Origin of the sequence: Eggerthella sinensis (genome assembly GCF_003339815.1) — a bacterium.
In the GTDB taxonomy this organism is placed as follows: domain Bacteria; phylum Actinomycetota; class Coriobacteriia; order Coriobacteriales; family Eggerthellaceae; genus Eggerthella; species Eggerthella sinensis.
Genome location: NZ_PPTT01000026.1, coordinates 1 through 56,850 on the forward strand (window position 1 = coordinate 1; position 56,850 = coordinate 56,850).

Annotated in this window: 51 protein-coding genes (1 of these 51 only partly in view); 40 read left to right on the forward strand and 11 right to left on the reverse strand. The window is 66.7% G+C overall.

Going from position 1 to position 56,850, the window contains the following annotated elements:
• The 3 genes from C1876_RS13225 to C1876_RS13235 all read right to left on the reverse strand — a co-directional run.
• Positions 1-976, reverse strand: a 976-nt coding sequence (locus C1876_RS13225) for a DUF4097 family beta strand repeat-containing protein (RefSeq protein ID WP_148707950.1), incomplete at its 3' end; no start/stop codon positions are given.
• Positions 969-1,601, reverse strand: coding sequence for a DUF1700 domain-containing protein (locus C1876_RS13230; protein ID WP_114547198.1), 633 nt, complete (start codon positions 1,599-1,601; stop codon positions 969-971). The genes C1876_RS13230 and C1876_RS13225, both read right to left, overlap by 8 nt.
• Complete coding sequence (locus tag C1876_RS13235; RefSeq protein WP_114547199.1) at positions 1,598-1,912, reverse strand: PadR family transcriptional regulator; 315 nt, start codon at positions 1,910-1,912, stop codon at positions 1,598-1,600. The genes C1876_RS13230 and C1876_RS13235 overlap by 4 nt, the downstream gene beginning before the upstream one ends.
• Before the next feature lie 230 nt (positions 1,913-2,142).
• Between C1876_RS13235 and gatC the strand changes: the two genes are divergently transcribed.
• The 5 genes from gatC (at position 2,143) to C1876_RS13260 (ending at position 7,558) form a co-directional block, all read left to right on the forward strand.
• Positions 2,143-2,454 (forward strand): Asp-tRNA(Asn)/Glu-tRNA(Gln) amidotransferase subunit GatC, encoded by a 312-nt coding sequence (gene gatC, locus C1876_RS13240; protein ID WP_114547200.1) that lies wholly within the window; start codon positions 2,143-2,145, stop codon positions 2,452-2,454.
• Entirely contained in the window at positions 2,454-4,049 is a 1,596-nt protein-coding gene (gatA, locus tag C1876_RS13245; RefSeq protein ID WP_114547201.1) for an Asp-tRNA(Asn)/Glu-tRNA(Gln) amidotransferase subunit GatA, read from the forward strand. Before gatC ends, gatA begins: the two co-directional genes overlap by 1 nt.
• A gap of 3 nt (positions 4,050-4,052) precedes the next feature.
• On the forward strand, positions 4,053-5,627 hold the full coding sequence (gatB, locus tag C1876_RS13250; protein ID WP_114547202.1) for an Asp-tRNA(Asn)/Glu-tRNA(Gln) amidotransferase subunit GatB: 1,575 nt from the start codon (positions 4,053-4,055) through the stop codon (positions 5,625-5,627).
• A 60-nt stretch (positions 5,628-5,687) separates the two neighbouring features.
• Positions 5,688-7,202, forward strand: a complete 1,515-nt coding sequence (locus C1876_RS13255; RefSeq protein WP_114547203.1) for an alanine/glycine:cation symporter family protein — start codon at positions 5,688-5,690, stop codon at positions 7,200-7,202.
• A gap of 71 nt (positions 7,203-7,273) precedes the next feature.
• Positions 7,274-7,558: a holotricin-3 gene (locus tag C1876_RS13260; RefSeq protein WP_114547204.1), complete on the forward strand. Its 285-nt coding sequence runs from the start codon at positions 7,274-7,276 to the stop codon at positions 7,556-7,558.
• A gap of 106 nt (positions 7,559-7,664) precedes the next feature.
• Here C1876_RS13260 and C1876_RS18150 read toward each other — a convergent pair whose 3' ends face one another.
• Complete coding sequence (locus C1876_RS18150; protein ID WP_114547205.1) at positions 7,665-10,976, reverse strand: hypothetical protein; 3,312 nt, start codon at positions 10,974-10,976, stop codon at positions 7,665-7,667.
• 299 nt (positions 10,977-11,275) lie between these two features.
• Here C1876_RS18150 and C1876_RS13270 point away from each other — a divergent pair, with 299 nt between their 5' ends.
• The 16 genes from C1876_RS13270 (at position 11,276) to C1876_RS13345 (ending at position 29,973) form a co-directional block, all read left to right on the forward strand.
• Complete coding sequence (locus C1876_RS13270; RefSeq protein WP_114547206.1) at positions 11,276-12,169, forward strand: DUF2797 domain-containing protein; 894 nt, start codon at positions 11,276-11,278, stop codon at positions 12,167-12,169.
• Positions 12,170-12,682: 513 nt separating this feature from the next.
• Entirely contained in the window at positions 12,683-14,356 is a 1,674-nt protein-coding gene (gene hisZ / locus C1876_RS13275) for an ATP phosphoribosyltransferase regulatory subunit (protein ID WP_114547207.1), read from the forward strand.
• A gap of 3 nt (positions 14,357-14,359) precedes the next feature.
• Positions 14,360-15,730 (forward strand): histidinol dehydrogenase, encoded by a 1,371-nt coding sequence (hisD, locus tag C1876_RS13280; protein ID WP_114547208.1) that lies wholly within the window; start codon positions 14,360-14,362, stop codon positions 15,728-15,730.
• Positions 15,723-16,793: a histidinol-phosphate transaminase gene (hisC, locus tag C1876_RS13285; RefSeq protein WP_114547209.1), complete on the forward strand. Its 1,071-nt coding sequence runs from the start codon at positions 15,723-15,725 to the stop codon at positions 16,791-16,793. The genes hisD and hisC overlap by 8 nt, the downstream gene beginning before the upstream one ends.
• A 6-nt stretch (positions 16,794-16,799) precedes the next feature.
• Positions 16,800-17,399: an imidazoleglycerol-phosphate dehydratase HisB gene (hisB, locus tag C1876_RS13290; protein WP_114547210.1), complete on the forward strand. Its 600-nt coding sequence runs from the start codon at positions 16,800-16,802 to the stop codon at positions 17,397-17,399.
• On the forward strand, positions 17,396-18,067 hold the full coding sequence (gene hisH, locus C1876_RS13295; RefSeq protein ID WP_114547211.1) for an imidazole glycerol phosphate synthase subunit HisH: 672 nt from the start codon (positions 17,396-17,398) through the stop codon (positions 18,065-18,067). Before hisB ends, hisH begins: the two co-directional genes overlap by 4 nt.
• A 3-nt stretch (positions 18,068-18,070) precedes the next feature.
• Complete coding sequence (hisA, locus tag C1876_RS13300; RefSeq protein ID WP_114547212.1) at positions 18,071-18,859, forward strand: 1-(5-phosphoribosyl)-5-[(5-phosphoribosylamino)methylideneamino]imidazole-4-carboxamide isomerase; 789 nt, start codon at positions 18,071-18,073, stop codon at positions 18,857-18,859.
• Positions 18,853-19,617 (forward strand): imidazole glycerol phosphate synthase subunit HisF, encoded by a 765-nt coding sequence (gene hisF / locus C1876_RS13305; RefSeq protein ID WP_114547213.1) that lies wholly within the window; start codon positions 18,853-18,855, stop codon positions 19,615-19,617. Before hisA ends, hisF begins: the two co-directional genes overlap by 7 nt.
• A 153-nt stretch (positions 19,618-19,770) precedes the next feature.
• A complete protein-coding gene (locus tag C1876_RS13310; protein ID WP_114547214.1) occupies positions 19,771-20,766 on the forward strand; it encodes a PDDEXK nuclease domain-containing protein in 996 nt (331 codons plus the stop codon).
• A gap of 73 nt (positions 20,767-20,839) precedes the next feature.
• Complete coding sequence (gene hisI, locus C1876_RS13315) at positions 20,840-21,187, forward strand: phosphoribosyl-AMP cyclohydrolase (RefSeq protein ID WP_114547215.1); 348 nt, start codon at positions 20,840-20,842, stop codon at positions 21,185-21,187.
• 86 nt (positions 21,188-21,273) lie between these two features.
• Positions 21,274-23,442, forward strand: a complete 2,169-nt coding sequence (locus C1876_RS13320) for an EAL domain-containing protein (RefSeq protein ID WP_244910150.1) — start codon at positions 21,274-21,276, stop codon at positions 23,440-23,442.
• 214 nt (positions 23,443-23,656) lie between these two features.
• Positions 23,657-24,319 (forward strand): fructose-6-phosphate aldolase, encoded by a 663-nt coding sequence (gene fsa / locus C1876_RS13325; RefSeq protein WP_114547217.1) that lies wholly within the window; start codon positions 23,657-23,659, stop codon positions 24,317-24,319.
• Positions 24,316-26,010 carry a transcription termination factor Rho gene (gene rho, locus C1876_RS13330; protein WP_114547218.1) on the forward strand — a complete coding sequence of 565 codons (1,695 nt, stop codon included), beginning with the start codon at positions 24,316-24,318 and terminating at the stop codon, positions 26,008-26,010. The genes fsa and rho overlap by 4 nt, the downstream gene beginning before the upstream one ends.
• A 143-nt stretch (positions 26,011-26,153) precedes the next feature.
• Positions 26,154-27,221 (forward strand): signal peptide peptidase SppA, encoded by a 1,068-nt coding sequence (sppA, locus tag C1876_RS13335; RefSeq protein ID WP_114547219.1) that lies wholly within the window; start codon positions 26,154-26,156, stop codon positions 27,219-27,221.
• Positions 27,202-29,229, forward strand: a complete 2,028-nt coding sequence (locus tag C1876_RS13340) for a methionine--tRNA ligase (RefSeq protein WP_114547220.1) — start codon at positions 27,202-27,204, stop codon at positions 29,227-29,229. Before sppA ends, C1876_RS13340 begins: the two co-directional genes overlap by 20 nt.
• A gap of 225 nt (positions 29,230-29,454) precedes the next feature.
• Positions 29,455-29,973 carry a methyltransferase family protein gene (locus C1876_RS13345; RefSeq protein ID WP_114547221.1) on the forward strand — a complete coding sequence of 173 codons (519 nt, stop codon included), beginning with the start codon at positions 29,455-29,457 and terminating at the stop codon, positions 29,971-29,973.
• Here C1876_RS13345 and C1876_RS13350 read toward each other — a convergent pair.
• From C1876_RS13350 to C1876_RS13360, 3 genes are all read right to left on the reverse strand, one after another.
• Positions 29,970-30,533: a molybdopterin-binding protein gene (locus C1876_RS13350; RefSeq protein WP_114547222.1), complete on the reverse strand. Its 564-nt coding sequence runs from the start codon at positions 30,531-30,533 to the stop codon at positions 29,970-29,972. The genes C1876_RS13345 and C1876_RS13350 overlap by 4 nt on opposite strands.
• 88 nt (positions 30,534-30,621) lie before the next feature.
• The gene (locus C1876_RS13355; protein WP_114547223.1) at positions 30,622-31,122 is read right to left on the reverse strand and encodes a molybdopterin-binding protein; all 501 of its coding nucleotides are present in this window, start codon (positions 31,120-31,122) and stop codon (positions 30,622-30,624) included.
• Between the two features lie 13 nt (positions 31,123-31,135).
• Positions 31,136-32,725, reverse strand: a complete 1,590-nt coding sequence (locus C1876_RS13360) for a molybdopterin-dependent oxidoreductase (RefSeq protein ID WP_114547224.1) — start codon at positions 32,723-32,725, stop codon at positions 31,136-31,138.
• 338 nt (positions 32,726-33,063) lie between these two features.
• On the opposite strand from C1876_RS13360, the gene C1876_RS13365 reads away from it, so the two are divergent.
• A complete protein-coding gene (locus tag C1876_RS13365; protein ID WP_114547225.1) occupies positions 33,064-34,572 on the forward strand; it encodes a helix-turn-helix transcriptional regulator in 1,509 nt (502 codons plus the stop codon).
• 98 nt (positions 34,573-34,670) lie between these two features.
• On the opposite strand, the gene C1876_RS13370 is transcribed toward C1876_RS13365, so the two are convergent.
• Both C1876_RS13370 and C1876_RS13375 read right to left on the reverse strand, forming a co-directional pair.
• Positions 34,671-35,753, reverse strand: a complete 1,083-nt coding sequence (locus C1876_RS13370; RefSeq protein ID WP_114547226.1) for a molybdopterin-dependent oxidoreductase — start codon at positions 35,751-35,753, stop codon at positions 34,671-34,673.
• Positions 35,754-35,762: 9 nt separating this feature from the next.
• Positions 35,763-37,562 (reverse strand): molybdopterin-dependent oxidoreductase, encoded by a 1,800-nt coding sequence (locus C1876_RS13375; protein ID WP_114547250.1) that lies wholly within the window; start codon positions 37,560-37,562, stop codon positions 35,763-35,765.
• Positions 37,563-37,913: 351 nt separating this feature from the next.
• On the opposite strand from C1876_RS13375, the gene C1876_RS13380 reads away from it, so the two are divergent.
• The 3 genes from C1876_RS13380 to C1876_RS13390 all read left to right on the forward strand — a co-directional run bounded on the left by C1876_RS13380 (position 37,914) and on the right by C1876_RS13390 (position 41,279).
• A complete protein-coding gene (locus C1876_RS13380) occupies positions 37,914-39,473 on the forward strand; it encodes a helix-turn-helix transcriptional regulator (protein WP_114547227.1) in 1,560 nt (519 codons plus the stop codon).
• Positions 39,474-39,542: 69 nt separating this feature from the next.
• Positions 39,543-40,022 (forward strand): ribonuclease HI, encoded by a 480-nt coding sequence (gene rnhA, locus C1876_RS13385; protein ID WP_114547228.1) that lies wholly within the window; start codon positions 39,543-39,545, stop codon positions 40,020-40,022.
• A gap of 123 nt (positions 40,023-40,145) precedes the next feature.
• Positions 40,146-41,279: a coiled-coil domain-containing protein gene (locus C1876_RS13390; protein WP_114547229.1), complete on the forward strand. Its 1,134-nt coding sequence runs from the start codon at positions 40,146-40,148 to the stop codon at positions 41,277-41,279.
• 74 nt (positions 41,280-41,353) lie between these two features.
• Here the strand turns inward: C1876_RS13390 and yihA are convergent, their stop codons facing one another.
• Positions 41,354-41,935, reverse strand: a complete 582-nt coding sequence (gene yihA / locus C1876_RS13395) for a ribosome biogenesis GTP-binding protein YihA/YsxC (RefSeq protein WP_114547230.1) — start codon at positions 41,933-41,935, stop codon at positions 41,354-41,356.
• A 207-nt stretch (positions 41,936-42,142) separates the two neighbouring features.
• On the opposite strand from yihA, the gene C1876_RS13400 reads away from it, so the two are divergent.
• The 14 genes from C1876_RS13400 to C1876_RS13465 all read left to right on the forward strand — a co-directional run bounded on the left by C1876_RS13400 (position 42,143) and on the right by C1876_RS13465 (position 54,271).
• Positions 42,143-42,421, forward strand: coding sequence for a DUF6110 family protein (locus C1876_RS13400; RefSeq protein ID WP_114547231.1), 279 nt, complete (start codon positions 42,143-42,145; stop codon positions 42,419-42,421).
• A 6-nt stretch (positions 42,422-42,427) separates the two neighbouring features.
• Positions 42,428-44,509, forward strand: a complete 2,082-nt coding sequence (locus tag C1876_RS13405) for a heavy metal translocating P-type ATPase (RefSeq protein ID WP_114547232.1) — start codon at positions 42,428-42,430, stop codon at positions 44,507-44,509.
• Positions 44,510-44,828: 319 nt separating this feature from the next.
• Positions 44,829-45,233 (forward strand): hypothetical protein, encoded by a 405-nt coding sequence (locus C1876_RS13410; protein WP_244910151.1) that lies wholly within the window; start codon positions 44,829-44,831, stop codon positions 45,231-45,233.
• A gap of 178 nt (positions 45,234-45,411) precedes the next feature.
• A complete protein-coding gene (gene rpsB / locus C1876_RS13415; protein WP_114547233.1) occupies positions 45,412-46,221 on the forward strand; it encodes a 30S ribosomal protein S2 in 810 nt (269 codons plus the stop codon).
• Between the two features lie 111 nt (positions 46,222-46,332).
• On the forward strand, positions 46,333-47,199 hold the full coding sequence (tsf, locus tag C1876_RS13420; protein WP_114547234.1) for a translation elongation factor Ts: 867 nt from the start codon (positions 46,333-46,335) through the stop codon (positions 47,197-47,199).
• A gap of 220 nt (positions 47,200-47,419) precedes the next feature.
• On the forward strand, positions 47,420-48,709 hold the full coding sequence (gene murA, locus C1876_RS13425; RefSeq protein ID WP_114547235.1) for a UDP-N-acetylglucosamine 1-carboxyvinyltransferase: 1,290 nt from the start codon (positions 47,420-47,422) through the stop codon (positions 48,707-48,709).
• Between the two features lie 11 nt (positions 48,710-48,720).
• Entirely contained in the window at positions 48,721-50,214 is a 1,494-nt protein-coding gene (locus C1876_RS13430; RefSeq protein ID WP_114547236.1) for an LCP family protein, read from the forward strand.
• 58 nt (positions 50,215-50,272) lie between these two features.
• Positions 50,273-50,506 (forward strand): NifU family protein, encoded by a 234-nt coding sequence (locus C1876_RS13435; protein ID WP_114547237.1) that lies wholly within the window; start codon positions 50,273-50,275, stop codon positions 50,504-50,506.
• A gap of 39 nt (positions 50,507-50,545) precedes the next feature.
• Positions 50,546-50,842, forward strand: coding sequence for a hypothetical protein (locus tag C1876_RS13440; protein WP_114547238.1), 297 nt, complete (start codon positions 50,546-50,548; stop codon positions 50,840-50,842).
• A gap of 137 nt (positions 50,843-50,979) precedes the next feature.
• Complete coding sequence (gene pdxS / locus C1876_RS13445) at positions 50,980-51,870, forward strand: pyridoxal 5'-phosphate synthase lyase subunit PdxS (protein ID WP_114547239.1); 891 nt, start codon at positions 50,980-50,982, stop codon at positions 51,868-51,870.
• 7 nt (positions 51,871-51,877) lie between these two features.
• Positions 51,878-52,465: a pyridoxal 5'-phosphate synthase glutaminase subunit PdxT gene (pdxT, locus tag C1876_RS13450; RefSeq protein ID WP_114547240.1), complete on the forward strand. Its 588-nt coding sequence runs from the start codon at positions 51,878-51,880 to the stop codon at positions 52,463-52,465.
• Between the two features lie 109 nt (positions 52,466-52,574).
• Positions 52,575-52,793: a UDP-N-acetylmuramoylalanyl-D-glutamate--2,6-diaminopimelate ligase gene (locus C1876_RS13455; RefSeq protein WP_114547241.1), complete on the forward strand. Its 219-nt coding sequence runs from the start codon at positions 52,575-52,577 to the stop codon at positions 52,791-52,793.
• Positions 52,794-52,881: 88 nt separating this feature from the next.
• Entirely contained in the window at positions 52,882-53,715 is an 834-nt protein-coding gene (gene lgt / locus C1876_RS13460; protein ID WP_114547242.1) for a prolipoprotein diacylglyceryl transferase, read from the forward strand.
• Positions 53,716-53,890: 175 nt separating this feature from the next.
• Positions 53,891-54,271 (forward strand): desulfoferrodoxin family protein, encoded by a 381-nt coding sequence (locus C1876_RS13465; protein WP_114547243.1) that lies wholly within the window; start codon positions 53,891-53,893, stop codon positions 54,269-54,271.
• A 155-nt stretch (positions 54,272-54,426) separates the two neighbouring features.
• Here C1876_RS13465 and C1876_RS13470 read toward each other — a convergent pair whose 3' ends face one another.
• Positions 54,427-55,161, reverse strand: a complete 735-nt coding sequence (locus C1876_RS13470) for a Crp/Fnr family transcriptional regulator (protein WP_114547244.1) — start codon at positions 55,159-55,161, stop codon at positions 54,427-54,429.
• A gap of 298 nt (positions 55,162-55,459) precedes the next feature.
• Between C1876_RS13470 and C1876_RS13475 the strand changes: the two genes are divergently transcribed.
• Positions 55,460-56,850 carry the 5' portion of a molybdopterin-dependent oxidoreductase gene (locus tag C1876_RS13475; RefSeq protein ID WP_114547245.1) on the forward strand. 199 nt of this gene lie beyond the right edge of the window, so the window shows 1,391 of its 1,590 coding nt (coding positions 1-1,391); it begins with the start codon at positions 55,460-55,462; the stop codon falls past the right edge of the window.

The following is a 56,850-nucleotide window of genomic DNA, read 5'->3' on the forward strand; positions in this document are numbered from 1 at the left end:
CTTCCGGGGCGTCGGAGCCGCTCGTGATGTTGGGGCCGCCGCTGGCGAACGAGAGCGTGACGTTGCCGCTCATGGAGTGGGCTATCACGTGCTTCGTGGCGGTTGCGTTGCCGGCCGGGGCGCTCACGTTGCCGCTCGTGGCCGAGGCTTCGATGACGTAGTCGGTATCGGCACCGGTGAAGGAGCCGGTCAGGTTGCCGCTCGTCGCGTCGAGCTTGACGTAATCGGCCGCGATGCCGTTCGCATCGATGTTGCCGCTGGCGATGTGCGCGTCGATGCTGAGGGCGCTCACGCCGCGCATGCGCTGGTTGCCGCTCGTGGTGTCAAGCTTCACGGTTTCATCCGCCTCGACGTCGTCGAGGTTCACGCTGCCGCTCATGGCGGCGGCGTCCACGTACGTGGCCTTGATGTTCGACGCCTGCACGTTGCCGCTCGTCACCTGCATCACCAGGGAGTCGGCCTCGAAGCGGGCGACGTCGATGTAGCCGCTTGCGGTGGTTGCCTTCACGGAGGTGAGGGTTCCCAGGTTGTTGATGGCGATGTTGCCGCTCGAAACGCCCACCTCGAGCGAGCCCGCGTAGCTGCGCGGCACTTTCACCACGGTCGTATGGTCTTCGAGCGACCCGATCATCATGACGCCGATCATCGGTTCGCGCGAGCCCTCGATGGAGAGCACGCCGCCGTTGTCGGCGATATCGAACGTCTTGTTGTCGTTCGTCCAGTACGTCACCTCGATGGCGTCGCCGTCGGAGGCTTCGATGCGCACGTTCTCGCCGCCGTCGTTCACGATGATCGCGGTATGGGCGGCGTCGGCCTCGGGCTCGAAGGTTTTCGTGACGGGCGCCCAGTTGCGCGCCTCGGTCGAGAGGTTCTGGAAGTTGAACCCAGCCGCCGCGAAGGCGCCGAAGGAGATGGCGGACCCTCCGATGACCAGGATGGTGGCGATGATGAGCACTACCCGCTTGCCGCTAGACATGAGCTGCTCCTTCCGGGACGTACGCAGCAGGCTCGGGATGCTGCAGCTTGACGAACAGGCTTTTCACCCAGCGAGCGAACGTGTGCGTGAGCTTCACGAGGCCCTTGCTTGCGGCCAGCACGCCGAACCAGGAGAACAGTCCCAGGCCCGCGCCCGCCAGCCCGCAGCCGAGCATCCACACGCCCGACAGGGGGTAGCCCGTGGCCGTGCACCAGGCCAGGCCGAACAGGCCGATGGGGGCGCACAGCACGAGCGTGACCACGGCGGCCCACAGCGACACGATGACTGCCCAGATGGCCAGGTAGATGCTCAATACCGCCGCCGCAAATGCGAATGCGAGCGGCACCCAGATGGGGGAGAACACGGCCAGCAGCACGATGTTGAGGGTGCGGCTGCCGGTGTTCGCCTTCGCGATGGCCTTCGGGATGGGCGGCGTTTCGGCGATGATCTGGGCGGCGATGACGCCCACCGGCCCGAGCGCGGCAACCGCCTGCTGCTCGGTCATCCCGTCCTCGATGCGATCGTCGATCATCTCGGCGTAGAAGGCGATCGATTGCTCGACCTCGTATGACGGCAGCTTGCCGAGTGCGCGCCGCAGCGCCGTTAAGAACTCGGTCTTGTTCATCGGTTGGCACCTCGTTTCACATAGTCGTAGACGTCCATGACGTCGTCCCATTCGTTCAAAAACACGTCGAGGTACGTGACCCCGGCGGGCGTGATGCGATAGTACTTGCGCAAGCGCCCGTTGTGCTCGATGGTGTACACCGTGAGCATCCCTGCCGTTTCCAATCGTTTGAGCAGGGGATACAGCGTCGATTCCGTCAAATGCAGGCTCTCGGGCACGTCCTTGACAATCTGGTAGCCGTACGAGTCCTTCTGATTGATCGATGCGAGCACGCAGACGTCGAGGAACCCTCGTTTCAGTTGAGCATCCATCGCATACCTCCTTTCGCCTTATACTATATGACACATAGTATAAGGCGTCAACGGGTATTTTGAAGAATGTTGGGAAGCGAACGGCGCTCGAAAAGTGCCAGGAGAAACGGAACCGGCAGGACGAGTCTGCTATTATGGACGGCGTTATGTTTTCACCTGTGCCACCTTCGGTTTCCGGGCGTTCCCGTGAAGCGGAAGCGTGAAAACGAGAGAAGGAAAGAGCAAGCCCTATGACCCAGCATCTCACCGAGCGCGACGTCCGCGGCATTGCGGAATACGCGCGCATCGGGCTGCCCGATGTCGAGGTCGCGGAGATGACCGCGAACCTCAACGCCATCATCGACAGCTTGAAGCCCATCACCGAATACGACCTCGACGGCGTGGAGCCCACGTTCCACCCCATCGGCGGCCTGTCGAACGTCATGCGCGACGACGTGGAAGAGCCGTGCTTCTCCCAGGAGACGGCGCTCGAGAACGCGCCGAAGCAGCAGGACGGCTGCTTCCTCATCCCGTCGATCCTGGGCGAAGGGGGCGATCGCTGATGAGCGCCGCAACCGAGCGCGCTTTCCCCGCGATGAGCGTGCGCGAGGTGCGCGAAGGCCTCGCCGCCAAGCAGTTCAGCGCCCGCGAGGTCGCCGAGGCGTCGCTCGCGCGCATCCGCGCCCTCGACGGCGCCACGCACGCCTACCTCGAAACCACCGAGCAGCTGGCCCTCGAGCAGGCCGCGGCCCTCGACGCCGCGGTGGCGGCCGGCACGCTCGACGCGTGCGGCCCGCTGGCCGGCGTGCCCGTGGCGTTCAAGGACAACATGAACCTGACCGGCACGCACACCACGTGCTCGTCCACCATGCTCGCCAACTACGTGTCGCCCTACACGGCCACGTGCGTCGCGCGCACGCTGGCCGCCGGCGCCATCCCGCTCGGCAAGCTCAACATGGACGAGTTCGCGTTCGGCTCCTCCACGGAGACGAGCGCGTTCGGCCCGAGCAAGAACCCGTGGGACCTCACGCGTGTGCCCGGCGGCTCGTCGGGCGGCAGCGCGGCGGCCGTGGGCGCGGGCCTGGCCACCATCACGCTGGGCAGCGACACGGGCGGCTCCATCCGCCAGCCCGGCAGCTTCTGCGGCACCGTGGCCGTCAAGCCCACCTACGGCGTGGTCTCGCGCTACGGCGTGGTGGCGTTCGGCAGCTCGCTCGACCAAGTGGGCCCTTTCACGCGCTCGGTGGAGGACGCGGCCTACGCGCTCAACGCCATCGCCGGCCGCGACGCGCTCGACTGCACGAGCCAGGCGCTCGCCATCGACTTCACGGCGAATCTCGCGCAGGGAGTCGAGGGCATGCGCATCGGCATCGTGCCCGCGTTCATGGACGCCCAGGGCCTCACCGCCGAGGTCAAGGCCAAGGTGGAGGAAGCCGCCGAGCACCTGCGCGCGCTCGGCGCCGAGATCGTGGAGGTGGACCTGCCCAACGCGCAGGCCGCCATGAGCGCCTACTACGTGCTGGGTCCCTGCGAGGCGTTCAGCAACCTCGCCCGCTTCGACTCGGTGCGCTACGGCTACCGCGATCCGGGCCACGCCGACCTCAACGGCCAGTACGAGGCCAGCCGCGCGAAGGGCTTCGGCCCCGAGGCGCGCCGCCGCATCATGCTGGGCAGCTACCTCTTGTCCGCCGGCGTGTACGAAACCTATTACTATCCCGCGCAGCAGGTGCGCACGCTCATCACGCAGGACTACGAGCGCGCCTACGAGCAGGTGGACTGCATCCTCGCGCCCGTATCGCCGCGCACGGCGTTCACGTTCGGCGAAGTGTCCGACCCCACCGACATGTACCTGTCGGACATGTTCACCATCTCCATCAACATCGCGGGCAACGGCGGCATGAGCCTGCCGGTGGGCCTCGGCGCCGACACGGGGCTTCCCGTGGGCGTGCAGCTCGTCTCGCCGCAGTTCAAGGACGAGAACATGCTGCGCGTGGCCGCCGCGCTTGAAACGGTGTACGGCCCGGCCCCCGTGGCCCCGGGTTTCGCGCCCGACGCCGCCGCGCCGCTCGGCGCACCCACCACGCTGCCCGACGCCGCCGACGCCGTGCCGGGCGTCGATCTGCCGGGCGTGCTCGTTGACGGAAAGGCAGGTGCATAAGCCATGCGCAAGCTTGAAGAGGTGCTCGAGGACTGGGAGGCCGTCATCGGCCTCGAGATCCATGCCGAGCTCACCACGCTCGACACGAAGATGTTCTGCGGCTGCAAGCTCGAGTTCGGCGCCGAGCCCAACACGCACACGTGCCCCGTGTGCCTGGGCCTCCCGGGCGCGCTGCCCGTGCCGAACAAGGCCGCCATCGAGTCCATCGTGCTGGCGGGCCTGGCCACGAACTGCGATATCGAGAAGCACTCGATGTTCTACCGCAAAACCTACATGTACCCCGACATGTCGAAGAACTACCAGACCACGCAGGGCCCCGTCGCGTTCTGCATGCGCGGCCACCTCGACCTCGAGGTGGACGGCGCCGCGGCGAAGGAGCGCATCGACGTGGCCAACCTCGCAGCGGGGGAGAGCCGCGGCAACGTGACGCGCATCGAGGACGGCTACACCGCGCACGTGGGCATCACGCGCATCCACATGGAGGAGGACGCGGGCAAGATGGTGCACATCGGCGGCGGCGAGGGCCGCATCGCCGGCGCCACGCACTCGCTCGTGGACTACAACCGCGCCGGCACGCCCCTCACCGAGCTCGTCACCGAGCCTGACTTGCGCACGCCCGAGGAGGCGCGCCTGTTCATGCAGAAGCTGCGCCAGATCTACCTGTCGCTGGGCATCTCCGACTGCTCGATGGAAGAGGGCAGCATGCGCTGCGACGGCAACGTGAGCCTGCGCCGCCGCGGCGACACCAAGCTGGGCGTGAAGACCGAGCTCAAGAACATGAACAGCTTCAAGAACCTGCACGACGGCCTGGCCTACGAGATCTGCCGTCAGGCCGAGGTGCTCGAAGAGGGCGGCCAGATCTTCCAGGAGACGCGCCACTGGGACCCGTCGGCCAAGCGCACCATCGTCATGCGCGTGAAGGAGACGGCCGACGATTACCGCCTGTTCCCCGATCCGGACCTCGCGCCCTACGACCTCACCGACGAGTGGATCGACAACGTGCGCGCCAAGCTGCCCGAGCTGCCCGACCAGAAGGCGGCCCGCTTCTCGTCCGCGTTCAGCCTGTCGGCCTACGACGCGCGCCATCTCATCGAGCATCGCGCGACGGCGAACTTCTTCGAGGCGTGCATGGAGCTGGCCGGCGACGACGCGGCGAAGCTGGCGAAGCCGGTGGCGAACCTCGTCATCAACGACGTGACCGCCTACCTGAACGCCCACGAGGGCGTCGAGCTGGACGAGACGCCGCTCACGCCGGCGCGCGCCCTCGCGCTCGTGAAGCTCACCACCGAGGACGTCATCTCGTCCAAGCAGGCCAAAGAGGTGTTCGCGGCCGTGCTCGACGAGGACAAGGACCCGGCCGCCATCGTGGAGGAGCGCGGCATGAAGCAGGTGTCCGACACGGGCGCCATCGAGGCCGTCATCGACGCGGTGCTGGCCGCCAATCCCGACAAGGTGGCGCAGTACCAGGGCGGCAAGACGGGCCTCATCGGGTTCTTCGTCGGCCAGGTTATGAAGGAGATGCGCGGCCAGGGCAATCCGAAAGTCATCAACGAGCTGCTTGCCAAGAAGCTCGGGTAACAATCTCGCCTCGTCGCGCGTCATGCGCGGCGGGGCGATCGACTGCAAGAAGGGGGCCATATGGACTTCAACGAACTGCTCATCGGCGTCACCGGTGAGTTCAGCGGGTTTCTGTACACGTACATCCTGCTCATCCTGCTCGTGTTCGTGGGCGTGTACTTCACCATCCGCACGAAGGGCGTGCAGCTGCGCTTCATCAAGGACATGTTCACGCAGCTGACGGAGAAGAAGCACGTGCAGGGCGAGCGCTCCATCTCGTCGTTCCAAGCGCTCATGGTGTCCACCGCAAGCCGCGTGGGCACGGGCAACATCGCGGGTGTGGCCACGGCCATCGCCACGGGCGGCCCGGGCGCGGTGTTCTGGATGTGGCTCATGGCCATCGTGGGCGCCGCTTCGGCGTTCATCGAGTCGACGCTCGCGCAGATTTGGAAGGTGCGCGGCAAAGAGGGCGAGTTCCGCGGCGGCCCTGCGTACTACATCGAGAAGGCCCTCGGCAAGCGCTGGCTGGGCATCCTGTTCGCGGTGCTGCTCATCCTGTGCTTCGCCTTCGGCTTCAACGGCCTGCAGGCCTTCAACGCCACCTCGGCGCTCGAGTACTACATCCCCGACTACGCCACGAACGGCGCGGCCATCGCCTGCGGCATCGTGCTGGCGGTCATGACGGCGTTCGTCATCTTCGGCGGCGCGAAGCGCATCAGCGTCATCACCTCCATCATCGTGCCCATCATGGCCATCGGCTACATCGCCATCGCGGTGTGGACCACCGTCGCCAACATCACGTACCTGCCGGACGTGTTCGGCATGGTGTTCGCCTCTGCGTTCGACCTCCAGGCCATCTTCGGCGGGTTCGCCGGCTCGGTGGTCATGCTGGGCATCAAGCGCGGCCTGTACTCCAACGAGGCCGGCATGGGCTCGGCGCCGAACGCGGCCGCCACGGCTTCGGTGTCGCATCCGTGCAAGCAGGGCCTCGTGCAGAGCCTCTCGGTGTACATCGACACGCTGCTCATCTGCACGTGCTCGGCCATGATGGTGCTCGTGTTCTACGTGCAGGACCCCGCGGCGGCCGCCGCGCTCAACGGCATGCCGCTCGTGCAGATGGCGGTGAACAACGCGGTGGGCGAGGTGGGCATCCACTTCATCACGTTCGCCATCTTCGCCTTCGCGTTCTCCAGCCTCATCGGCAACTACTTCTACGCCGAGAGCAACCTGCGCTTCATCAAGGGCGACAGCAAGGCGCTGCTGTTCGTGTTCCGCGTGGTGTGCCTGTGCATCGTGTTCTACGGCGCGGTGAACAGCTTCGACTTGGCGTGGAACCTCGCCGACATCTTCATGGGCCTCATGGCGCTCGTGAACCTCATCGCCATCCTGCTGCTGGGCAAGTGGGCGCTTGCCGCGCTCGACGACTACACGAAGCAGCGCAAGCAGGGCCTCGACCCGGTGTTCGTGGCCGACAACATCCCCGGTCTGCCGAAGACCGACTGCTGGCACGTGTCGGAAGTGCAGGACTACGGCAAGCCGCCCGTGCAGGAGTACCTGGACGAAGCGCTCGACCCTGAGTTCGTCGGATTGAACTGACGCGCCCGCGGGCGACGCGCACGCAATGATCAAGGGCCCCGCGTTGGCGGGGCCGAAGGAAAGGAAGCGGCATGGCTGACGACAACCGTCGCGCGGGCGACTGGCAACGGCGCGACCTGCGCCAGAACGCGGACGACCTCATCGAGGAGCCGAACGCGAAGCCGTGGCATCGGCAGACGTTCTGGATCGTGTTTTTCCTGGTCATCTTCTGGCCGGTGGGCATCGTGCTGTGCTGGAAGAGCAATTGGCACATCGCGATCAAGATCATCGTCACGGTGCTCATCGCGCTTTTCGTGTACTTCTCGGTGACCATGTCGCAAGCCGTCATGACCCTGCAGAGCACTGGAGCGATCTAGGCTCGACGCATCCTATCGTGCTGTTCTCGTCGCACTGTTGAAAGGGCCCGCCCGGTTGAACCGGGCGGGCCCTTTGCGGTGCGGGGTCGGGCGATGGCCCGGCGGCCTACGAGACGCGCCAGGGGTAGAGGTCGTTGAGGTAGCCCCACCCGCGGCCGACCCAGTACACGCCCTCGTGGCGCCCGGCCGTGACGCCGCGCGACACCTGGTTCGTCTTGACGTCGAACACGTCGACGGTGACGGTGCGCACGTGGCGCACCGAGGGCTGATCGGTGGTTTTGGCGTAGCTCGCGTCGCTGACGACCACCTTGGTGGGCGACACGTTGTCGTAGTGCCACACCTCGTAGGCGTTCTTGATGCCGCGCGTGTCGTCGCCCACGGTGGAGACTGCGCTCGGGTAGTCCAGATGGATGCCTAGTTTCACCAGCTCGTCGTAGACGGTTTTGACCTCTTCGTAGCCCTTCACGCCGCGCACCTGCGGCAGGTTCGCGGCCATCTGCTGCCACTGCGCCAGATTGAGCGAGCCGTTGAACGAGTACAGGTGCACGTCGTCGCGCTCGTAGCTCTTCGAGAAGCGGCAGCCTTCGTAGAGGTTGCGCTGCAAGAGGCCGGTGAGGGAGCTGCTCTCGTCGTAGACGCGGTCGTTGACGAGGCAGCGCACCTGCGTCGTGCCGAGCGGCTCGGTGGCCGTGCGCAGCGCGGACTTCTCGGCGATGACGGGGCTGTTCGTGGCCGGGTCGAGCTGCACGGTGCCGGCCAGCTTCTTGATCACCTGGTCGGCCTGCTGCTCGAGCTCCTGCTTCGACAGGGTGGCCGCAAGCTGCTCTTCGGGGGTGCCCGTGCCTTCCATGGTGGACAGGTACGCCATGGACGACGTGTAGCCGTACAAGTACGAGGTGATCATCATGCCGAGGTACACGTCCTTGATCTCGAAGGTTTCGGGGTCCCAGTTGTAGTACGTCTCGATCCAGTTGTAGTAGTCCTGCACCACGTTCTTGGTGCCCGTTCCCAGGATGAGGCTGCCCAGGTTGGTGGTGTCGGCGTAGACGGACGTTTTGAGCAGGTTGTTCTTCGCGTCGACGGCCTTCGCGAAGCGCGTGAACTCCGCCTGGTTCTCCGGCGTGAGGTCGGCGAAGGATGCAACCTCGGTGCCGCCGTTGGCCAGCTGCTCCTCGCTCAGGGAGCCGAGGGTGGACGTGTACAGGGTGCCGTAGCTGTTCAGGTGGTCCATGAGCCACTTCACCTCGTACCAGTCGGACTCGAAGCCGCCGCGCTTGTCGATGGCGCGCAGCTGGATGGACAGGTTGTCGACACTCGTTTCCATGCGGGTGAGCTGGCCCTTCATCTGCTGCAGCTCGTCGAGCACGTCCTTGACGGTGTAATCGGGGCCCGTGCTGAGGAACATCGCGATGATGCCGAGGAGCTGCGAGACGCCCTGCGCGATGTCGGCGGTGTTGGTGGAGCAGAAGTACCCGATGGCCGAGACGAGCTTCGACAGGATTTCGAACACCTCCTTGGCGGTGTTCATGTCGTCCTTGGCGTCGAAAAGCGCGGTGCCCTCGACGGCTTCGACGAGCGCCTCGTCGGACAGGTTGACGGCGCAGGCGCCCTGGGGGATGCCCAGCTTGTTGAGCACGGCGCCGTCGGCCAGGTCCACCTCGTGGCCGCGCATGAGCAACGTCATCTCGTCGAGAAACTGCGCGTCGGCCTCGTCGGGCGTGAGGCCGCTTGCCTGGTAGGCGTCGTACCAGCTGCTCACGGTGGCAGCGTCGATGGTGAACGTGAAGTCGAAGCCGTCGGGGCGCACCTCGCCGAGCGTCACCAGGCTGTTCTCCAGCAGGCCTCCGTCGACGCCGGTCGCGTTCTCCTGGCCCGGCAGCGTGATCTGGCTCGCGTCGGCGATGCTCACCGTGCCGTCGAGCGCGCCGAAGGCCACCGTGTTGGACACGGTGAGGGAGCCGTCCTCGTTCTTGTCGGTGCGCGTCGCCTTCACCACGCCGTAGGGCACGGCGGCCGCGGCTTCGGCGGTGGTGATGGTGTCGTTTGTGGTTTCGTCGCCGTCGTCGTAGGCGGGGTGGTCGATGGCGCAGGGCGCCTCCCCGACGAGCGCGGCAGGGTCGACGACGAGCTGATCGGCGGCGTCGAGCGCGGCGGCCAGCGCCTTGAACTGCTCGAGCGGCGTCGCGGCGTTCGCCGTCACTTCGAGCACGCCCCGGGCGTCGTCGTCGGGGTCGACGGCGAACGACGAGGCGACGAGGGAGGGGTCGGCGAAGGCGAACTGCGCGGCCGTCGCGCCGGCGGCGAAGCGGGCGTTCTCGAGCGAGACGGGAAGGGCGAACGTGCCTGCGCCGTCGTAGGCGCACGAATCGGAGCGGACGTCGAACGCGATGCGGGCCTCTTCGACGGCCACGGTCGCTTCGCCCGTCGCGGCCGGGTTGGAGAAAGAGCCCGCCTTGAACAGCACGACGCCGCGGTTGCCGGGCGCCCCGGGGCTGTCGATGCGCACGGAGGCCGTCGTGTCCCCCGTGCGTTCGACCGACGCCACATCGAGGCCCGCGAAGTCGCCGCCGAGCACGATGTTCTCGGCCGACAGGTTCGCGGCGAAGGGCGTGTCCGACACGAGGTCGATGCGCGCGAAGCGCGCGTTCGCCGAGACGGCCGCGCCGTCGGCGACGGCGACGGCGGCGCGGACGAGGCCGGCCGCCTGGTCGGTCGAGCCCACGGTGAGCGTGGCGGGCACGACGATGCCCAGCTGCTCGCAGGCGGCGCTGCCCTCGAGGGCGAACGAAGTTGCGGAGGCGCCCGCCTCGCCGGCTTCGTCGGCATGGGCGACGCTCGGCAGCAGGGGCGCGAGGCCTGCAACCAGCACGACGCTCATGAGCACGCTCATGCCCTTGCGCGCCTTGCGGCTGCGCGGGCCCGAGCGCGAGAACGTGGCCGCGGCAAGCGCGACGAACCCGGCCGCGGCCACGCAGGCCAGCGCGATGCCGCCCAGCCCGTCGTCGCCCGTGGGAGCCAGGCGCTTGAGCGCGGAGGAATCGAGCAGCACGGCCAGCTGCAGCTCGAGCGTCTCGCCGGGGGCCAGCGTTTCGGCGTCGCGCGCGACGGCGCCGCCCTGGTCGGCCAGGCGCACGCCCGCGGGAAGCTGCGCTTCGAGGCGCACATCGTTCCAGGTGATGGGCGTGCCGTTCGCAACCGACAGCGTGACGACGGCCTGCTCGCCGGGTTCGTAGCGTTCCTTGTCGAAGGAGCCGACGATCTGCGGAAGGACGGGCGCGTCGTCCTCGGCTGGGGCTTGGGCTTCGGATTCGGCCTCGGCGGCGAAGGCGGCGAGGGGCAGCATGCAGGAGGCGGCAAGCGCAAGGGCGGCGAGTGCCGCGGCGATGCGGGTTGAGCGGGGTAGGGGTGGCAGGGACATGGGTGCCTCGTTTCTCCTCGGGCCGTTTCCTGGTAAGCGCACGTCAGTCATAGTATGGATCGTTCTATCGCGCCGTGTGCGCCCGCTTCGAGAACGGCCTCGCTCGCTGCGAAATCGGAGGGGCGGGGAGCGCGACCGGGTGGGCGGCGCGCGCGTGCGGGGGCTGCTCGGCGGCGGCGCGCTTCTATGCGATTTTTTCGCCATTTACCGCGAGGGCGCACGTTGAATGCCCCTTGTGCGCTATCATTCGCGACGGAAAACAGTGATGTATTCGGTACGAGTTGCACAAGGATAACGATATGACCAAGTTCGCTCAGGGCACCACGATGGTGCTGGCGGGCCACGGCTTCGCCGAATCCGGCCCCTATCTGCTGATCAACGACGTGGAGCGCGAAACGCAGCAGCGCTTTTTCGTGCGCGGCGAGACGTTCTCGCTCAGGCGCCGTCCCACCCGCCGCTGCGTCGGCCGCTTCGACCTGGAGTCGCACGAGAAAACCGTGTGCCCCCTCAACGTGGAGCTGCTGCCCGACGCGAAGGACACGATGTGCCCGGCGTGCCAGGAAGCCACCGGTTTCAACCCCTCGTTCTACTACGCCGACTTCATCTCGGCACAGCAGCGCGCCTACAACCTCACCCCGCACTTCACCTACCTGGCGTATTTCTCGCCGCAGCATGTGAAGTGCGGCATCTCGTCGGAGACGCGCGGCATCGAGCGCTTGCTCGAGCAGGGCGCGCGAGCGGCCCGCATCGTCGGGCGGTTCGGATGCGCCGACGAGGCGCGCGAGCTCGAGGCGGCGCTGTGCGCGCAGCCCGGCATCCTGGAAACCATGCGCGCTTCGAAGAAGGTGGACCTGCTCGTGAACGCGCGCTACGACTTCGCGGAGGCGAAGCAGGTGCTCGACGCGACGGTGGAGCGCTTCGGCCTCGAGGCGGCCGAGCCCGCGCAGGACCTCTCGCCGTTCTACTTCGGCGGCCCGTCGCCCGACTGCCACGACCTGCAGGTGCCCGAGGGCCATGCGGGGGAGTGCGGCGGCCGCTGCGTGGGCATGGTGGGCGGCGCGCTCGTGTTCGAGCAGGGCGGGACGAACTACGTCGTGTCCGTCAAGGAATGGGAATCGCACGAGATCGAGCTTTTGCCGGGCGAGGTGGTCTGCGCCTACGATTTCGAGCCGCAGCAATTCTCGCTGTTCTAGGCACCCCGCACAAGCCGGCGTTCGCGCCGGCTTTTTTGTGTGGGACGGGGTGCGGGCGCGCGGAAGGGCCGTACGTGGCACGATTTTTCGCGATTGCGATGGAATACGAGCGCGAATCGGTCGTCGAGAAATCGCGACCTGGGGTTTCTTGCGCTCTCGTGCGCGGAGGGGGCCGAAACGAGGCGAAATCGCGTCCGAAATCCCGCAATCGCGAAAAATCGTGCCATACAGGGCGCTTTTGCGGTGCACGTACAAATGTTTCACGTGAAACACTCGCGCGCTCGCGCGCGACGGCGGGCCCGCCATACGCCTGCGCGCGGCGCGCCCGCGTCCCCCGGCCCCGGCGCGCGCGAAACGACCTTCCGGAAACGTCGCCGCGCGTTCGGCGCGCTTCAACCGCCTTCGTGGCGTAAAATGTAGCAGTTGCCTGAATCCGCTTGCTTTACTACTCTACTGTGGTAAAGTGACGAAACGAATCAACCGCAAAGCGACGACCGACGAAGGAAGAGGACCATGGACTACGTGACACCGGCAGGGTTCAGAGACGTGCTGTCCGACGAGGCGTGCACGCGCGAGCGCATCGCCCGCGACGTGCAAGCGTGCTTCGCCGCGCGCGGCTACCTGCCCATCGAGACGCCCACGCTCGAAGTCATGGACGTCATGCGCGCGGGCGGCCGCATGCCCGGCTCGCCCTTCAAGTTCTTCGACGCGAGCGGCGATTTGCTGGCCATGCGCCCCGACGTGACGCTGCAGGTGGCGCGCATGTGCGCGACGCGCCTGGCGGGGCAGCCGGGACCGTTCCGCTTCCGCTACATGCAGCGCGTGTTCCGCGAGGCCGAGGGCCGCATGCAGGCGCAGGCGCGCGAGATGACGCAGATCGGCGTGGAGTGCATCGGCGAGGCCGGCCCCCAGGCCGACGCCGAGGTGGTGGAGCTCATGGTGGAGGCGCTCGAGCTTGCGGGCGCGCGCGGCTGCAAGCTGGCCCTCGCCACGGTGGGCGTGCTGCGCGCGCTGCTCGTGGCAAGCGGCGCGCCCGCCTCGTGGACCGAGCAGGTGCTAGCCGCGTTCCATGCGTCGAACTTCGTCGAGGTGGACCGCCTCACCGACGAGGACGGTCCCGTGCCGCCCGTGTTCGCCACGGCCATCCGCGCGCTGCCGCGCATCCGCGGCGGGCGCGAAGCCGTGGACGAGGTGCGCGCGCTCGTGGCGCCGCTCGGCTGCGTCGACGGGCTGGACGACTTCGCCCGCACCTGCGACCTTCTGGCCGAAGCCGGCCTGGCCGACCGCATCCTCGTGGACTTCTCGGTGATGAGCTCGTTCGACTACTACACGGGCATCGTGTTCGAGGCGTATGCGCCCGATCTGGGCACGCCGCTCGGCAGCGGCGGCCGATACGACAACATGATCGGCTCCTACGGCGAGAGCCGCCCCGCCGCCGGCTTCGCGTTCTCTCTCGAACAGGCCATGGCCGCCGCCGCGGCCGCCGACCGGGCGGCGCGCGATGCCGCCGGCGAACCCGTGCGCCCGCTGCGCATCGCGGTGCCGAAGGGGTCGCTCAACGCCGACACCGTGGCCGCGCTCGGAGCCGCCGGCCTCGACGTCGCCGGCCTCGACGACCCGGGCCGGCAGCTCATCATCCGCAATCCCGGCGTGGAGTACGTCATCGTGCGTCCCACCGACGCGCCGGCGTTCGTGTCGCTCGGGGCGGCCGACTGCGGCATCTGCGGTAAGGACTCGCTGCTCGAGGCGCAGTCCGACGTGGTGGAGCTCGTGGACCTCGGCTACGGCGCGTGCCGCTTCGTGGTGGCCGAGCCCGCCGGCGCCGCCGAGGTGGCCGAGGAGCACTACCGCCGCCTCGGCTCGCTGCGCATCGCCACGAAGTACCCCAACATCACGCGCGCCCATTACGCGAAGACGGGCACGCAGGTGGAAATCGTGAAGCTGCACGGCAACATCGAGCTGGCGCCGCTCACGGGCATGGCCGAGCGCATCGTGGACATCACGGCCACCGGCACCACGCTCAAGGAGAACGACCTCGTGGTGGTCGACGAGGTCCTTTCATCGACCGCGCGCTTCTTCTCGAACACCTGCGCGTTTCGCACCGATCCGCGTATCGTACAATTAGCGAACAAGCTGCAGCGCGCCGCGGAAGAACCCGCGCCGCAGGCTGGCAAGGAAAAGGAGTAGCCCATGCGCCGTATCATCCTCAAACCCGGCGAGCAGTTCACCAACTCCCACCTCAAGCGCACCGGCGCGTTCAACGCGGCCGCGCTCACGGCGGCCACGGCCATCGTCGAGGGCGTGCGCGAGCGCGGCGACGAGGCCCTGCGCGCCTACACCGAGCAGTTCGACGGCGTGCGCGTGGAGGACTTCCGCGTGAGCCAGGCCGCCATCGCCGAGGCCATCGTGAACGTGAACGACAAGACGGCCGCCGCGTTGCGCCAGGCCGCCGTGCAGATCCGCGACTTCCACGAGCGCCAGAAGCAGCAGAGCTGGTTCACCGTGCGCGAGGACGGCGCGCTCGTGGGCTCGAAGGTGGAGCCGCTCGAGTCCGTGGGCATCTACGTGCCGGGCGGGCGCGCGCTGTACCCGTCGTCGGTGCTGATGAACGCCCTGCCCGCCGCCGTGGCGGGCGTGAAGCGCATCGTGTGCGTGACCCCTCCCACGGCCGACGGCACGCTCGACCCCGCCATTCTCGAGGCGTGCCGCATCTCGGGCGTCACCGAGATCTACGCCGTGGGCGGCGCGCAGGCCATCGCCGCGCTCGCGTACGGCACCGAGTCCATCGCGCCCGTCGCCAAGATCACCGGCCCCGGCAACGCCTACGTGGCCGCCGCGAAGAAGGTGGTGTCGGGCGACGTGGGCATCGACATGATCGCCGGCCCCTCCGAGGTGTGCGTCGTGGCCGATTCCACGGCCGACCCGGCGCTCGTGGCCATCGACCTCATGGCGCAGGCCGAGCACGACCCGCTGGCCGCCTGCTACCTGGTCACATTCGACGCGGAATACGCCGACGAGGTGGAGCGCATGGTGGAGCGCCACCTGCAGACGTCCACGCGTGCCGAGATCACGGCGGCGTCGCTGGCCGACCAGGGCCTCATCGTCGTGTGCGACAGCATGCCGCAAGCCATCGAGGCCGTGAACGTCATCGCGCCCGAACACCTCGAGCTGCACGTCGACCACGCCTTCGACCTCTTGGGCGCCATCCGCAACGCGGGCGCCATCTTCCTGGGAGCCTGGACGCCCGAGGCCGTGGGCGACTACGCCGCCGGTCCGAACCACACGCTGCCCACGGGCGGCACGGCGCGCTACGCCTCGCCGTTGTCGGTGGACGAGTTCGTGAAGAAGTCGAGCGTCATCCAGTATTCGTCGCAGGCGCTCGTCCGCGATGCCGACATGGTGATGACCATCGCGCGGCACGAGGGCTTGTGGGCGCACGCCATGAGCGTGGAGATGCGCAAGAACCTGCTTGCGACGGGGAACGTGTACGGGATGGAAGCCGGCGGGAGAGAGGGCGGCGACGGCGCGGGCCGCGCGGGAAGCGGGAACGCCGATGCGTAGCGTGTGCACGGCTGCCCCCCAGCTTGCGGGCGTGATGCCCTACGACCCGAAGTACCTGCCCGCCGACGCGGTGCTGTCGGCCAACGAGAACCCGCACGACGTGGACGACGAGATCCGCCGCGACATCATGCGCGAGGTGAAACGCCTGCCGCTCAACCGCTACCCCGACCCGCTGGCCAACGACCTGCGCGACATGATCGCCGAGGCGAACGGCCTCGACCGCGAGCAGGTGCTCGTGGGCAACGGCGGCGACGAGCTGCTGTTCAACATGGCGCTGGCCTGGGGCGGGCCGGGGCGCACGTTCCTGAACCTGCCGCCCACGTTCTCGGTGTACGACGCCAACGCGCGCCTCACGGGCACGACGGTGGTGGACGTGCCGCGCCGCGCCGACTTCTCCATCGACGAGGAGGCCGTGCTCGCGCGCGTGGCCGAGGGCGGCATCGACTACCTCGTGGTGACGAGCCCGAACAACCCCACGGGCGAGCTGGCCAGCGAGACGTTCATCCTCAAACTGCTCGACGCCACCGACGCCCTCGTCATGGTGGACGAGGCGTACTTCGAGTTCTCGCGCCTCACGATGCGCCCGTACCTGGCGCAGCACAAGAACCTCGTCATCCTGCGCACGTTCTCGAAGGCGTTTTCCCTGGCTGGCGTGCGCATGGGCTACATCCTGGGCGACGCCGACGTCATCCGCGAGTTCGTCAAGGTGCGCCAGCCGTACTCGGTGGACGCCATCTCGCAGGCGGTGGCGCGCGTGGTGTACGCGAACCGCGCGAAGTTCGAGCGCGGCATCCTGGCCATCATCGAGGAGCGCTCCCGCCTCATCGAGGGCCTCAAGATGATCCCCGGCGTGAAGCCGTTCCCGTCGGATGCGAATTACGTGCTGCTGCGTATGGACAACGCGGGCGCGGCCTGGGAAAAGCTCTACGAGCGCGGCGTGCTCGTGCGCGATTTCTCGAAGGCCCCGTACTTGGAGAACTGCCTGCGCGTGACCGTAGGCTCGCCGGAGGAGAACGACGCCCTGTTGCGCGCGCTGCGCGACGTGGTGATGGGAAGGAAGTAGGAAGCCATGGAGAAGCTGCATCGCACGGCCGAGGTCGCCCGCACCACGAACGAGACGGACATCCGCATCGTCGTGAACCTCGACGGCACGGGCGCGACCGACGTCGAGACGGGCGTGCCGTTCTTCGACCACATGCTGTGTGCGTTCGGACGCCACAGCCTCATCGACCTCACCGTGCGCGCGCGGGGCGACATCGAGGTGGACGCGCACCACACGGTGGAGGACACCGGCATCGTGCTCGGGCAGGCCGTGGCCCAGGCGCTCGGCAACAAGCGCGGCATCGCGCGGTTCGGCTCGCTCGCGCTGCCCATGGACGAGGCCCTCGTGATGGCGGCTGTGGACATCTCGGGACGCGGCCAGCTGCACTGGGCCGTGGACGTGCCGTGCGTCATGCTGGGCTCGTTCGACGCCTCGCTTGCCAAGGAGTTCTTCATCGCCTTCGCCGCGAACGCGGGCCTCACCCTGCACGTGCGCAGCCTCGCCGGCGAGAACGCGCACCATATCGTGGAGGCGTCGTTCAAGGCCGCGGCCCGCGCCCTGCGCCAGGCCGTCGAGAGCGACCCGCGCATCGGAAACGCCCTGCCCACCACGAAGGGCGCCCTATGATCGTCGTCGTCGATTACCACAAGGGGAACCTGAAAAGCGTCGAGCGCGGCATCGCCGCGGCGGGCGGGGAGGCGCGCATCACCGACGATGCGGCGCTCATCGCCCGTGCCGACGCCGTCGTGCTGCCGGGCGTGGGCGCATTCGCCGATGCCGCGCGCACCATGGAAGCGCTCGGGCAGACCGCCGTCGTCCGCGAGCGCATTGCCGCGGGCGTGCCGTTCCTCGGCATCTGCCTCGGCATGCACCTGCTGTTCGAGGAGGGCGTCGAAGGCGCGCCCGACGAGGACGACGAGGCCTCCACCCACAACGCGCGCGGCCTGGCCGTGCTGCCGGGCGTGGTGGGCGCCATGCCGAAAATCGACGCCGCAGGTCGCGCCTACAAGGTGCCGCACGTGGGGTGGAACACCGTCGAGCCAGCGGGCGGCGCGGACGCGTTCGCCAGCCCTCTCTTCGCGGGGATCGCGCCGGGGGAGTTCTTCTACTTCACGCACGGCTTCATCGCGCCGGAAGGCCCGTTCGCCATCGGCGAGACGACGCACAGCGTGACGTTCCCGAGCGCCGTGCAGTACGGCGAGATGGCGTTCGGCGTGCAGTTCCATCCCGAGAAGAGCTCGGACGCCGGCGCGCAGCTGCTGCGCAACTTCGTCAACATCGTGAAAGGGGCGTGAGCCGTGTACCTGCTGCCGGCCATCGACATCCTGGGCGGCAAGGCCGTCCGCCTCGCCAAGGGCGACTACAACCGCGTGACCGTGTACAACGACGACCCCGCCGCGCAGGCGCAGGCGTTCGAGGAGCAGGGTGCCACGTGGCTGCACGTCGTCGACCTCGACGGCGCGCGCTCGGGCTCGCCCGAGAACATCGCCATCATCGAGCGCATCCTGCGCAAGACGCTGCTCAAGGTGGAGGTGGGAGGCGGCATACGCTCGCTCGACACCATCGCGCGCCTGGCCGATGCGGGCGTGTCGCGCGTGGTGCTGGGCACGTCGCTCGTGGCCGATCCCGCCTTCGCCGAGGCCGCCGTCCAGCAGTACGCGAAGCTGCTCACGGCCGGCATCGACGCGAAGGGCGGGGAAGTGGCCGTGGCGGGCTGGCGCGAGGGCGCCGGCGTGGCGGCCGAGGAGCTGGCGCGCCACGTGGCGCAGCTCGGCTTCCGCCACCTCGTGTACACCGACATCGCGCGCGACGGCATGCAGACCGGCCTCGACCCGGACGCCTACGTGTCCATGGCCGCCGCGTTCGGGCACCCCGTCATCGCCTCGGGTGGCGTGGCGGGGATCGAGGACATCGAGCGCCTCGGCGCGGTGGCCGCCAGCATCGAGGGCGTCATCGCGGGCCGCGCCGTCTACGAGGGCGCGCTTTCGGTGGAGGAGGGCGTGCGCGCCTGCGAAGCGGCCACCCGCGCCGCCGAAGCCGCCGCCGTGGCCGCGAACCCCTGCGGCATGGGAGGCGCGCCATGCTAGCCAAACGCGTGATCCCCTGCATGGACGTCAAGGATGGGCGCGTGGTCAAGGGCGTCAACTTCGTGAACCTGCGCGATGCGGGCGATCCCATCGAACTCGCGCAGCGCTACGACGAGGAGCGTGCCGACGAGGTGATCTTCCTCGACATCACGGCCACGAGCGACGACCGCGCCACCACGGTGGACCTCGCCAGCCGCGCGAGCGAGCAGCTGCACCTGCCGTACTGCGTGGGCGGCGGTTTCCGCAGCGTGGCCGACATCCGCACGATGATCGCCGCCGGCGCCGACAAGGTGTCGGTGAACTCGGCCGCGGTGGACAACCCCGCGCTCATCACCCAGGCGGCTGCCGCGTTCGGCAGCCAGGCCATCCTCTGCGCCATCGACGCGAAGCACGTCGCAGGCGCGGGGGACAAGTGGGAGGTGTACGTGCACGGCGGCCGCAAGGCGACGGGCATCGACGCCGTTGCCTGGGCGCAGGAAGCCGCCCGGCGCGGGGCGGGGGAGATCCTGCTCACCAGCATGGATCGCGACGGCAGCCGCGACGGCTTCGACTGCGCGCTCACCCGCGCCGTCGCGCGCGCCGTGGATATCCCCGTCATCGCGAGCGGCGGCGTGGGAAAGCTCGAGCATTTCGCGCAGGGCGTCATCGAAGGCGAGGCCGACGCCGTGCTGGCCGCAAGCGTCTTCCACTTCGGCGAGCTCACCGTGCGCCAAGTAAAAGAGCACATGCAAAGCCAGGGCATCCCCGTACGCCTTTAGATATGCCAGCATGCAACAAGCATGCGTATTGACAGCGAACAATTGTACTGCTATTATGGGTAGCAGGTTGGCGAACGTCTAACTGGAACCTGTGGGATTCGCAGCTTCTGGGACAGCCCATCATTCTGTTGAAACAGGAGAAAGGGGCGTCCCATGCTTGCGAACAGCGACGAATATATGGATGTGCTCGAGCGTGCGAAACGCGAGATTGCCGAATCGCGTCAAAGGGCGCTCACGAGCGCTAATGCCGAATTGGTGCTTCTGTATTGGCGCATAGGGGCCTTAGTCAATGAGCGCTCAGAGTGGGGAAGCGGCTTCGTCGAATCTTTGTCGAGGGATATCCGTGCCGCCTTCCCCGGCTTGAAGGGCTTTTCAGTTCGCAGTTTGAAGTACATGGCGAAGTTCGCTCGGGAAGTGAATTTGGAATTGTGCAACAGCTGTTGCACAATTCCCTGGGGCCACATCACGCAGCTTCTCGACAAGACGAAACCTGGCCCTGCACGCGAATGGTATGTGGATGCAACCATAGAAAACGGCTGGAGCCGCGCGGTACTCGTCCATCAAATCGAATCGAAGCTTTACGAGCGACAAGTGCTTGCGGGTAAGGTGGACAACTTCAAGCGGACGCTTCCCGCTCCCGAAAGCGAGCTCGCGCAGCAGGCGCTCAAAGACCCGTATATCTTCGACTTCATCACCGCGCGGCAGGGTGCCGTCGAGCGCGAAGTCGAGGAGAGGATGATGGAGAACCTTACCGGTCTCCTGCTCGAGCTCGGCACGGGCTTCGCTTTCATGGGCAGGCAGCATCATCTTGTCGTGGGAGGGCAAGATTTCTATATCGACCTGCTGTTCTACAATGTCAAACTGAGAAGCTACATCGTCGTCGAGTTGAAGAACGCTCCGTTCAAGCCGGAGTTCGTCGGGAAGCTGAACTTCTACCTGTCCGCCGTCGACGATCTGCTGTGCGGGGAGCACGACAATCCGAGCATTGGCTTGCTTCTATGCAAAACGAAGAACAACGTGGTGGCCGAATACTCGCTTCGCGACGTCGAAAAGCCCATCGGCGTGAGCGAGTATCGGCTCGCCGACGTTCTGCCCGAGGGGTTCGCCGATCTGCTGCCGTCGGCGGAGGATATCGAAAAACGCCTCTGATCGACCGTTTGACCGTTCGGTCGCGAAAGGGCTGGTGCATAATGGTTTTATCGCCGAACAAAAGGAGGAGAGCATGCCGAACCTTCCCGACCTTGCCTACAATGCTGACGGGCTCATCCCGTGCATCGTGCAGGATGCCGACACCCTTGAGGTGCTCATGATGGCGTGGATGAACGCGGAATCGCTCGCGCTCACGCTCGAGCGCCGCGAGACGGTGTTCTGGTCGCGCAGCCGCCAGGAGCTGTGGCACAAAGGAGCCACGTCGGGCAACGTGCAGCGGCTCGTGGAGCTGCGCTACGACTGCGACGCCGACACGCTGCTCGCGCTCGTGCATCCGGCGGGACCGGCTTGCCACACCGGTGAGCGGAGCTGCTTTTTCCGCAGCATCGCACGAAACGAGGGATTTACCCCCGAAAGCTGAGCGATCTCATCATGAGGGGTTGTGAAGGGCCTGGTGAAGCTCCATAATGCTTGTTCGTAACGATGGCCACTGCGAAGGGAGCGCACATGACCACGGAAGTCTTCGCATGCCACGACGGCCTCGACGATCTTACCGGCTTGCGGTCCAAAGAGGCCTTCTTCGCCGCGGCATCCGCCTACCTGCAGCGACCCGACGTGCGCGACGCGAGCATCGTGTGCTTCGACGTCGACCACTTCAAGCTGCTCAACGACCTGCATGGCCTCGAGATGGGCGACCGGCTGCTGGCCTACCTCGGCCGTGCCTTCAAAGAGCGCTTCTCTCCCGACGACGCCTTCCCGCTCGGACGCTTGGCCGCCGACACGTTCGCCCTGTGCGCGACGGGGGTCGAGCCGGCCTGCATCGAGCGCGCCCTCATCGACATCGCTTCCTCCTGCCCGCTCGGCGTGGACGCCATCGTACGCGCCGGCGTGTACCGCGTGGAGGACCCCGCCGCCCCCGTCAGCCTCATGTGCGATCGCGCGGTCATCGCGCAGCGCACGGTGAAGGGCAGCTACTTCGATCGCGTGGCCACGTACGACCCCGGCATGCGCGCAGCGCTCATCCGCGAGCGCGAGGTGGTGGCCGGCATCGAGGCGGCCCTGCGCGACGATTGCATCGAACTGTTCCTCCAGCCGAAGTGCAACATGCGCACCGGCAAGATCGTGGGCGCCGAGGCGCTCGCGCGCTGGCGCCATCCCGAGCGCGGCATCGTGGCTCCGGGGGAGTTCATCCCGCTGCTCGAGCGCAACGGCCTCGTGCGCTCGCTCGACCTGCGCGTGTGGGAGAAGTCGGCCGCATGGGTTAGAAGCCTCATGGACCAGGGGATTCGTCCTGTGCCCGTGTCGGTGAACGTGTCGCGCGCCGACATCTACCTCATGGACGTGTCGGCCGAGCTCCATGCGCTCGTGGAGCGCTACGGCATCGATCCGTCGCTCATCGAGGTGGAGATCACCGAAAGCGCGTACTCGGAGCGCCCCGACCGCATCGTGGCCGCGTTCGACGCCCTGGCCGAGCGCGGGTTCACCGTGCTCATGGACGACTTCGGCAGCGGGTACTCCTCGCTCAACATGCTCAAGGACATCAACGTCGACGTGCTGAAAATCGACATGCGCTTCCTCGACCGCGACGACCGCCGCAGCAAGGACATCATGGAATCGGTCATCCGCATGGCGCGCTGGCTCGATTTGCCCGTCATCGCCGAGGGCGTGGAAACGCGCGAGCAGGTGAACTTCCTGCTCGACGTGGGCTGCTCGTACGCCCAGGGCTACTACTACGCGCGGCCCATGGAAGTGGCTGCGTTCGAGGGCATGCTGGCCGACGGGTCGAACGTCGAATACGAGCAGCGCATCCTGCAAGAGGCGCGTCGCCCCGTGCTCGACTTCAAGGACCTGCTGCACGAGAACATCATCAGCGACCGCATGCTCACGAGCATCATCGGCGCGGTGGCGCTGTACACCTACGCCGACGGCGACTTGCGGCTCGTCCGCGGCAACGAAGCCTACCACCGTCTCGTCTCGACGCTCGACACCGACCTGCGCGGAGCGGAGGAGGGCGGCAGCGTGCTTCCGTTCGTCTTCGAGGAGGATCGCGCCGTGCTGCTCGAGGCGGCGGAGGAGTCGGTGCGGTCGTGCCCCGACAACGGCGCCGAGGCCGTGGTGCGTCGCGCGGGCACGCGCGGCTGCCGCTGGCAGAAGCTGCGGCTGTTCCACCTCAGCACGACGGGCGGGGTGGCCACGCTTTACGCCACCATCGCCGACGTGACGGCCCACATGGAGGACATGGAGGCGCTTCGCATGAGCGAGCAGCGCTTCGAGATCGCCATGGAGGCCACGAGCATCGTGGTGTTCGAGCTCGACCTGCCCACGCGCATCGCGCGCTACTCCGAATTCGTGCAGCACGCGTTCGGCCTGTCCGAGACGGTGGTGAACGCCCCCGAGGGCTTCATCGAGCAGAACACGGTGGCCGACGAATCCATCGACGACTTCCGCCGCATCTACGACGAGATCTACGCCGGCGCGCCGAAAGCCTCCACAGTGGTCCGCGCGAACATGGGCGATGGCTCCACCGTGTGGAACCGCGTGACGCTCATGGCGGTGCCGAAGAAAGACGGCCTGTCCGACAAGGCGGTGGGCCTCGTCGAGAACGTCACCCGCGAGAAGGAGATGGAGCTGTCGCTCGAGCACCTGGCGCAAACCGAGCGCTCCATCGAGGCATGATTCGTGCCCATCTGCACCGATTCGTAGACCTTCCTCCATCGCATTTCCACGAACGCTCGGCCTTTGCGCTTGAACGAAGCAAACACATGCGGTACCATGAGGAGCAGTTCTTTTATCTCTCACGCACACCCACACACCCGTATCTCATGAGGGAATTCATGCGCGCATCCGCGCGCGTTTCACCTGTAAAAACCATTGTATAAGGAGGACCTGGGTGAAGTTTTTTCTGGACACCGCCGATCTCAACGAAATAGAAGAGGCGGCCAGCTGGGGCGTACTCGCCGGCGTTACCACCAACCCCACGCTGTATGCGCGTACCGGCGGTAAGCTCGACGACTTCCACAACCACATCAAGCGCATCTGCGAGATCGTGGACGGCCCCGTCTCCGCCGAGAGCGTTGCCATGACGCGCGACGAGCTCATCCGCGACGGTCGCGAATTGGCCGCGCTCGCCGACAACGTCGTGGTGAAGATCCCCACCATGGTGGAGGGCCTCGCCGCCACGAAAGCGCTTTCCGACGAGGGCATTCCCGTGAACATGACGCTGTGCTTCAGCGTGCCGCAGGCCATTTTGGCCGCCCGCGCCGGCGCCCGCTACATCAGCCCCTTCGTCGGCCGCTTCGACGACATCGCCGAAGACGGCATCGCGCAGCTCGCCGACGTGGTGGCTGCCGTGAACAACTACGACTTCGGCCACGACGTGGAAATCATCGCCGCGTCCGTGCGCAGCGCGAACCACGTGACGCAGGCCGCCCTCATGGGCGCCGACATCGCCACCGTGCCGTTCGCCGCGCTCAAGAAGTGCGTGCAGCATCCCCTGACTGATCGCGGGCTCGATGCGTTCATGAAGGACTGGGAGAAAGTTCAGCAGGCATGAGCGAAAACGAAGCAGCCCCCGCGGCTCCCGCAGCCGCCCCGACCCGTCGCCGCTCCACGAGCGTGAACGCCAAAGCGTCGAACAAGGCGGACGCCCCCACGCCGGGCCGCAACTCGTCGGCCACGCGCACCCCGCGCAAATCGGTGAAGGCGGGCGGCGCGCAGCAGCAGGGCTCCGGCTCGAGCAACCGCCGGCAGAACAGCGCGAACGCGGGCAAGGCGAACAACAACGCCGGCAACGCCAACAACAGCGGCGGCAACAGCGGCAATAGCAACCGCCAGAAGCAGGGCGGCGGTCAGAACAAGCAGAACAATCAAGGCAACAAGCAGAACAACCAGAACCAGAACCACCGTCGCCAGCGGCGCCCCTACGACAACAACCGCGGCGGAAACCGCGAGGTGCAGCCGAGCGTGTCGCGCGAAGAGCTGGGAAAGCTCAAGGTTGCCGAGTTGCGCGAGAAGGCCGCCGAGCTCAACCTCGACGTCACGGGCCTCAAGAAGGCCGAGCTCGTGGAAGCCGTGTTCGGCGCGAGCGTGAAGGCCGAGGGCTTCATCGAGGTATCGGGCATTCTCGACATCCTCGCCGACGGCTACGGCTTTCTGCGCACGCAGGGCTATCTGCCCAGCGAGACGGACTGCTACGTGGGCTTGTCCACCATCCGCCGCAACGGCCTGCGCAAGGGCGACCTCGTGACCGGCCAGACGCGCCCGGCGCGCGAGAACGAGAAGTACGCCGCCATCCAGAAGGTCACGGCGGTCAACGGCACGCCCGTTGAAGAGCAGGGCAACCGCGTGCGCTTCGGCGATCTCACGCCGGTGTACCCCGACGAGTGCCTCACCATGGAGCACGGCAAGACCACCGTCACCGCCCGCGTCATCGACCTCGTGTCGCCCATCGGCAAGGGGCAGCGCGGTCTCATCGTCAGCCCGCCGAAGGCCGGCAAGACCACCATCCTCAAGGACATCGCGGCCGCCATCAGCGCGAACAATCCCGAAGTCCACCTCATGTGCCTGCTCGTGGACGAGCGCCCCGAAGAAGTCACCGACATGGAGCGCTCCATCAAGGGCGAGGTCATCTCCTCGACGTTCGACATGCCCACCGAGAACCACATCGCCGTGTCCGAGCTGGTCATCGAACGCGCGAAGCGCCTCGTGGAATGCGGCAAGGACGTCGTCGTGCTGCTCGACTCGCTCACGCGTCTCGCGCGCGCCTACAACCTGGCGCAGCCGGCCTCGGGCCGCATCCTGTCGGGCGGCGTCGATTCCACGGCGCTCTACCCGCCGAAGCGCTTCCTCGGCGCCGCGCGCAACATCGAAGGCGGCGGCAGCCTCACCATCCTCGCCTCGGCCCTCGTGGACACGGGGTCGAAGATGGACGAGGTCATCTTCGAGGAGTTCAAGGGTACCGGCAACATGGAGCTCAAGCTCGACCGCAACCTGGCCGACCGCCGCATCTTCCCGGCCATCGACCCGGTGGCGTCGGGCACGCGCAAGGAAGAGCTGCTGCTCGAGCCCCAGGAGGCGCCGCTCATCTGGGCCGTGCGCCGCATCCTGTCGAACACGAACAGCACCGAGCGCGCCATGGACATGCTCATCAAGTCGCTCAAGCAAACCGAGACGAACCAGGAGTTCCTCGTTCGCACGGCGAAGAAGGCGCAGCACAGCAAGGCCGACGGCACGCTCGAGTTCTAGCGCTCGCGCATCCGTCACGCCGCGGTTAACGCCCGTCGCCGCTCGCGGTCTTATAATGGAAACCGTAAGGGAGCCGCACCCGTTTGGGTGCGGTTCCGTGTCGCATGCGGTAGTATGGGCTGATGCACGATCGAGGAGGTAACATGTCTCAAGATACCAACTGGCAGCAGCAGGTGTGGCAGCAGCCGGCCGCTCCGCAGCAGCCGACCCCGCAGGCTGCCCCGTACGGATACGCACCGCAGCAGCCCCCCAAGAAAAGTAAAGGTTGGATCGTCGGTCTCGTGGCCGTCGTGCTCGTCTTCGCCCTGCTCGCGCTGGGTATGTGGTCGTGCACGTCCGTCATGTCCTCGTCGTTCGGCACCATGGGCGCGCTCGGCTCGGCGGTATCGAGCGACGACGCCGATATGCTGACGAGCGATGCCGTGGCCATCATCGACATCGACGGCACCATCCAGTACGACGGCACCACGTCGAGCCCCGAGGGCCTCAAGGCGCAGCTCGACCGCGCCGAGAAGAACTCCCACATCAAGGCCGTCGTGCTGCGCGTGAACTCCGGCGGCGGCACCGCTACCGCGGGCGAGGAGATGGCCGACTACGTGCGCCAGTTCTCCGAGCGCACGAGCAAGCCCGTCGTGGTTTCGAGCGCTTCGCTCAACGCGAGCGCCGCCTACGAGATATCCTCGCAGGCCGACTACATCTACACGGCGAAGACCACGGCCATCGGCGCCATCGGCACGGCCATGCAGATCACCGACCTGTCGGGTCTCATGGAGAAGCTGGGCATCAGCGTCGACAACGTGACGAGCGCCGACAGCAAGGATTCGAGCTACGGCACGCGCCCCCTCACCGAGGAGGAGCGCGCCTACTACCAGGACCAGGTCGACCAGATCAACGAGACGTTCATCCAAACCGTGGCCGAGGGCCGCGACATGAGCGTCGAGGAGGTGCGCGCGCTGGCCACGGGCCTCACGTTCACCGGCATGACCGCGGTCGAGAACGGCCTGGCCGACGAGATCGGCACGAAGGAGGATGCCGTGGCGAAGGCGGCCGAGCTGGCGAACGTCACGCATTACACGACGGTCACGCTTCAGCCGAAGGCGTCCGGCAGCCTGTCCACCCTGCTCGATCTCATGTCCGAAAACGACATTTCCACCGACGATATCGCCCAAGCACTGAAGGAGCTGGACAACGATGGCAGCATCGCGCAATAGCAACGAACGCACCACCTGGCCGAAGCGCGCCGTCGTCACGGCGGGCATGCCCTACGGCAACAAGCCGCTGCACTTCGGCCACATCGCCGGCGTGTTCGTGCCGGCCGACGCCTTCGCACGCTTCCTGCGCGACCGCATCGGCGCGTCGAACGTGCGCTTCATCAGCGGCACCGACTGCTTCGGCTCGCCCATCAACGAGGGCTATCGCAAGCTCGTGGAGGCGGGGGAGTTCGACGGTTCCATCGCCGACTACGTGCAGAAGAACCATGAGGCGCAGAAGGCCACGCTCGACGCCTACGACATCAGCCTGTCCATCTACGAGGGGTCGGGCATGGGCCACTCGGGCGACGTGCACCAGCTGATCAGCGAGAAGTTCATCGAGAAGCTGCACGAGAACGGCCATTTGCAGCGCCGTGCCACGCTGCAGTTCTACGACGCCGAGGCGAACACGTTCCTCAACGGCCGCCAGGTGGTGGGCCGCTGCCCCGTGCAGGGCTGCAAGTCCGAGCACGCCTACGCCGACGAGTGCGATTTGGGCCACAGCTATTCGCCCGAGGACCTCATCGCGCCGAAGTCGTCGCTCACCGGCACGACGCCCGAGATGCGCCCCGTGGAGAACTGGTACTTCGACCTGCCCGCGTTCGCCGACTTCTTGCGCGGCCATGTGGCGGCGCTCGAGGCCGATCCCGAGGTGCGCGCCATCGTGGCGCAGACCATCAAGGAATTCCTCGCGCCGCCCGTCGTGTACATCAAGAACGACGCGCGCGAAGCCTACGAGGCCGTGGCCGGCGAGCTGCCTGCGCACGAGCTGCGCGAGCCCGAGAAGGGCAAGCAGAGCTTCGAGATCGAGTTCGCCACCATCGACGACCGCGATGCGGCGCGCGAGGTGCTCGGGCGGGCGGGAATCCGCTTCCGCACGGGCAAGGCGCTCGTGCCGTTCCGCATCACGGGCAACATCGAATGGGGCGTGAAGGCCCCGGTCATCGACGGCCTCGAGGGTCTCACCGTGTGGTGCTGGCCCGAGAGCCTGTGGGCGCCTATGTCGTTCACCATGGCCGTCAACGACAAGATGGGCCTGCCGCGGGGCAGCTGGCGCGATTTCTGGTGCTCGGAGGATGCCGAAGTGTACCAGTTCATCGGCCAGGACAACCTGTACTTCTACGGGGTTGCCCAGCCGGCGCTCATCGAGGCGCTGCGCCCGGGCGACATCCTCGCGCCCGGCACCACCGAGCATCCCATCCGCCAGACGACGCTCGTGGCGAACCACCACATCCTGTTCGGCGACAAGAAGGCGTCGTCGTCGGGCGCGGTGAAGCCGCCCACGGCCGACGAGCTGCTGGAATTCTACACCGTCGAACAGCTGCGCGCGCACTTCCTGGCGCTCGGCCTCGACCAGAAGTCGGTGGGCTTCAAGCCCAAGCCGTTCCTCGCCACCCCCGAGGAGCTGGCCGACGCGCGCGTGGCCGACCCGGTGCTCAAGGAGGGCGCGCTGCTCACCAACGTGTTCAACCGCCTGGCCCGCAGCTGCTTCTACGAGGCGCAGAAGAACTTCGAAGGCTACCTGCCGCTCGGCGAGGTGTCCGCCGACGTCGTGGCGAAGGTGCATGAGGTGCTGCGCGCCTACGACGAGACGATGCATCGCGTGGAGCTGCACACCATCATGTCGATCATGGACGAGTTCATCCGTTGGGCGAACAAGCGCTGGTCCGACGGCATCCGCGAAGCCGAGCTGGAGGGCAACGAGGAGGTGCGCCGCCAGGTGCTCGTGGACTCGTTCTTCCTGCTGCGTATGGTCACGCTGCTCATGCACCCCGTGGTGCCGACCGGCTCCGAGAAGATCTGCGACTACCTCAGCTTCGAGTTCGACGACTTCTTCAGCTGGAACTACGACTTCGAGAACATGGACGAACTGTGCAGCGCCGGCGAAATCACCGAGGGGCGCCACCGCATCCGCGAACTCCCGCCCCGCTTCGACTTCTTCGCCAAACACCCAAGCCAGTATAAGTAGGAGGGTTGGGGGCGCCTTTTCCTTTTTTGGCGCGGGGGATTGTTGGGGATGCGGGCATCCCCAGCCGCGCCGATCGCACGCCGCGTCCGTCCCGAATCGGCGCGGCACGCGCCCCTTCGCCCGTAGGTTGCCTCCCGCGCCCAAAAAGAAGGGGACCGCGCCCAAAAAGAAGGGGACGGCGCCAAGAAGAAGGGGACCGCGCCCAAGAAGAAGGGGGATTGCTTTATGGGGTTTCTGCTGGTCATCCCTTTGTTTCTCATCAGATTCGGCTTGCTGTGGGCCGTGAACAAGGATGCGCTTGCGCGGGCGGCGCATTTTGCGCCGTTGGTGGATCGCGAGAAGATCGCCTACGGGCTGTACCAGATCTCTAACGTCGCCCTCATCGTGTACCCGTGCTTCCTCAGCATCAAGCTGGAGCCGTCGTACCTGTTCGGCGCAGGGGTCGTCGTGTACGGGGCGGGCATCGTCCTGCTCGCCGTGTCGACGGTGCAGTTCGCCCATCCGTCGCCGAGCGGTCTTTTGGACCGCGGCATCTACCGCCTGTCGCGCAACCCGATGTACGTGGCGTACTTCCTGTACTTCGCCGGGTGCGCGCTGCTCCTGCAGTCCGTCACCATGCTCGTCCTCCTCGCGGTGTTCCAGGCGTCGGCCCACGGGATCGTCAAGGCCGAAGAACGATGGTGCCTCGCCACCTTCGGCGATGCCTACCGCACCTACATGAGCACCGTGCGCCGCTACCTCTAGGCCGCTACCTCGAAGGTGTGGGCCGCCGGCAGGGGCGAGCGCGTGCCGTCCTCGTTGACGGAGCGAGCGATCACCTTGTGGAGGCCCGTCTCGCGCGGCGTGAACGCGAAGCTCCACCACACCCATCGCTCGGCCGTGGCCCCGGTGGTCGGACACGTCTTCCACGTTTCGCCCTCGTCGAAGGACAGCTCCACGGCCGTGATGGCCCTGTCGAAGTCGTAGGCCCATCCCTCCAGCGTCATCGGCTCGTGCGCGGTTGCGCGGTACGCCGCTTTGATGGCCACGTTGGGCCGGTTCGTGAAGTCGTGTCCGTCGTCCTCGCACGCGGGGAGGGCGGGCGGTGCGGTCTCGATGGTGAAGGCGATGCCCACGATGTCGCGTACGAAGAGCTTGGCGGGAAGGCCCGGTATCCACAGCTGGTTGCCGGCGTGCATGACGTCGGCGATGTCCTCGCCGTTGATGCGGGACGCCACGACGGCGCCGCGGGCGAGGAGCGGTTGGAGCGGCAGCGACAGGACGTGCCCGTCGGCGGCGATGAACGTGACGGTGTTGCAGCGCATGAGCGTCTCCTCGTTCGTGGTGCGGATGCGGCGCCATCGGCCGCGAGGGCCGAGCCTTCCGGTCGATGGCGCCCGAGTTCGGTGGAAGCTAGCGGGCTTGGGCCCGGTCGGCGAGCGAGGCGAGAGACACGCCCTCGACCTCCGCGTTGGCGATGGCCCCGCCGCCCGCCACGTTCGACGCGCACGAGCAGGCCATCTCGTAGGCGTCGGTGCCGTCCTCGTCGGCCAGGTCGGAAAGCGTGGCGTTGAAACTCGCGTCCACGTCCCCGCCGACGGCGATGGGCCGTTGCTCCATCGTCTCGAAGTATGCGGGCATGTTCGCGCAGAGCACCGCCGCCGCTTTCGAGAACTGGGTGGAGATGTCGGCGGTGCTCGAGAGCACTTCCTGATCGAATCCGAAGACGCCTTCGACGTTCGCCTCCTTGACGATGCCGCCCGGCGCCTCGGTGCCCGCGCATGTCGCGGTATGCTGCAACGGGGCCTGCGCGCTGCCTTCGGCAAGCAGGGGCATCGCGGTCGACCCGGCGGACGCCGCCAGGGTCACGGCACCGAGGAGCGCCGTGATGGTTTTCGCGTTCGTGCTGTTCATGCGGTCCTCCTCGCTATTGGATGTGGAATACGGTGTTCACGTCCTGCGGTATGACGCGTCCGGTTTCGGTGGTCACGCGCAGGCGCAGGTCGTAGCTGCCGGGCTCCAGGTTGTCGATGCGGTACGTCCAGTAGACCCAGCGGTCGATGGTGGACGAGGTGGTGTCGCAGCTCTGCCACGTCGTTCCCGCGTCGAGCGAGAACGACAGGTCGGTCACCTGCTCGTTGTACCCGTCGGCATAGCCCTCGAACGTCACGGACGAGGTGTTCGTGAATATCTGGCCGTCGCGCACGTTCATGAACGCTGCGACCGGCTTGTTGAAGAACGTATCCTCGGTTCCGGGCACCAGCGTGCCGGGAACGTCGTTCTTCCATTTCGTCACGTCGGCGGCATCGGAGAACTGCAGCTCGGTGATGTAGCGGCGACTCGACGACGCGCCGGTGCCCTCGGTGAACATGGTGCAGGGATAACCGAGTTCGCTGGGAAGGTTCTCGCCGTTCATCTTGAAGGCCAGGATGGCCTTCTTCTCGATGAGCCAATCCACCTTGAACGTGGATTTCCCCTCTTCGCAGACGAGCGTCACCGCATCGCCTGTGACGCCCGCCATCTCGCAGATGGCCTCGAACGGGATGCCGGTGATTTCCGCGTTCGCGATGAACGCGTCGCCCACGCCGTTCGCGGAGCAGTTCATCTTCATGATGCGGGTTTCAAGGCGGTCTTCGGGGATGTCGACGAGCTTGAGGTCGAGCGGCGCGTCGACGAGGCCGTCCACGGCCACGACGCGCTCCTGCAGCACGGAATCGTCGCTGCTCGAGTGCAGGGCGATGCCGTTCGGGTCGGTGGAGGCCGACAGCTGGTAGAAAGCGAGGTCGTTGTCCGTGAGCACGTCCTGGTCGAACGAGAAGTCGCCCGAAACGTTCGCGACGGCGGTGAATCCCTGCATCACGTCGTACTTGACCTCGTCCCACAGGGGCATGTCGCCCGTTGCGGGGTCGATGTAGTGGCAGGACAGGCACGTGCCGTTCTTGTCGGTGAAGTTGTTGCTGTTGAGGTGCGCGTTATGGATGACGCTTCCCAGCTCGAGGCCCGAGCGGCCGAACAACGGCTTCTGCTGCCCGTCGTGGCAGGCGATGCATGTGGTGACCGACACGGGATCGTCGCCGTAGCTGCTCAGCCCGTTGTGGGAAATGGGACACCATTCCAGGGCGTTCTCGAGCGAGTGGCACGATGTGCACCCGCGCTCCTCGGCTTTGATGATGCCCACGTTGTAGCCGCGCGGGTCGTTCGGTACGGGCTGCACCTGCACGCCGTTGTCGAGCGTGGTGACGGTTGCCTTGTACAGCTCCTTGGAGTCCTCGTCGCGTTTCGTGCGGTTGGCCACGTAGTCTTCGAGCGCTGCCGGGTCGTCGAACACGCTGCGGTCGGCCTGCAGGTCGTATGATTTCGTGGTGCCGGGCGTTTCGTCGGCGGACGCGTTGTCCGTGGCCGCCTTCGGCTGGCAGGCGCAGAGGCCGAGCGCGAGCGTTGCCGTCATGCAGCAGGAAGCGAGGATGGCAAGCCTGTGCCTCGTTCCGTTCCGCCCTCTCGGTGATGGTGCGTTCATGGTTCCCCCTTGTTCATGGTTGGAGTCGTTGCGGGTCCCTGCGCCTTCTCCTTTCCTTCGGCGATGTGTCGGGACCGCTTTATCCTAGGCGGGAGGTGCGGGCGCCGCCATCGCCCAAAGGTTCGATCTTCGGCTTTTCCGCAGGGTATCGACCACTTTGGACGATCTCTCAACCGGGGGGTTGAGCAGGGTGCGCGCGAACATGCACCCCTTTTTGCGATGTGCTCCGCCCTCGGTTGTGCCATAATGGCGACCACAAGGGGCGGTCGTGGACACGGGCAGGGGGCCGGGGGTTCTTGACGAAACGGGAATCGGATAGAGGTGCACGCGCCCATCGCATGAGCGTGTCGGGCGTCATGGCGGCGGCGGGGTTCGGCTTGACGCTCGTATGGTGCATGCTCACGAGCCACACGAACGGTTTCACGTCCGCCACGCTCGGCGTGGAGACGCTTGCCAACCCGCGCTTCTTCTACCTGTTGGGCATCCTGCTGCTGGCCCTCGCGTTCGTGGCGGCGCCCCGCCTCCTCAAACGGTCCGATCGGGCGCTGCGCTACAGCATGCCGCTCGTGGCCTCGTTCGGCACGGCGTGCTACGGGCTCGCGTACCATCAGACGTTCCTCGATCCGGGGACGCTTGCCGTGGGCGGCCTGTTCGTGGTCGGCGTCGGCTTCTTCTGGTTCCTCGCGCGCTACAGCCTCATGCTGGCCCGCACGCAGGACTTCACCTGCGCGGTAGGGGCGGTGGTCATCGCGCTCGTGTTCAAGCTGCCCGTGGTGGCGGTGTTCAACCTCTACGCGTCTCCGGAAACGATGTTCGTCGTGGCGGTGGCGCTGCCGCTTGTTTCGGCGCTCGTGTTCGAGGCGGCCTGTGCGCGGGCGCGGCATGAGGCCGCCGCGCGCGGCGTCTCGTCGAAGGCGCGCACGGTGTACGGGGTTCCCGCGAAGCCGCGCGTCGCGGCGCCCGCGTCGCAGACGTTTCGCCGCAACATGTTCGTGCTGCTCGCGGTTTCCGCCGTGCTGCTCGCCGTCATCCGCTCGGTGAGCGACCTGGGCTTGTGGGGAAGCGCCGTCGCGGGCGAGTCGCTTCCATGGACGCTGCTCACAGGCACCGTCGTGCCGGCGGTCGTGCTGTCCGCCTTTGCGCTGCTCGCCCTCATCCGCATGGCCGACTTCACGCTGACCATGCGGTTTCAACCGGCGATCCTGCTCGTCATGGCGGGGCTGTTCGTCGTTGCGTTGCAGGCGAATCCCGAGAACGGCTCGCTGCCGTTTTTGGCCGACGTCATCCAGATCGACGAGCTGTGCGCGCACCTACTGTTCTGGACGGTGGTCGTCACGGCGCTCGACGCCCTCGACGTGCCGTCGTACCGGGTCATCGGCATCGCCGAGGCGTGCTTCGCGGCCGCGTCCATCGCCTGGATGCTCCTGTTCGGCACCACGCCCATCGTGAACAACGTCTACGTGCTGCTGGCCACGTACCTCGTGGTGATCGCCGCCATGTACGCGACGTGGCTCGGCGGACGGCGCCGGGCGGACGAGGCGGAAGGGGAGGGTGCGGCGCGCTCGACCGCCGGCGGTGCGTCGGCGCGCGGCGAGGACGGCGAACGGGCGATTGATTCGCCCCTTGTGGAAACCGTCGTCGAGACATGCCTGGGCATGGCGCGCCGCTATCGGCTGACCCCGCGCGAAACCGAGGTGTTCACCCTGCTCGCGCAAGGCCGCACGCGCGCGTTCATCCAGGACGAGCTCGTGCTGTCGGGAAGCACGGTGAAGACCCATATCAACCATATCTACGCCAAGCTCGACGTCCACGATCGCCAGGAGATGATGGACCTCATCTGGAGCTGACGAAGCGCCGAGCGAAAAAAGGGGCCCTGCCGGACGAACCGGCAAGGCCCCTTCGCGTGCGCGTCGTGCGCGCGGGGCGCACGACGTTCGTCCTCAGCCTAGGCCACGTGGAACTCGAGGGTGGCGGCGAGGGGGGACACGACGTCGTCGGCCGTTTTGGCGCGCACCGTCATGCGGTAGTCGCCCGCCTCGTCGAACGACGTGGTGAACTGCCAGTTCACCCACTTGTCGGCCGTGGCGCCGTCGGTGTCGCACGTCGTCCACGTGCGGCCGTTGTCGAACGAGAACTCGATGGCGGCGATGGGGCTGCCCAGATCGTCGGCCACGCCTTCGAACGTGATCTCGTCGCCTGCGTTGAACACGCAGTCGTCGGCGTAGTTCATGATGTTGATCTTGTTGCGGTAGCACGGGTCCATCTGCTGCACGTCGGGCTCCTGGGCCTCCTGCGTCAGCTCGATGTTCACGATGTCGCGCGTGAAGTAGCGCGCCACGGTTTCGGGCATCCACAGCTGCAGGCTCGACCCGGTGGCCGCGGCCAGCTCCTCGCCGTTCACCTGGTAGACCAGCAGCGCGTTCTTCTCGAGGGCGTAGCGCAGCGGCAGCGGCTGGCCGAAGCCGTCGGCGCCGTAGGCCGTGACGGTGTTCACGCCGTCCTCGAGGTCGGCCATCCCCACGACGGCCGCCAGCGGCACGCCCATGACGGCCGCCTGGCCGAAGGGCGAGCCCGTGGCGCACGAGCACGCCATCATGGTTTCCTGGCTGGCGTCCTCGGCCAGGTCGCGCACGTCGATGGTGAAGTTCTTCTTCACGTTGCCGCCCACGTTCACGTAGAAGTTGGCAACGCCGCCTTCCGTGTCGATGAGCTCGCTCGCGGGTTTGGAGCACATGCTGGTCAGCGCCGCGCCGAACACGTTGAACAGCTCGTCGTTGGGGGTGACGCCCTCCTGGTTGAAGGCGAACGTTCCCTGCAGGTTGGCGACGGATACGAACGAGGCGTCGCCTTCGTCGAACCACTGCGCCAGCACTTCGTTGTCGCCCACGGTGTGCGTCGTGGCGATCGGGTCCGCGTCGGCGGTCTGCGGCAGCCCGGCTGCGGCGCCGAATGCGCCCGCCGCGCCGATCATGAGCAGCGCCCCTCCGGCCACGCCGCCCGCGATCTTCTTGGGGGTATAGTGAGCCATGGCGTCCTCCTATTCGCTCTTGCTCTCGGTTGCGGCCGCTTCAACCTTCGGGGGGATGAGCGACGCGCTCTGCAGCACGGTGGTTTCCTCGGGGCTGGGCAGCTTGTCCTTGGCGTTGAACATGACGGTTTGGGTTTCGAAGCTCACCATGCCGCTCTCGGTGGTGGCGCGCACGGTGAGGCAGTAGGCCCCTTCAAGCTCGGGTTTGTAGGAGTACGTCCACCACACCATCTTGTTGCGGTCGGTGTCGCCCAGGTCGTAGGACGTCCACGTTGCGCCGCGGTCCATGGAGAACTCCACGCTGGCGATCTTCTCGTCGTAGCCGTCCACGTAGCCCGTGAACTCGTAGGGCTGGCCGTTCTGCACGAGCAGGCCGTCGGGCACGCCGAGAATGGTGGCGTTGGGCTTGTTCATGGGAACGTCGGCCTCGTTCTGCCACCCGTTCGGGTTGCCGGCCCACTTGTCGGTGTAGTCGATGTCCTCGTCGGTGACATGATAGGTGTCGATCTGCTTCGAGTTGATCTGCGCGTCCACGCCCTCAACCCAGTTCGTGCACGGGTAGCCGCGCGTCGCGTCGAGGTACTCGCCGCCGATCTTGTACACGAGCAGCGCCTCGTCGTCGTCCACCTTGTTCACGGGGAAGGCGCGCTTCGAGCTGCCGTCGGCGCGCAGCGCGCGCACGCCGGTGGTACCCTCGGTATAGCCGCCGGCCTTCTCGATGAGCCAGCTCACGGGAATGCCGGTGACCTCGGTGTTCGTGACGCCGCCGCCACCCACCGGGTTCCAGTTGCACACCATCTTCGACGTCTTCGTCACCACGGCGCCCGCGGCTTCGGCCTCTTTGATGAGGTCGGGCAGCTTGGCCGTGTACGCGGCGTTCACGGTACCGTCGACGGTGATGGTCCACTCGTCGAACAGGCTCTGCGGCATCTCGAGGTCGAGGCCGTTTACGCCCGCGCCGTGACGCATGTTGTCGTAGTAGGCGTGCATCCAGTCGTAGGAGAACACGCCGCTCTGATCCTGGGTCTTCTCCTGGTCGATGGAGAAGGTGCCCTGCACGTTCTCAACGTCGTTGATGCCCCACAGGCGCTCGTACTTCGCGAGGTCCCATAGCTCCAGGCCCTTGCCGTTCTCGGTGGCGTTGTGGCAGGACATGCAGTCGCCTTCGTACTCGTTCTTGAACTCGCTCTTCGTGCGGGCGCCGAAGTGGATGCCGTGCATGAGCGTGCCGAACTCGTACTGCTTCGAGATGTACCCCGGAGCGTAGGAGTGGCAGAACAGGCACTGCTGCAGCGTCGTCTTGTTGTCCAGCTCGTCGTTCCAGGCTACCGGGTGCTCGTAGGGCAGGTTCTTCAGCAGCGCGTTCATGTCGGCGTGGCACGATTCGCAGCCGCGGTTGTCGGCGTCGAGCCAGTAGGTGTTGTACGAGTTGGAGCCGGCCTGAATCTGCCAGGCGTCTGGGTCCACCGCGTACTCCGTGGGCGTGCGCTGCACCATCTGCCCGTTCGGCAGCGTGCGCACCTCGGGCGCGTATTCGTCCGCCACCTGATCCCAGCGGTCCCACAGCCCGTCGAGGTATTCCTTGCCGGGATAGAACTCTTCGTTGATGTCGTCGTTCGTGGTGCCCTCTGCGCCATCGATGATGGCCTGTTGTTCGGGCGTGAGATTCTGCTCCTGCTTCGCGGCGCCGTTGTCGGCCGCCGGAGCGGTGCGTGCGGTCTCGGACTGCTGCGGTGCGCACCCCGCCGCCAAGCCGAGCGTGCAGGCCGCGCAGGTGGCCACGATGATGGCCTTCTTGTTGAACCTCATGCATCCCCCTTTCATCGTCTCGAATCCTTGTCGTCCGGAGCGCGTCGTGCCGGCTCGTCTGGCCTCGGCCTCCCTTCGTCCCCCTGGTGCGAGCGGCGTGCGTCGGACCCGTCCATCCTATGCCGACGCGTCCGCGCGCACTATCACCCAAGCGTCCGATTCGCATCGTCCCCGGTGATCGGGGCATCGGACACTTTGGGCGATGTTCCCGATCGAGGTACATCCGCGCCGAACGCTGACGGCCAACATGATATTTGGGGGTGCGGGCGAACGGCTGCCGTGCGATAATGGGGAACGGCCGCCCGGGCGGCGGCCGGCAGGGGCTAAGGGGAGCAACGGGGAATCTCAATCATGGGCAAACGCGGTTTGCATATCAATCCGGTGGGAGTGCTCGCTTCGGGCGGGCTCGGGCTCAACCTCGTGTGGTGCACCTTGATGGGGCACACGCTGGGGTTCATGTCGAGCGCCATCGGCATGGAGACGTGGGTCAACCCGCGCCTGTTCTTCCTGGCGGGCATCCTCGTGTTCGCCGTGTGCTTCGCCGGTATGCCGCGGGTGCTCAAGCACGCCGACGGCATGCTGCGCTTCGTGCTGCCGCTGCTCTCGGCGTTCGGCACGGCGTGCTTCGGCATGTCCTTTCACCAGACGTTCTTCAATCCCGGCGTGCTTGCCGTGGGCGGGCTGTTCATCGCCGGCGTGGGCTACTTCTGGCTGGCCGCGCGCTTCTGCCTGCTGCTCGCGCGCACGCAGGGCTACGTGTGCGCGGTGGCCAGCATCGCGGGCGGCCTCGTGGTGAAGCTGCCGGTGCTGCTCGTGCTGAGCGCGTTCGCCAGCCCCAACGTGCAGGTGGTCATCGCCATCATCATGCCCATCGCCACGGCGCTGCTGTTCGAGACAGCCTGCGCCATGGCGCGCGATCGAGCCGAACGCACCGCGGAAGGGGAGTCCGCGTCCCGCTTCGCCCCCGCCGCCGACGGTCCCGGCGCCGCGGTTCGCGCCCGCACGGTGTTCGGCGTGCCGGCCATACCGCGCACGCGCCAGCACACGTCGGCGGCGGAGCGGCGCACCATGCTCGTGCTGCTGGCCATCGCCGCGGTGGTGCTCGCGGTCATCCGCTCGGTGAGCTACCTCGGCATGTGGGGCGACACGAACGCGAACATCTCCACGGCGCTGCCGTGGTTCACGGCGGTGGTGATCCCGGCGGCCTGCGTGGCCGTGTTCGCCTACGGCGCGCTCGCGCGCATGGCCGACACCGCGCTGCCCATCCGCTTCCAACCGGCGCTGCTGCTCATTCTCGTGGGCCTGTTCGTGGTGGCCATCCAGGCGAACCCCACGGGCGCCTCGCTCGGCTTCCTCACCGACGTCATCCAGATCGACGAGCTGTTCGCGCACCTGCTGTTCTGGACGGTGGTGGTGACGGCGCTCGACGTGCTCGACGTGCCGTCGTACCGCGTCATCGGCGTGGCGGGCACCGTGTACGCGGGGGCGTCCATCGCGTGGGTGGTGCTGCTCAGCCGCGCCGCCATCGTGGACACGCTGCTCGTCATGCTGGCCACGTACGCCTTCGTGGTCGTCGCGCTGTGCGCCGTGTGGTTCGTGCCGCAGCGGGGCGGGGCGGGCGGCGCGCTGGGAGGCCGGGACGCCGGCGACGAGGCGCCTGCCAACGAGGATGACGCCGCGCAGCCGCTCGCGCGCACCGTGTCGGACACGTGTTTGGAGATGGCGCAGCGCTACGGCCTGTCGCCGCGCGAGACCGAGGTGTTCACCCTGCTCGCGCAAGGCCGCACGCGCGCGTTCATCCAGGACGAGCTCGTGCTGTCCGGCAGCACCATCAAGACGCACGTGTCGCACATCTACGCGAAGATGGACGTGCACGACCGCCAAGAGATGATGGATCTGATCTGGAACTGACGCGCCCGCCCCGCCGCTCGTGGTATGATACCCACCCGATTTTGTTCGAGTTTGGCGAAAGGCGCTCCCATGCACGTAGACATCTTCACCGACGGCGCGGCACGCGGCAACCCGGGGCCGGGCGGTTACGGCACGGTGATGCGCTTCACCGATTCGAAGGGCGTGCGTCACGAGAAGGAGCTGTCGCAGGGCTACGAGCACACCACGAACAACCGCATGGAGCTCATGGCCGTGGTGGCGGGCCTTGAAGCGCTCAAGCGCCCGTGCTCCATCACGCTGTACTCCGACTCGCAGTACGTGGTGAACGCGTTCAACCAGCATTGGGTGGAGGGATGGCTCAAGCGCGGGTGGAAGAACGCGAAGAAGGAGCCCGTGAAGAACGTGGATATCTGGAAGCGTCTGCTTGCCGCCAAGGAGATGCACGACGTCGAGTTCGTGTGGGTGAAGGGCCACGCCGGGCACCCCGAGAACGAGCGCTGCGACGAGCTTGCCACCGCGGCCGCCGACGGCGAGGGCCGCATCTGCGACACGGGGTTCAACGGGGCGTAGAAGCACGTTCGGGTTCGTATGACGTTCCTGTTTGATTTCCAACTTGTTTCGTGGGAGAACTACCTGATCTGGTAGACTGGATCGCAGTGTATACACGTATCGAACGCAGGTGGAGGTCCCCACATGCAGCAAGCAACATGCGCCCGCAAGGGCGTGTTCGCCGGAGTAGTCGCCGCCGCCCTCGCGGCATCCCTCATGATTCCCTCCCTGGCATACGCCGATCCCTCCGCAAGCGAGAAGCAGGCTGAAGCGCAGGCGGCCCTCGCATCGCTCAACAGCATGCAGAGCACGCTCGACCAGGCCGCCATCGTCTACGACGAGGCGCTGGCCGCGCAGCAGGATGCCGAAGCCAAGCGCGACGAAGCGCAGGCGCGCATCGAAGAGGCCACCGGCCAGATCGCCGATTTGCAGGATCGCCTGGGTTCCCGCGCACGCAGCATGTACCGTGCGGGTGGCAGCTCCTTCCTCGATTTGCTCTTGGGCGCTACGACGTTCCAGGAGTTCTCAACCGGGTGGGACCTGCTCAATACCCTGAACGAGAACGACGCCGACCTCGTGCAGCAGACGAAGGACCTGCGCGCCGAGGTGCAGGAGCAGGAAGCCACGCTCGCCGAGCAGCAGCGCGTTGCCACCGAGAAGGCCGATGAGGCCCTGCGTTCCAAGAACGAGACCGCATCCACGATGTCCGCCATGCAGGCCACCTACGACGGCCTGAGCGCCGAGGCCACCGAGCTGCTCGAGCAGGAGCGCGCCGCCCAAACCGCCGCCGAAGCCGCCAAGGCCCAGTCGGTGGTCGACGAGGCCGTGAAGCAGGCCGAGAACGCCGGCGACAACGGCAACTCCGGCAACAACGGCGGTGGCGGCGATACGCCGTCGCCGAGCCCGTCCCCTGCGCCCAACCCGACGCCGGCTCCCGACTACAACGAGCCCATCGCGGGCGGCGTCGTCGAGCGCGCGTACAGCCAGCTCGGCAAGGCGTACGGCTACGGCGATCCCAGCTACGGCGCCGGCCCCACGGCCTACGACTGCTCCGGGTTCGTCTCGTTCTGCCTGAGCGGCAGCTACTCGCGCATGGGCAGCACCTCGACGTTCTTGGGGTGGGGCCGCGTCACCAACCCGCAGCCGGGCGACGTCGCGGTCAACGATGGGCACTGCGGTATCTACATCGGCAACAACCAAATGATTCACGCGGCCACGTACGGCGTCGGCGTGATCATCGGCCCGGTGCAGAGCGGCATGGTGTTCGTTCGCCCGTAGCATCCAACCCACATCGAGACAAACGAAAGGCGGCCCAAGGGCCGCCTTTCTCGTGCAGGGGGAGGAGGGTTTGCTTACCTCACGCTGCTTTTGATGAGCGAGCGCAGCTCGTCGATGCCGGTGCCCTTTTCGGCCGAGCTCACCACGAGCGGCACGTCGGCTCCCAGCTTTAGCTGCTTCTTGAGGGCGGCCTTCTGCTTGAGCTGCTGCTGACGGCTCAGCTTGTCGGCCTTCGTGAGCACGACGGCGAACGGCAGCCCAGCCTCCTGCAAGAAGCCGATCATGTTCACGTCCAAGTCCGACGCATCGTGGCGGATGTCCACGAGCGACACCACCAACGCGAGGTCGCGTTCCTGGTTGAAGTAGCCCTCGATGAGTTCCGACCAGCGCTCTTTCTCGGACTTCGACACCTTGGCGTAGCCGTAGCCCGGCAGGTCGACGAAGCGCACGCCGTCGCACGAGAAGAAGTTGATGGTGGCCGTCTTGCCCGGCGTCTGCGACACCTTCGCCAAGCCCTTGCGGTTGAACAGCTTGTTCAGCAGCGACGACTTACCCACGTTCGAGCGCCCCGCGAACGCGATCTCGGGCATGGTCGAAGGCGTGAGCTGCGACGAGACGCCGAACGATCGCTCAAAGGCCACATTGTTGATGTTCATGGAAGTTCCTCGCTTTCCGGTATGCGTCCATGGTACCCGAACGGGGGCGCACGCGGGGGCGGGGCAGGCCAAAGCCCGCGCTTTCCCCATGTCGCATGCAACGTCGATGCATATAGTTAGCCATGATTGACTTTGTTACCGTCCCGCGATATGCTTGAAAAGTTAGCGTAATGTAACATCAAAGGACGTTCGAGAGAGAGGCCAGGCATGGGATTCAAGAAGAAGAGCGGATTGCTGGTGGGAGCTGGGTTTCTGCTGGGCACGGTGGGCGTGAAGGCCCTCACCAGCCCCACGGCGAAGAAATGCTACGTGCAGGGCGTTGCACAGGGGCTGCGCGCGAAGGCTTCGTACGAATCCATCGTCGAGCAGGCGAAGGCCGAAGTCGACGACATCGTGGCCGAAGCCACGTACATCAGCGTGACGGGCGCGGACGACGGTGCGACGCCCGAAACCGCGGCGGCGTCCGACGATCAGCCTGCAAAGTAGCGGACGATGGAGTACGCTATCGTCCACGAGATTCCCGGACGGGTGCGCATACGGCTCGCCGGTCCGGTGCCGCTGTGCGATCTCGACGCGCTCTACCACGTGCTGCACGCGTGTCCGGCGGTGGAGCGCGCCACGGTGTACCCGCGTATCGGCGCCCTTGCCGTGAGCTATCGACCGGTGCAGGGAGCGCGGCAGCAGGTGCTCGACCATATGGGTTCCATCGACCGCGCGACCATCGACGGGGCCCGCGCGCGCGGTGGGCTTGAGCTTGCGCCTCGAACGCACACCCTGTTAATGTACCTCGCGCAGCTCGTGGGGTCGTACGTCGTACGTCGGTGGCTCCTTCCGAAACCCGCCGCCGTCCTCATGTCGGTGTGGCGGTACCGCGGGTTTCTGGCGATGGCGTTGCGCTCGCTCGGGCGCGCGCGGCTCGATGTGCCCGTGCTGGACGCGGCGGCCATCGGCATGTCGTTCGTCAAGCGCGACCCCAAAACGGCGGGGGAGACGATGCTGCTGCTGCGGCTCGGCGAGACGCTTGAGGAGTACACGCGCTCGCGCTCCGAGCGGGCGCTCGTCGACGCGCTGCTCGACTTGCCCGAGACGGCGCAGCTCGTCAAGGGCGATCAGGAATTGCAGGTGCAGGCCTCCCAGCTCGAGCCCGGCGACCTCATCGCGGTGCGCACCGGCATGCCCGTGTGCGTGGACGGCGAAGTGGTGCGCGGTACGGCCATGGTGAACCAGGCGGCCCTCACGGGCGAGCCGCTGGCCGTGGAGCGCCGCGTGGGCGACGGCGTGTTCGCCGGCACGGCAGTGGAGGACGGCGAGATCGTCGTGCGCGTGACGGCCGACGTGAAGGAGACGAAACTGCGCTCCATCGCGTCGCTGGTGGAGCGGGCGGAATCGCTCAAATCCGATACCCAGTCGCGCATGGAGCGGCTGGCCGACCGCATCGTCCCCTGGAACTTCCTGCTGGCCGGCGCAGTGGCGCTCGCCACGCGCAGCTTGGCGAAGACGTCGGCTGCGCTCATGGTGGATTATTCGTGCGCCCTCAAGCTCACCGGCTCCATCGCCGTGCTCGCCGCCATGAGGCAGAGCGCGCAGGCCGGGTTCACCGTGAAGGGCTCGAAGCACTTCGAGGCCCTGGCGGCGGCCGACACCATCGTGTTCGACAAAACCGGGACGCTCACCGAGGCGACGCCGAACGTGGCGTGCGTGCTGGCCTTCGACGGTTGGAATCGCCGCGAGGTGCTCAGGCTGGCCGCGTGCCTCGAGGAACATTTCCCCCATCCCGTCGCCCGCGCCGTCGTGCGCGCCGCGGCGGAGAAGAACCTCAAGCACCGCGAGCGCCACGCCGACGTCGAGTACCTCGTCGCGCACGGGATAGCCTCGTCGCTCGACGGCAAGCGCGTGGTCATCGGCTCGGAGCACTTCGTCGTGGAGGACGAGGGCATCGCGGTATCCGAAGAACAGCGACGCCGCATCGCCGAGGAGGGCGAGGGGCTGTCCCCCTTGTACCTGGCCGTCGACGGCGCGCTCGTAGGCGTCATCGGCATCGATGATCCGCTCAAAGAGGATGTGGCGCGCTCCATCGCCGCGCTGAGGGGCCTCGGGTTCAACCGCGTCGTCATGTTGACGGGCGACGGGGAACACACGGCCCGTCGCATCGCCGAGGCCGCCGGGGTGACGGAGTACCGCGCGAACCTGCTTCCCGAGGACAAGTACGCCGTGGTGGAGCGCTTGAAGGCGGAAGGGCGCACGGTGGTCATGGTGGGCGACGGCGTGAACGACGCGCCGGCCTTGTCGCTTGCCGACGTGGGCATTGCCATGGGGCAGGGCACCGCCGTGGCGAAGGAGGTGGCCGACGTCACGCTCACGGGCGGCCATCTGGACGCCCTCGTCACGCTGCGCACGCTGAGCGTGGGGCTGACGAATCGCCTGAACGCATCGTTCCGCGAGGTCATCGCCATCAACTCCGCCCTCCTCGCGGCCGGCATCACCGGCAGCATCACCCCGCAAACCTCGTCCCTGCTCCACAACGCCACCACCGTGGCCTTGAGTTTGAGGAACGGGGGAGGGTACGGGGCCTAGCGGGAGAACGCACGCTCGAAGGGCCCCTCGACGCTCGCAAGAGCCGTCGGGGGCCCGCCTGCGGCGTTCGGGCATGCACTCTACAGCCGTCTCAATCGCCGTCGCAAAACCTGTCAATGGCCGGTGCTGACAACTCCCGGTTGTCAAGAACGCCGGGAAACGCATCCGAAAGTTGGTTGAGGTACTCGCCGTTTTGGTGCAAGATGGGGGGGGAAGGCGAGCGAGAGGAGAACCCTATGAGCTTCCGAGACAATCTCCAGCATGTGCGCAGTACGCATGATTTGAGCCAAGCCCAGCTCGCCGCGCTGCTCGGCGTGGCATGACGGCCGGCGTTTCGATCGTCATCCACCTTATCGGCGTCGCGGTCGGCCTTTGCTTCTTCGTTCCGGCGTATCGGAGCCATGCGGCGTTTCGCGAGAAGCATCCGGTGGTCGAGGATTTCTATGCGCCGCAAGAGAAAGCGGAGGCCCGCCGCTGGAAAACGCGTGGCATCGTTGCCGCCGTCGCGCTCGTGGTGCTGGGCTTCTACACGCCGGGTATGCTCGCGACGTTCCATATGTACAACCAATTCCCCTCGCTGGTGCTGTTTACGTGCTTCGCCGCGGCGGCCGCCCTGTTCGTGTATTCCGTCATGATGGACCGCCGTGTCGACGTGTCCTCCTACAACGGCGCACCCGACTTCACGATCCAATCCCTCCTTCGAGGGCGTCGTACTGGCGCCTGATCTTCGTTGTCGCCACGGCGTCTTTTCACTTCTCGCTTGCAAACGCGCGGGGGCGTGGTATACTTCTGCAGTTTCTAATTACGCATGCTTGCGCGACTCGCTCCGCTAGTGGCCAACTGAAAAAGGCTGCGGAGTTCGGGGATGACCGTAAGCAGAGGACTAACGAATGGAGAGAGTCATGACGAAAGTCAGCATTACTTCGCTGCTCGATGCGGGCAGCCACTTCGGCCATCAGACGCGCCGTTGGAACCCCAAAATGAAGCCGTACATCTTCGGCAGCCGCGGGGACATCTACATCATCGACCTCAAGCAGACGCTCGTGGGCCTCGACCAGGCGTACACGTTCGTGTCCGAGCTGGCCAAGAAGGGCGGCACCGTGCTGTTCGTGGGCACGAAGAAGCAGGCTCAGGAAGCCGTCGCCGACGCTGCCAACAAGTGCGGCATGCCCTACGTGAACGCCCGCTGGCTCGGCGGTATGCTGACGAACTTCGTCACCATCCGCTCCCGCGTGAACCGCATGGAGGAGCTCGAGGCCATGGAGGCCGACGGTCGCATGGCCGTGCTGCCCAAGAAGGAGCAGATCCTGCTGCACAAGGAGCTGTCCAAGCTGCAGACGAACCTCAACGGCATCCGCAACATGAAGCGCGTGCCCGACGCCGTGTTCGTGATCGACACGAACCGCGAGGCCATCGCCATTCATGAGTCCCGCCGTCTCGACATCCCCGTGGTGGGCACGCTCGATACGAACTGCGATCCGGACGACGTCGATTTCGGCATCCCTGCCAACGACGACGCCATCCGCTCGGTCCGCCTGCTGGCCGACTTCATCGCCGACGCCGTCATCGCCGGCGTGGGCGTGCCGGTGACCGCCGCCGACATGGCCGCCGAGCCGGTCGTCGAGGCCGCCGCTGCCGAGGCTGCTGTCGCCGACGCCGTCGCCGAGGTTGCCGTCGAGGCCGCCGAGGCTGCTGCGCCTGCCGCTGAATAAGCTGCCGCGCAACCCCCTGCACTGACCGCGCCGTCCCGCTTTCGAGCGGGGCGGCGCTTGAGACCCGCGCCGCGCCCCAAGGTCGCGGCATCGTGAGAGAAAGGAACAACCGTGGCTGACATCACCGCTTCGCTCGTCAAGGAGCTCCGTGAGATGACCGGCGCCGGCATGATGGAGTGCAAGAAGGCGCTCGTCGAGGCTGAGGCCGACCTGGAGAAAGCCATCGACGTGCTGCGCACGCGCGGCCTCGCCGCCGTTGCCAAGAAGGCCGGCCGTGCCACCAACGAGGGCACCGTCATGGCCATCGTCTCCGACGACGCCAAGACCGGCGCCGTCGTCGAGCTCAACTGCGAGACCGACTTCGTGGGCATGAACGACAAGTTCAAGGCCTACGCCGACAAGATCGCCAAGGCCGCCATGGCCGCCAAGCCGGCCGACCTCGACGCCCTCAAGGCCGCCGACGCCGATGGCGAGACGGTTGAGGCTGTCGTGACCGACGCCATCCACACGCTCGGCGAGAACATCCAGCTCGCCCGCTTCGCGGTGGTGGAGGGCGGCGCCGTGTCGTCCTACATCCACGGCGGCGGCAAGATCGGCGTGCTCGTGCAGTTCGACGTCGAGGGCATCGACCCCGCGTCCGACGGCTTCAAGGCCTACGGTCGCGACGTGGCCATGCAGGTTGCCGCTGCGGCTCCGGTTGCCGCGACGCGCGAGGCCGTCGACCCGGCCATCGTCGAGCATGAGAAGTCCATCTACATGGCGCAGGCTGCCGAGTCCGGCAAGCCCGAGGCCATCCAGGAGAAGATGGCCACCGGCCGTCTGGAGAAGTTCTTCAAGGAGAGCACCCTCACTGAGCAGCCCTTCGTGAAGAACCCGGATCAGTCCGTGAACGAGTACACGGCCGAGGTTGCGAAGAACCTGGGCGGCGAGATCAAGATCGTCGACTTCAAGCGCTTCGTCCTGGGCGAAGAGGCGTAAAGCCCCTTCCTCAAACGTGCAGGTGCAAGACCCGGAGCCTCGGCTCCGGGTCTTTTCGTGTCCGCCCTCATCAGCCCTTCTGCTTTCGTTGTGATGAGGGTGGGCGCGCCGCCCGGCTGTTCCTATAATGGAGTATCGCAACGCATGCGCCGCCAGCGGCGCTCACCACCCAACGACACCAACGCCCGAACCCCCTGCGGCGGGCGCGGAGGATGCTTCCATGGCTGAAGAAATCATCATCGTGCAAGGCAACAACACGCTCGCCGGCGACGTCGCCGTGGCGGGTGCGAAGAACTCGGCGCTCAAGCTCATCGCCGCCGCGCTGCTCGGCCAGGGCGAAACCGCCATCCACAACGTGCCGCTCATCTCCGACATCAGCATCATGTCCGACGTGCTGCGCTGCCTGGGCGCGCAGGTGACGCGCGACGGCCACACGCTCGTCGTGGACACGTCGGACGTCGACAAGCACGAAACCCCCTACGAGCTCGTGTCGAAGATGCGCGCGAGCATCTCGGTGCTCGGCCCGCTCGTCGGTCGCTTCGGACGGGCCCGCGTGGCCATGCCGGGCGGCTGCCAGATCGGCGCGCGCAAGATCGACATGCACCTCGTGGGGCTCGAAGCCATCGGCGTGGAATTCTCCATCGACCACGGTTTCCTCGAGGCCACCACGCCGAACGGCCTGCACGGCGCGCACGTCCTGCTCGACTTCCCCAGCGTGGGGGCGACGGAGAACCTGCTCATGGCCGCAGTGGTGGCCGAGGGCGTCACCGTCATCGAGAACGCCGCGCGCGAGCCCGAAATCGTCGACCTCGCGAACATGCTCGTGGCCATGGGCGCGCGCGTGACGGGCGCGGGTTCGGCCATCATCGAGGTGGAGGGCGTGGAGCTGAGCGCGCTGCACCCCTGCGAGCACACCACGGTGGGCGACCGCATCGAGGCCGGCACCTTCCTGGCCGGCGGCGCGCTCACGGGCGGCCCCGTGACGGTGCACGGCATCGATCCGTCGTATCTGCGCATGGCGCTCATGAAGTTTGAGGCGATGGGCTGCGACGTCGCCACGGGCGACGATTGGATCACCGTCGGACGCACCCGTCCGCTTGCGCCCATCGACTTGCAGACGTTGCCGCACCCCGGCTTCCCCACCGACCTCCAGGCCCAGTTCATGCTGCTGGCCGCGTTCGCCGACGGCATGTCCGTCATCACCGAGAACGTGTTCGAGAACCGCTTCATGTTCGCCAGCGAGCTCATGCGCATGGGCGCCGACATCGCCATCGAGGACCATCACGCCCTCGTGCGCGGCGTGGACGAGCTGCAGGGCGCCGACGTGTCGTCCACCGACCTGCGCGCCGGCGCAGCCCTCGTGCTGGCCGGCATCGTGGCGGAGGGAGAGACCCGCGTCCACAACATCGGCCATATCGACCGCGGCTACGAGGACTACGCGGGCAAGCTGGCCGCCCTCGGTGCCGACGTCGTGCGCACCGACCCCGATCAAACACGGTCCGCGTGCTAGCGGGATAGCGTATGGTGAACAAACGCAAGCAGGGTTTCACGCAAACCCGCTCCAAACTCACGTCGCGCCGCATGCGCACGGCCACGGTGGGCACGCACGTGCCGCGCCGCTCGTCGCGCTATATGAACGGCGAGTCCATGGGCTTCTCGAGCCCGCGCAAGCAGAAGCGCGCCTCCCGCGGCATCGTGGACACCATCCTGCCCACCACCGCGTCGGGGGAGAGCTCGTCGCAGTACGCCCGCCGCGTGAGCCGCCGTGAGTTCACGCAGGACATCCAGCGCAAGGCGCGCATCCGCCGCATCCTCGTGCTGGCCGTCTGCCTCGTCGTGGTGGCGTGCATCGCCGTGGGCGTGGGCGTGGCCACGTTCTTCGGCTCGCTCGACGGCAAGCTGGCGCTCAAGAACTCCGACGCCTCCTCGGCCCTCATCGCGCCGAAGGCCGACGCGAAGGCGTACTACACGCTCGTGTCCGCCGACCTCGACCTTCCCGGCTCCGCGAGCGCGCAGGACGGTCCCGACGCGTTCGCGCTCGTGCGCGTGGACCAGGCGTCGCGCACCGTCACCGTGGTGTCCATCCCGCCCACGCTGCAGGTGTCGCTCAAGGACGGCAAGACCCATCCGCTGCGCGACGCGCAGACGCAGGAGGGTGACGCCTCGCTCATCACCGCCGTGTCCAACTTCGCGGGAGTCGACGTGGCCCATTACGTGAAGACGGACGCCGAGGGCATCGCGAAGCTCGTCGACGCGCTCGGCGGCATCGAGGTGAACGTCGCCGAAGAGGTGGACGACCCGAACGCGGGCGATGCGTACCTGCCGGCGGGCACGCAGGTGCTCGACGGGGCCAAGACGCTCACGCTCTTGCGGGCGAGCAACTTCGCGGACGGCCTCGACGTGCAGACGGCGAACCAGCGCGCGGTTCTCACGGCGCTCTCGCTGCGCCTGCTCGGCGACGGCTCGCTCGGCTTCCTCACGACGCTCGACGGCGTGGGCGGCGCGTTCCAAACCGACCTGTCGGCAACCGCGGCGCTCTCCATCGCCGACGCGATGCGCGGCATGGACGCCTCCACGGTGTACGGCGCGCTCGTGCCGGGCTACGAGACCACGCGCGACGACGTGACCACGTACGTGGCTTCGACCGACGGCTGGAAGAGCATGATGGAGCTCGTGGAGTCCGGCGCCGAGCCGGTGGTGGAGCAGGCGGTCAACCAGGTCGACCCGGGCAGCTTCACCATCACCGTGCGCAACGGCTCGGGCGTGACGGGCGGGGCGAACCAGATCGCCGACACGCTGAAGGATCGCGGTTTCGACGTGACCGAGACGGGCAACACCGACACGTACGCCTACGACGAGACGCTCGTGGTGTACAACGACGATGCGTTCAAGGACGCGGCGGAAACCGTGGTGTCCACGCTCGGCATGGGCCGCACGGTGGCCGGCGCCGGTTTCTACACGTTCGACACCGACGTGTTGGTGGTTCTCGGCAAGGATTGGAAGCCCACGTCGTAGACTGTGGTAGAATCGGCAACCGATACGGAAGTTTACAAGTTCGAAGAAGGAGCTTTTCATGGTAGAGAAGAACGATGTGGCGGCAGTGCTCGAGCTCATCCGTCCGAGCCTGCAGGCCGACGGCGGCGACGTGCGCCTTGTGGACGTGAGCGAAGACGGCGTGGTGTCCGTCGAGCTGCAGGGTGCCTGCAAGGGCTGCCCGATGTCCCAGATGACGCTGGCCAACGGCGTGGAGCGCATCCTCAAGGAGCGCGTGCCGGGCGTGACGAAGGTCGTGCCGGCGGATCTGTAAGCCGGACGGGGCGAAGACGAGAGCGGGAAGGAGGCGGATATGGCGCAGTGTTGGGAACGTCGCGGGTGCGACGAGGAGATGATGTCGCGCTGTCCGCACAACATTCCGGGCGAACCGTGCCCCTGCGACTGTCGCTTCGCCGCATGCACGCGCTCGACGCACGAGGTGTGCCAGGATTTCAACAAGCTGCTGAATCCTGAGCGCGACTACGACGCGGCTATCAAGGAGGTGTGCCGCTTCTGCGAGCACTTCCTGGAGCATGGCCCGAACGTGTCCGACCGCGAAGGCGAAAGCGGCGTCACGCGTCAGGGCAACCCGAACCGGTTCTTGCTGTAGCAGGAGAGCCGGATCATCGCGCGCTGCCTGGGGGCAAGCGCGCCAATCGCATCAGCATACCGCGGCCGTGCAGGACCTCTGCACGGCCGCTTGCTACACCCGGTGGGGACAAGGAAACCGAAAACGAAAGGGAAACGATGGCAGAGCAGGCGCACGGCACGCTGAAGGTGAAGACCGGATTCGCGGAGATGATGAAGGGCGGCGTCATCATGGACGTCGTCAACCCCGAGCAGGCGAAGATCGCCGAGGACGCGGGAGCCGTGGCCGTCATGGCGCTCGAGCGCGTTCCCGCCGACATCCGCGCGCACGGCGGCGTGGCCCGCATGAGCGACCCGTCCATGGTGGAGGGCATCGTGGAGGCCGTGTCCATCCCCGTCATGGCGAAGTGCCGCATCGGACACTTCGTGGAGGCGCAGGTGCTGCAGAGCCTCGGCGTGGACTTCATCGACGAGAGCGAGGTGCTCACGCCGGCCGACGACGAGTACCACGTGAACAAGTGGGACTTCACCGTGCCGTTCGTGTGCGGCGCCCGCAATCTGGGCGAGGCCCTGCGCCGCATCGCCGAGGGCGCGGCCATGATCCGCACGAAGGGCGAGCCCGGCACGGGCAACGTCGTGGAGGCCGTGCGTCACATGCGCACCGTCACCACCGACATCGCCCGCATCAAGGGCCTGCGCGACGAGCAGCTGTTCACGGCCGCTAAAGAGTTGCAGGCGCCCTACGAGCTGGTGAAGTGGGTGGCGGAGCACGGATGCCTGCCCGTGGTGAACTTCTCCGCCGGCGGCATCGCCACGCCCGCCGACGCGGCGCTCATGATGCAGCTGGGCTGCGACGGCGTGTTCGTGGGCAGCGGCATCTTCAAGTCGGGCAACCCCGCCGCGCGCGCCCGCGCCATCGTGGAGGCCACGACGAACTACGACGACCCCGACACCATCGCGCGCGTCTCGCGCAACCTGGGCGAGGCCATGGTGGGCATCGAGATCTCGGAGATCCCCGAGAACGAGCTCATGGCCGGACGTGGCTGGTAGGAGCACCGTGGCTGCGCAGATCGGCGTTTTGGCCCTGCAGGGGGCGTTTCGGGAGCATCGGCTCATGCTCGACGGGTTGGGGGCGGCCACGCGCCTCGTGCGCTGGCCCGCCGACCTGGAGGGCCTCGACGGGCTCGTCATTCCGGGAGGGGAGTCCACGGCCATCGCGAAGCTGCTGGCCATCCACGGGATGTACGAGCCGCTGCGCGCCGCGCACGCGGCCGGCATGGCCGTGTTCGGCACCTGCGCCGGCGCCATCCTCATGGCGCGCGCCATCGACGGGGCGCGTCCCGATCAGGAGGCGCTCGCGCTCATGGACGTGCTCATCCGGCGCAACGCCTACGGGCGGCAGGTGGACTCGTTCGAGACGACGGTGCCGTTCGACGGCGTGGAAGGCGGCCCGGTGAAGGGCGTGTTCATCCGCGCCCCGCGCTTCGCCGGCTTGGGGCCGGGCGTCGAGGTGCTCAGCCGCACCGACGACGGCGAGCCGCTGGCCGTGCGCGAGGGCCGTGCGCTGGCCGTGGCCTTCCATCCCGAGCTCACCGACGACGCGCGCGTGCACGCCTTTTTCCTCGAGCGCGTTGTGGGTTCGTGAGGGCTTTTCGACGTTGCTGGAGCGTTTCCAATCGTGGATGGACGCAGGGGAAGTTCTGCTACAATAAAGCCACCGGTAGGAGGACCACGAGGCGAAGGAGTGTGAACCGATGAGCCAAGGCGTGACCTGTCCCGCATGCGGAGCGGTCGGTTTGGACGTGTGTCGCTACGAGTCCATGATGGTGGTGCGCGCCGATCTGGCCCTGTTTACGTTGCGCTGCCCGCATTGCGATGCGACCGTGTCCAGCATGCAGCCCATCCCGCCGCAGCTGCGCGAGGAGGTGCGGTTCGCCGCCCTCGAAGTAGGCGCCGGCATGGGTCTCGAATAAACGGTTCCGTCGGCTGAGGTCGGCGGAACCGTTTGCATTACCCCGTCAATCGATGCCCTTGCGCGGCAAGGGCCCCCGAAGGAACGACATGCTCAACGACATCTATCAAACCCTCGACCCCGTGCTGTTCTCGCTCGGGCCGTTCACCGTGCGTTGGTACGGCATCGCCTACGTGCTGGGATTCGTGTGCGCCGCTCTCGTCATCTGGCGCGTCGCGCGCCGTTGGCGCGTGCGCGTGGACGCCGACTCGCTGCTCACCATCATGTTCTGCGTCATCATCGGCGTCATCGTGGGCGGGCGCCTGGGCTACGTGCTGTTCTACGGCGACTACGACTACCTGGCGAACCCGCTCGAGATCATCGCGGTGAACCATGGCGGCATGAGCTTCCACGGCGGCCTCATCGGCGCGCTGCTGGCGGGCATCGTGGCCGCGAAGCTCACCCATATCCCGTACCTCACGCTGGCCGACCTCGGCTGCATCGGCGCGCCGCTGGGCATCCTGTTCGGCCGCTGCGCGAACTTCATCAACGGCGAGCTGTGGGGCGCTCCCACCGACCTGCCGTGGGGCGTGGTGTTCGGCGGCTCGGCGGGTATGATGCCGCGCCATCCCTCGCAGCTCTACGAGGCCTTCCTCGAGGGCATCGTCATGTTCGCCGTGCTGTACCTGCTGTCGCGCCGCATGCCGCCGCGTCCGCGCGGCACGTTCCTCGGCCTGTTCCTCATCATGTACGGGTGCTTCCGCTTCCTCATGGAGTTCGTGCGCGAGCCCGACGTGCAGCTGGGGTACCTGTGGGGCGGATGGCTCACCATGGGGCAGCTGCTGAGCGTGCCGCTCGTGTTGGTAGGGGTGGGCGTGTTCGTTTATGCGCTTGTCGTGAAAAAGCCGCAAAAGGGGCTTCCCGAAATGCAACAATCTGAGTAACATATAGCAGGCCGGTCGACGCGCGCCGCTCCGCTTTCGTGGAGAGCGCTGCGTGGATTGGTTACGGTTCGGCGGCAACCGTCTCAGCGGTAACGGTTTGCCCGCCGGGCGAAGCTAAACTAGCAACAGAACCGATTGCAGACTCGTTTCACGAACACCCGAAGGGGGCACATCCATGGATCTCAAGTTCTATAAGTGCATGCACTGCGGCAACATCGCCATCAAGCCGTTCGACTCCGGCGTACCGCTGGTATGCTGCGGCGAGCAGATGGCCGAGCTCACCGCGAACACCACCGACGCGGCGGTTGAGAAGCACGTGCCGGTCGTGCGCATCGACGGCGCGAACGTGCATGTGGAAGTGGGCAGCACCCTGCATCCCATGACTCCCGAGCACTACATCACGTTCATCTGCCTCGTCACGAAGAACGGCTACCAGATCGTCGAGCTCACGCCGGAGGACGCCCCCGTGGCCGACTTCGCCATCGCCGAGGGCGACGAGGCCCTCAAGGTGTACGAGTACTGCAACATCCATGGCCTGTGGGTTGCCGAGGTCTAAGCCTCGCGCAGCAGCTCGTCCGAGCGTTTGGAAGCGCCCGTCCCGCATCGCGCGGGGCGGGCGCTTTTTCGTGGCGCGCAAACCGCCGCGCCGCGCCGCGGGGCGCTCTGGCCCGCCGCCGCGAATGTTTCACGTGAAACATTCGTTCGGTTTCATCAGTACAGCACGGGGTTCTCCTCGAGCAGCAGGCGCTGCACCTCGGCGCGGTCCATGATTTCGAGGTGCGTCTTCGTCTTGCTGGCGATGCCCTGGTCCTTGAGGGATTTCAGCAGCTTGTTGCAGGTGGCGTAGTGGATTTCCAGCAGGCCGGATATCTCGTCGACGATGAGGTTGCAGGGAATGCGGTACACGCCGTCGGCGTCGGGCTCGTTCGCCTCGCACAGCTTCTCGAGCCACAGCAGCATGCGGCGGCTCGTGGATTGCTGGTTCGCGGCGTCGATGCGGTGCCCGAGCTGCGCCATCGACATGTGCAGCGCGTGCATGACGTCGTCGTAGAAGGCGTCGTCCTTGTGCATGAGCGCGCGCACCTGCCCGCGCGTGAAGCTGATCAGCACGGTGTTGCGCACCGCCCTGAACGTGAGCCGGCTCGAGCCGAGCGACAGGTAGCCCGGCAGGCCCGCGATGGCCGCGTCGCCGCTGCCGCGCACGTAGAAGTAGCTCAGCTTGCGCCCGTCGTCGCGTTTGATGCCCACCTCGATGGCGCCCGATTGCACGTAGAACAGGTACGGGTCGTCGGGTCGCTCGCACGTGGCATCGAGCTCTTCCAGGCGGAACAGCTTCGTCACGGCGCCCTGCTCGAGGTAGCGATCGAAATCCATCTTGCGGTGCAGCGACGACGTGAGCAGGATCGACGTCGCGTCGTTATGCCCCTGCAGGCCCCTCAGCCTCATGGGTTCCCCCTTCGTGTTCCGCGGCCCTCCCGGCCGGGCGCCCATCCCCTTGTCGGGCGCTTTTTCGTTCGATGCCAGTGTGCCACAATCCGGAACGATCGTCATATTCGCCTTCGAGAATAATTGACGGACGAGCATAGATATACGCGCGCACGCGCGTGAGCCTCCTGCGCGAAAAAGACGGTGCGGGCCGATTCTGTGCGCCTACCCTCCAACCGCGCATTCCCATAGAGTGTGCGGCGGGGGACGAGCGGGCTGGAACCGCTCGTCAACGTACGTGAAACGAAGGAGGAATTGCATGAAAGCGAAGGGAAAGCTGGCCGCATCGGCCCTGTGCCTCGTGGCCGCCGTGGGGCTCATGGCGGCGTGCGCGCCGCAGGGCTCGGACGCGACGCAGGGCGCGGAGAAAACGCCGCCCATCACGGCCGACGATCTGGGACGCATCGGCAACAACATCGGGTACGCCGACGACGGCGGGACGTACCTCGAGAACTACGCCGAGTACGCCGAGAAGCTCAAATACGCCGACAAGGTGGCCGAGAACGCCGAGAACAACGAGCCGGCGCAGTACACCGATCAGTTCGGCTTCACCACGCAGCCCGTGCCGTCCGACCCGAAGGGATGGAACGTCGGCTACCTCGACGCGGACAACCGCGGGTGCCTGTCCTGCCACGAGAGCATCGAGGACGTGGTGATGAGCCTGCCGACGAAGCACAACGTGTACGCCATGGGCTATCCCACGCAGCTGACCGTGGCGAACTGCCTGGGCTGCCACCGCAACGCCGGGTTCGGCAACACGCAGCTCGTGGAGACGCTGCACGGCATCCACAACGGCAACGCGAAGTTCTCGGGCATGAACGGCAGCTGCGACTCGTGCCACTACATCGACGACAGCAGCACGTTCAACCTGTGGGACTACGCCAAGTACGATCTGTACAAGGGCATCACGAACGTGAAGGCCGACGACGCGAAGCTCGGCTTGAGCTTCGACCAGGACACCGTGTCCGAAAACGACCAGCTGTTCTTCGAGTCGCTCAACAACGAGCCTTCCGAGTGGCGCACCGAAACCGATCCGGCCGTGGCCGACTCGTGGGTGCTCGCCATCGGGGGCGACGTGGCGAATCCCCTCGAGATGACCGTGTCGGAGCTGAAGGAGCGGTTCGGCACCAAGAGCTTCGTGCAGAAGCAGGGCTGCATCGAGAACGCCACGGCGAACGCGTGGATCTACCAGGCCGAGCTCACGGGCGTCTCCATGAAGGACATCATCGACTACGTGAAACCGGCCGACGGCACGACGAACATCGAGGTGACGTCTGAGGACGGCTACAACATGGTGGCGCCGTCGTTCACCTCCGTCAACGTCGAGGACTGCCTGCTGGTCACCGAGATCAACGGCCAGCCGCTGCCCGCGAGCCAGGGTTACCCGGTCACGCTCGCCGTGCCGCGCAACTCCGCCGCCTCCTACATCAAGGCCATCATGACCATCGACTTCGTGAACGACCCTGCATTCGAGGACGAGGGCGGCGTGGGCACGCCGCTCGATCCGCACACGGGCATGATGCAGGGCAAGCCGAACAGCGCCATCCTCAACTACCCCGACGGCGTGGTGCTTGACGGCCAGGCCGGCAAGGAGCTCACCATCGAGGGCTTCGCCGACGCCTACGACGAGCCCATCGCGAAGGTGGAGTA

Excerpts from the sequence above, each read along its gene's own strand:
- C1876_RS13230 (WP_114547198.1), bottom strand. The coding sequence starts at position 1,601 with ATGAACAAGACCGAGTTCTTAACGGCGCTGCGGCGCGCACTCGGCAAG.
- C1876_RS13235 (WP_114547199.1), bottom strand. The coding sequence starts at position 1,912 with ATGGATGCTCAACTGAAACGAGGGTTCCTCGACGTCTGCGTGCTCGCA.
- gatC (WP_114547200.1), top strand. The coding sequence starts at position 2,143 with ATGACCCAGCATCTCACCGAGCGCGACGTCCGCGGCATTGCGGAATAC.
- gatA (WP_114547201.1), top strand. The coding sequence starts at position 2,454 with ATGAGCGCCGCAACCGAGCGCGCTTTCCCCGCGATGAGCGTGCGCGAG.
- gatB (WP_114547202.1), top strand. The coding sequence starts at position 4,053 with ATGCGCAAGCTTGAAGAGGTGCTCGAGGACTGGGAGGCCGTCATCGGC.
- C1876_RS13255 (WP_114547203.1), top strand. The coding sequence starts at position 5,688 with ATGGACTTCAACGAACTGCTCATCGGCGTCACCGGTGAGTTCAGCGGG.
- C1876_RS13260 (WP_114547204.1), top strand. The coding sequence starts at position 7,274 with ATGGCTGACGACAACCGTCGCGCGGGCGACTGGCAACGGCGCGACCTG.
- C1876_RS18150 (WP_114547205.1), bottom strand. The coding sequence starts at position 10,976 with ATGTCCCTGCCACCCCTACCCCGCTCAACCCGCATCGCCGCGGCACTC.
- C1876_RS13270 (WP_114547206.1), top strand. The coding sequence starts at position 11,276 with ATGACCAAGTTCGCTCAGGGCACCACGATGGTGCTGGCGGGCCACGGC.
- hisZ (WP_114547207.1), top strand. The coding sequence starts at position 12,683 with ATGGACTACGTGACACCGGCAGGGTTCAGAGACGTGCTGTCCGACGAG.
- hisD (WP_114547208.1), top strand. The coding sequence starts at position 14,360 with ATGCGCCGTATCATCCTCAAACCCGGCGAGCAGTTCACCAACTCCCAC.
- hisC (WP_114547209.1), top strand. The coding sequence starts at position 15,723 with ATGCGTAGCGTGTGCACGGCTGCCCCCCAGCTTGCGGGCGTGATGCCC.
- hisB (WP_114547210.1), top strand. The coding sequence starts at position 16,800 with ATGGAGAAGCTGCATCGCACGGCCGAGGTCGCCCGCACCACGAACGAG.
- hisH (WP_114547211.1), top strand. The coding sequence starts at position 17,396 with ATGATCGTCGTCGTCGATTACCACAAGGGGAACCTGAAAAGCGTCGAG.
- hisF (WP_114547213.1), top strand. The coding sequence starts at position 18,853 with ATGCTAGCCAAACGCGTGATCCCCTGCATGGACGTCAAGGATGGGCGC.
- C1876_RS13310 (WP_114547214.1), top strand. The coding sequence starts at position 19,771 with ATGCTTGCGAACAGCGACGAATATATGGATGTGCTCGAGCGTGCGAAA.
- hisI (WP_114547215.1), top strand. The coding sequence starts at position 20,840 with ATGCCGAACCTTCCCGACCTTGCCTACAATGCTGACGGGCTCATCCCG.
- C1876_RS13320 (WP_244910150.1), top strand. The coding sequence starts at position 21,274 with ATGACCACGGAAGTCTTCGCATGCCACGACGGCCTCGACGATCTTACC.
- rho (WP_114547218.1), top strand. The coding sequence starts at position 24,316 with ATGAGCGAAAACGAAGCAGCCCCCGCGGCTCCCGCAGCCGCCCCGACC.
- sppA (WP_114547219.1), top strand. The coding sequence starts at position 26,154 with ATGTCTCAAGATACCAACTGGCAGCAGCAGGTGTGGCAGCAGCCGGCC.
- C1876_RS13340 (WP_114547220.1), top strand. The coding sequence starts at position 27,202 with ATGGCAGCATCGCGCAATAGCAACGAACGCACCACCTGGCCGAAGCGC.
- C1876_RS13345 (WP_114547221.1), top strand. The coding sequence starts at position 29,455 with ATGGGGTTTCTGCTGGTCATCCCTTTGTTTCTCATCAGATTCGGCTTG.
- C1876_RS13350 (WP_114547222.1), bottom strand. The coding sequence starts at position 30,533 with ATGCGCTGCAACACCGTCACGTTCATCGCCGCCGACGGGCACGTCCTG.
- C1876_RS13355 (WP_114547223.1), bottom strand. The coding sequence starts at position 31,122 with ATGAACAGCACGAACGCGAAAACCATCACGGCGCTCCTCGGTGCCGTG.
- C1876_RS13360 (WP_114547224.1), bottom strand. The coding sequence starts at position 32,725 with ATGAACGCACCATCACCGAGAGGGCGGAACGGAACGAGGCACAGGCTT.
- C1876_RS13365 (WP_114547225.1), top strand. The coding sequence starts at position 33,064 with ATGAGCGTGTCGGGCGTCATGGCGGCGGCGGGGTTCGGCTTGACGCTC.
- C1876_RS13370 (WP_114547226.1), bottom strand. The coding sequence starts at position 35,753 with ATGGCTCACTATACCCCCAAGAAGATCGCGGGCGGCGTGGCCGGAGGG.
- C1876_RS13375 (WP_114547250.1), bottom strand. The coding sequence starts at position 37,562 with ATGAGGTTCAACAAGAAGGCCATCATCGTGGCCACCTGCGCGGCCTGC.
- C1876_RS13380 (WP_114547227.1), top strand. The coding sequence starts at position 37,914 with ATGGGCAAACGCGGTTTGCATATCAATCCGGTGGGAGTGCTCGCTTCG.
- rnhA (WP_114547228.1), top strand. The coding sequence starts at position 39,543 with ATGCACGTAGACATCTTCACCGACGGCGCGGCACGCGGCAACCCGGGG.
- C1876_RS13390 (WP_114547229.1), top strand. The coding sequence starts at position 40,146 with ATGCAGCAAGCAACATGCGCCCGCAAGGGCGTGTTCGCCGGAGTAGTC.
- yihA (WP_114547230.1), bottom strand. The coding sequence starts at position 41,935 with ATGAACATCAACAATGTGGCCTTTGAGCGATCGTTCGGCGTCTCGTCG.
- C1876_RS13400 (WP_114547231.1), top strand. The coding sequence starts at position 42,143 with ATGGGATTCAAGAAGAAGAGCGGATTGCTGGTGGGAGCTGGGTTTCTG.
- C1876_RS13405 (WP_114547232.1), top strand. The coding sequence starts at position 42,428 with ATGGAGTACGCTATCGTCCACGAGATTCCCGGACGGGTGCGCATACGG.
- C1876_RS13410 (WP_244910151.1), top strand. The coding sequence starts at position 44,829 with ATGACGGCCGGCGTTTCGATCGTCATCCACCTTATCGGCGTCGCGGTC.
- rpsB (WP_114547233.1), top strand. The coding sequence starts at position 45,412 with ATGACGAAAGTCAGCATTACTTCGCTGCTCGATGCGGGCAGCCACTTC.
- murA (WP_114547235.1), top strand. The coding sequence starts at position 47,420 with ATGGCTGAAGAAATCATCATCGTGCAAGGCAACAACACGCTCGCCGGC.
- C1876_RS13430 (WP_114547236.1), top strand. The coding sequence starts at position 48,721 with ATGGTGAACAAACGCAAGCAGGGTTTCACGCAAACCCGCTCCAAACTC.
- C1876_RS13435 (WP_114547237.1), top strand. The coding sequence starts at position 50,273 with ATGGTAGAGAAGAACGATGTGGCGGCAGTGCTCGAGCTCATCCGTCCG.
- C1876_RS13440 (WP_114547238.1), top strand. The coding sequence starts at position 50,546 with ATGGCGCAGTGTTGGGAACGTCGCGGGTGCGACGAGGAGATGATGTCG.
- pdxS (WP_114547239.1), top strand. The coding sequence starts at position 50,980 with ATGGCAGAGCAGGCGCACGGCACGCTGAAGGTGAAGACCGGATTCGCG.
- C1876_RS13455 (WP_114547241.1), top strand. The coding sequence starts at position 52,575 with ATGAGCCAAGGCGTGACCTGTCCCGCATGCGGAGCGGTCGGTTTGGAC.
- lgt (WP_114547242.1), top strand. The coding sequence starts at position 52,882 with ATGCTCAACGACATCTATCAAACCCTCGACCCCGTGCTGTTCTCGCTC.
- C1876_RS13465 (WP_114547243.1), top strand. The coding sequence starts at position 53,891 with ATGGATCTCAAGTTCTATAAGTGCATGCACTGCGGCAACATCGCCATC.
- C1876_RS13470 (WP_114547244.1), bottom strand. The coding sequence starts at position 55,161 with ATGAGGCTGAGGGGCCTGCAGGGGCATAACGACGCGACGTCGATCCTG.